We start from the raw sequence: 57671 nt of genomic DNA on the forward strand, positions 1-57671 counted from the left end.
TCACGGACAACAGCGTTGACGGCAGCTTCTACAGCAGAGAAGTCCTTGTAGTCATCCTTCTTCAAAGCGTTTGCCTTGGCAATGGCTGCGTCTACTGCACTGTAATCTGCCGGGCTATCCGCAAACCTCGGATAATTGCGTGCCTGCGCAAACGCGTCGCCCAGCAAACCTGCCACTGTGCCATTTGTAAAATCTTCTTCCGTCTTTTCACCGGCTGTACCTGCGTTTTCCGTTATTCCGCACGCTCCGTAGTAGCAGTTTGTAGCACCAATCGTACTGCCCCCCCACAGCTGACCTGCGAAAACACCAGTGGCCTTGATTCCGGGCACAGCAGTTCCCTCGGTAGAAAGCGTTGCCTGATATACATAGCAATTTTGAATGGTCAATAATGAATCCGTCATCTCGCCAGCAAAACCGCCTACTAAACTCACACCCTGAGCATCATCGGTTTTAGAGCTTACAGAACAGTTTGCAGTATAGCAGTTTGTGAATGTAGACTTACCTACTCCATAATCATCGTCTACTTCACCAACAAAACCACCACCATAAGCCATAGTTTTAACCTGATTGTTTTCGGCAGCACATTTTTCAAATGTTCCGCCGGTGGAATAACCCACAATACTTCCTGCACAGTTATTATTGTTGTTGCGCTTGCTCTCCAAGGAAGAAATCACCACCGAGCAGTTTTTGATGGATGAACCATAACACACACCTGCAATACCGCCCACATAACTGTAATTATTCTGACCGGTTGCCACAAAGTTTGCGTTTTTTACATGAAGATTTTCAACCGAACCGAAAGCGACCCACCCGAAAATGCCAGCTGTAGCAAAACCGTCCGGGTCAACTTTTCCGGTAGAAACCGCATTTGTGATGCTGTGCCCGCCACCATCATAGTTTCCTGCAAAATAGTAACTACCAGAATAACCGATCGGCTCCCATGTTACCCCGGTCAGGTCAATATCAGCCGTTTGCTTAAAGTAATAGCCATGGCAGTTTCCAACACCAGCGGCATCCGCATCAAACTGTTCTGCATTGCCAGAGTTCAGGAACTCTGCCAAAGCAGTCAAATCCTCTTGCGAAGCAATCAGCCACGGGTCTTCCTGTGTACCTGTCCCACCACCAAACAATGGTGCTTCTGCTGCAAACGCCACCATTGGCACCAGTGTGATCACAAGGCACACTGCCAGCAGAAAACTTAGAATTTTCTTCTTCATATAAATCCCTCCTAGAATATTGGCACGGCTCACAAAGTGATGACGTGCTTTCTTTTTTTGTGTCATTTGACACTTTTAACATTTTTCGGCAAGTTTTGAGACATGCCGTCTCAATTATTTTATATCACATCTTTTTGTATGTCAACCATGTACAAATATAGCAAAAGCAGCAGACACAAATTTATCATTCTGTAGCTGCTGCCTTTATACTTGATTTATTATATTTTACTTTACTTTTTTCTGCATTACTCCGTTCTTCACATAGTATACAGAGCCCTTATATGTTACATTACCTGTGTACTTGAAGTCAACCCTTCCATTCTTAACATAGTACCATCTTGTATTGTACTTAACCAATGTTTCGGAATTGAAATTCACAACACCCTTATATACATAGAACCAGGTATTGTTGTATTTTGTAAGACCTGTAAATGAGAAATCTATAACACCGTTCTTAACGTAATACCACTTTGTGTTCTGCTTGACAAGAGTCGTCGCGGTGAAGTCTACCACACCATTCTTAACGTAGTACCACTTTGTTCCATACTTAACAAGCTTAGTAACAGTAAGATCCTGCTTGCCATCCTTTATGTAATACCACTTACCGTTTATCTTCTTAAGGGTCTCTGCACTTGCCTGCTTCTTCTCAAGAGCAGCAATAGCAGATTCAATAGCCTTAGCCATTGCGTCTACCTCTGTCTGATGATTAATGCTCTTGCCATACACAACAGCCTTAACAGCAGCATCCACACCGGAGAAGTCCTTATAATCATTTCTGTTTAATGCATTTGCCTTTGCAATGGCTGCCTCAACAGCACTGTAATCTGCAGATATGTTTTCGCCATCCCATTTAAATGTAGGATGATTAATTCCTGCCACCCATTCAACGCTTTCTCCCTGATACTTCCTGAGTCCCTCAAGCACATCCTCCGAATTAAAATCCGCAACTGCCATACCCGGTTCTTCAACTATAGCATATGCTGTATACTTATCATCTGCCGGAATATAATTATTCTCAAATGTTCCTGCCAATGCATAAGCTACCCATCCGGTGTCTACATCTTTATCTGAACCTATATCGGTAGTTGCAACCATACAATTCTTTATGGTTGTACCGCCCTCTGTATATCCAAGAATTCCACCTACACCTGCATACAGTGAATTAACAATTATCTGTCCGTCAAACCAGCAATCTGATATTGTAAGCTCGTCGTCAAACTTCGCACCAACAATTCCTCCTATGGTATCAAATGCGTCATAATCATTTTTATAGTACCCGGTGGAATTAGTATAGTTTCCTGTAAGCACCGCACTTGAATAACATCCGGATATAGTACATCCTCTCAACGCCACTCCAACGATACCGCCAATATTCTTCTCAATACTAGAGCCGCCTGTGACAGATCCTGATGTCCAGCAATTTGTAATCTTTGATCCTCTAAGTATATCCACAAGAATTCCCTTTCCTGCAGCACTTCCATCATTAGGATCTATCCATATCTCGGCATCCTTAACTCCCAGATTTCTAACTTCCCCATTACATACATTTCCAAAAAGTGCATTTCTATAGAGATTGTTTTCATTATCTTTATCAATATAAGAGTCATGGGAATATAAATTCGATATTACATGTCCCTGTCCATCAAACACACCATTAAAACCATAATCACTGCTATTCAAACCACCATTACCGGTACCTATAGATACCCACTCATGTCCTGCCAGATCCAGATCATTATCCAGATAAATATATTTACCTGCAAATGTTGTTTTGCCAGGATCGGCATTTACTATCTTAGCCAGACCAGCTAACTGTTCAACTGTTGTAATATGGTACTCTGTTGCCTCTTCATTCCCATCATACCAGCTTGTATCAGCCAGATCTCCCCAAGTGGTCTCCTTGTTCTCTGTTGCCGATGTTGTTATTGGCACAAGAGTCACTACTAAAAACACTGCCATCAAGAAACTTAGAATTTTCTTCTTCATATAAATCCCTCCTAGATATTTTTTCAACAAGTTTTGAGACATGTCGTCTCAATTATTTTATATCACATCTTTTTGTGTGTCAACATTCTTCACAGCCTCTTACCGTCCTGATTCCCCGGTGACTCACCACACTCTCATTTCCCCTGCAAATGAAAAAGCATGAAACTCCTGACACCTTACCGTAACACGGCTCAGTATCATTACATTTCATGCCTTTTACATATATTATATAATTGAGGGAGCTAATTTACTGTTGTGCTACTGTCACAACACCATCGCCACTGTCATCCTTCTTAGCTGTTGCTGTATTGTCTCTTGTATCCTTTACTGATGCATACTGGTCAAGAGTAAGGGCTGTCTCATACTGGCAGGTAACGTCTATGTAGTCCGCGGAGATATAGCCTTCGATAGCTTCGTCAGTAACTACCTTAACCCACTGATCGTCATCCTCTATAACGCTTAACACTGTTCCACCTGCAACCAGTCCCAGTGCTGCTGAATCTGCTGACTTATCCGCCCTGACCTTAACTGTCTCATAATTTACGGTTCCCACCAGCTTGCCATAATCCTTGGCATATGCTGCCGCCTTATCACCTGTGAGAATATATGTGGTCATTACATATCCTGTAACGTCACCGGACTTTATCTGGGTCCATATACCGTCAGATGATAATATCTCTCCTGCGGCTCCGTCATACATCTTACCTACAATTTCAGAATCCTTTGAGGCTTCTTTTCTTACATTAAGTACCTGATCTGAATCAACAATGAACTTGCCGTCAAATTCTGAACCTGTTGACGAGCTCATATCAAGCCCCTCTGTCATGGCAAATTCCGCCTCGTTTATATCTACACTGTATCCTGAATATGTATTGTTCCGGGCAGCTTCCGTACTGCTTACATATGCGTCCTCAATAGTGTCATCTGCATATGAACTATCTGCCTGTGCACTGTATGCTGTCACCTGGTTCATGCTGCTGTTATCAACAGCCTCACCATACTTCACCACAATTCCTATAAGGGCACACACACATACTACTGATGTTGCCACAAGGATATTTCTTTTCTTATATTTATATGAAAGGATGTTGTGCTTGATATAAGCATAACGTCTGCTCTCTTTTCTAATTCTGCTAAATCTCATTTTATGCCTCTATATTCTTTAAGTACCGATTTAATTAAAAACCGGATACAATCTTTACAAATAAACTCTATAATTGTTACATTTCTGTTAAAATAGTAACTCAATTTGTTACACATGTCAATAGAATTGCTGTTCGATTTTATTGCTTTTTTCTGCCGGCTATTGTAAAGTATTAGTGTAAATTATTAAATTGTAAGACAATATGGTGATAAAAATGAGACTAGACAAATATTTGTCAGAATGTACAGGAAAAACCAGAAGCCAGGTGAAGGCTTTAGTGAAAAAGGGACTTGTTACAGTGGACGGTGTTCCGGCCAAAAGCCCTGATATGAAGATAGATGAAACCTCATCAGCAGTAACTATGGATGGAAAAACTCTTTCTTATGAGAAGTATGTATACTATATGCTGAACAAACCGGAGGGCTATGTAAGTGCCACCAATGACAATCTCCACAAGACCGTCATTGATCTGTTGTCCGGTGAGAATACCAGAGATCTGTTCCCGGTGGGACGTCTTGATATAGATACGGTGGGACTTCTTCTTATTACAAATGATGGTGCCCTGTCCCACGATCTTCTGTCTCCTGCAAAGCATGTGGCAAAAACCTACGAGGCAATCCTTGACGGCATAGTAACCGATGAAGACATAACTATGTTCAAGACAGGTGTGGATATCGGTGAAGAGAAATTATGCAAGCCTGCTACTCTTAAGGTTGTGGATATTGATGAAAATAAGGGGCACAGCCGGGTATATATAACCATAACCGAAGGGAAATTCCACCAGATCAAACGAATGGCAAATGCCATAGGAATGGATGTGCTGTTCCTTAAGCGGCTATCCATGGGAAGTCTTGTTCTTGATCCGGCACTTTCCCCGGGAGAATACCGCCGCCTGACAGAGGATGAACTTAATTCTCTAAGGTCAAAGTAATGTTAGATCCGGGATAACTTAATAAAGATAGAATTTAAACGGGCTAAACAACAGAACATAGAAAGAGTAATTTACTTTCAAACCGGAACCTGTTAATACGAAAAAGAAAAGGGTATTGCATATCAAAACCACGATCTGCAATACCCTTTTCTTTTATATTTGTATTTGTTTCTTAATTATCTGTATTTTTTAAATTTGAATTTCCTAGTTACCATTTACTGACTTTGTATGGAAATACACATCTATTCCATCTGCTATTCCGCCGGCGATCTTGTTCTGGTAATCATCAGTAACCAACAGTTTGTCCTCTTCTACATTTGTCATGTATCCGACCTCAACCATAGTTACCGGGACTGTGCACCAGTTTATTCCGCTCATGTTGTCAGTCTCAAGAACTCCCTCACTGTTAGCACCTGTTGCCTTGGTAAGTCCCCCAAGAACTGACTGGGAAAGCAGCTTGCAATCATCATAGAGATCACCGTTGTATTTATTTGACGCGGTCTGGCATACTGTCATACAGCCTGACGCAAGACTGTCGGTTGAAGCATTTACATGTATCCTTATAAATGCGTCCACATTTGCGTCGTTTGCAATGCTTGCTCTTGATGAGTTGCTTATATCAACATCATTTGAGTTTCTGACCATTATAACCTCATATCCTCGCTTTGTAAGCTCCGACTGAAGCTTCTTGGCGATCTGAAGGTTTATTTCGTATTCCTTGGCACCTGTGCTGACTCCTGTGTTACCTGCTGAGCTCTTTGGCTTGGTCTCTGTAGCTCCCGGTCCTATCGGCTCCATGTCATTGTTAGCTACTGCCTGATGGCCTGCGTCTATGCAGACCTTCTTGCCATTACTCTCTGCATTGTCATTGTATAACAACGGATCTTCCTCTGTGGAACTGCTGTCATCATATCCCACCTTCACAACATACTCCGAATACACATAATATGTATTTCCCTGAACCTTAACCCTGCTCCACTCATCGTTGTAGCCGGTTCTTGTGAGCTCTGTGTCAGTTGCGATCTGCATGGCAGGTGTACCCTCTGTGTCAGGTGAAGTTCTCACATTCACATAATCAGTGGTCTTTACCGTATCATTTACAACGGTAAAACCATCTGCGTCGATCTGTGCCTCCGTTGTAACCTCTTCTGTAGTTACTTCCTCTGTGGTAATCTCGGCTGTGCTGGTTTCAGTGCCTGTGTCCTTATTTGCCCGTTCAGCTTTCTTGCCACATCCCACAAGGGACAGGGCAAATACTGTAAGCAGCGTAAGGAGAAACAATTTTCTTGTCTTATTCTTCATAGCGTTCACAATCCTTCTTGAACAATACAAATATGTAATTTTTCAAATTCAACCAATTATACCAACAATTCACTACAATAGCAAGTATTTTATGTTTTCAACTCCTTTTCGGGCATTTTTTCCTCGATTTTTAACATCAAATCCCTAAATCAGAGGAAAATATGCCCCAATAACTCCACCAGTTCCTTATAATCCCTTTCATCTGCCAGCTCCCTTGCGGAGTGCATGGCAAGTACAGGTATTCCCATGTCAACAGCCCTTACCGGGATGTATGAGGACATGATAGGCCCCAGTGTCTGACCGCCCGGCATACCGGATTTGTTCACTGTCTTCTGAAGCTTGATACCATACTTTCTTGAAATTGCGGTGATCACTGCGGAAGCCTCACTGTCTGACACATATCTTTGGCTTGCACTGCTCTTTAATACAGGTCCTGCTCCAAGGACCACCTTATTTGTAGGGTCGCTCTTGTCTGAATAATTCGGATGGGTTCCGTGTGCCACATCAAGAGACACCATAAATGCAGACTGGGTGAGTGCCGCCTTGTTACTGCCCACTCCGGCAGCTTCTATTATCCTGTCTATGCATTCCCTGAACAGAACGGAATCAGCCCCCTGCTTTGAACGGCTTCCGATCTCCTCATTGTCAAATAATGCTATGACGTTTATATTACTGCTGTTCTTCGCATCAACAGCTACCATAGTATCTATCAATGCCGCTACAGATGATACATTATCAATACGGGGTGACGATATCATGGAGCCTGATACTCCTACCATCTCTGCGTCATCTGTATTGTAAAGGTAAAGATCATAGTCCAGGACGGAGTCTACGGCTATATCCATTTCGTCTGCTATCATATTAAGTATGGCTGCCTCTCCCATCTCTTCTCCTGCAACACCTGTCACAGGAACCATCTCCTTGGCAACATCAATACTACCCTCTTTATCTCCACGTTTTAAGTGAGGCGCAAGATTAGGTATCACGGCTACAGGTCTCTTTGAGTCATATAACAAACTGCGGGGCTTGAAGCAATCATCTCCTTCAACTACAACCTTTCCTGCTATGCCAAGAGGTCTGTCAAACCAGGTCTCCTTGATGAGTCCACCGTATGGCTCCACATTCAGGGTTGTGTAACCGGCCTTCACCATATCCGGATTGCTCTTAAGCTTAAGCATAGGGAAATCCGTATGGGCTGCTCCTATCCTGAGATTTTCAATCTTCTCACCTACAGTCCATGCGATCAGCATCGAATTAAAGGGAACTGTGAAGTATCTTCCCGGTGTCAGCCTGCCAAAGGCCTTGCCATATGCCAGATTGTGAAAGCCCTTTTCCAGTAATGTTTTCTCACACATATCAGTAACGTGGAACTGGGTCACTCCCTCCCCAAGATAATCCATCAATCTATTTTCTTCCATAACGTCATCTCCAAATTTTTTTACCATTATAATACCATTTGCAGATATTGGGAATATGGTTTATAATACTTTAGTACTTTAAACTATCAGAACAAAGTAGAAGGAGGGCGTAGTCCATTATGAAAAATTTTAAAATCGGATTCATAGGTCTGGGATTAATTGGCGGTTCAGTTGCCAAATCAATAAAAAGGATCTTCCCGGGTTATAAAATCGTCGGCTACGACACCGACAAGGAAACATTAACCGTTGCCCTTAAGGATCATACTCTTGATGTGATCGCAGATAACATTGTGCCTGACATAACAGACTGCGACTACATATTCCTATGTGCTCCGGTCCACTATAATATAGAATATCTTAAACAGTTGAAGCCTTATCTTAAGGCACATACCATTCTCACAGATGTGGGAAGCGTGAAAACCGACATTTACGACGCCGTTATAGAGCTTGGTCTTACGGACTATTTCATCGGTGGTCATCCTATGGTCGGTTCCGAGCGTTCAGGCTACGATGCGGCTTCCGACCGTCTCATTGAAAATGCATATTATTTCATCACCCCATCAGACACAGTTGAGGACTCAAGGGTGGAGGAATTCACCACATTTATAAGCGACCTGGGGGCTATTCCTATCCAGTACTCCCCTGCCATGCATGACCGGATCACTTCCTATATAAGTCATGTTCCCCATGTAATAGCGGCAGCTCTGGTGAACCTTGCCCGCAATGCCGACTCAGCAAATGGTATCTTCAAGTCCCTTGCGGCCGGCGGCTTCAAGGATATAACCCGTATTGCCTCATCAAATCCGGTGGTGTGGGAACACATACTGTTAAGCAATCCTAAGAATGTGGTAAATGGCTTGAAGGAGTACATAGATCTCATAAACCAGATCATCACAGACATCGAAAACAACGACGGTGCTGCCATCAACAGCTTCTTCGCCTCTTCAAGGGAATACAGAGATTCAATCCCGAATAACACCAGTGGTGTCATCAGGATGTTCCATGAATTATTCGTAGATATCCCCGACGAGCCGGGAGCTATTGCCAAGATCACCGCTATACTTGCAGAGCACAATATCAACCTGAAGAATCTGGGTATCTCCCACAACAGGGAGGACGAGGAGGGTGTTCTCCGAATATCCTTCTACGACAAGACCGCCCTCAGTGAGGCCAGAACTCTGCTTGATAAATGTGGTTACAAAATCTATAATAGATAGCAGACACTAACCATAATCTATATGGATCTTAAAATATACAGCCTGAGGTTAAACATATGATTTTTAAGAAAACAAAACATTTAAAAGGGGAAATAACTGTACCCGGAGATAAATCCATCTCTCACAGAAGCATAATGCTTGGTTCCATAGCTTCGGGAATAACCGAGGTTCACGGCTTCTTAAATGGTGCCGACTGTATCTCATCCATGAACTGTTTCAGGCAGATGGGTGTGGACATTGATTACGACGGCAGCATTGTCACAATCCACGGAAACGGTCTCCACGGTCTTAAAGCTCCTGCCGACACTCTGGATGTGGGAAACAGCGGAACCACCACAAGGCTTATGTCAGGTATCCTGGCTGCCCAGAATTTCTCTTCAAGAGTTATCGGTGATGACTCTATATGCAGACGTCCTATGAAGAGGATCATAACTCCCCTTGCCATGATGAGAGCTGACATAACCAGCGAGCGGGGAAATGACTGTGCCCCGCTTATCATAAACGGAAGGAAGCTTAAGGGCATACATTATGATTCTCCTGTAGCTTCAGCCCAGGTTAAATCCTGTGTGCTCCTTGCGGGTCTCTATGCTGACGGTGAAACCAGCGTAACCGAACCGTATGTGTCAAGAAACCACACAGAGCTTATGCTTAATGCCTTCGGCGGCTCATGTACCACCCTTGGCACCACTGCCACTGTAACTTCTGATCCTGTTCTCACAGGTCAGAAGATCGTTGTTCCGGGAGATATCTCTTCTGCTGCATACTTCCTGGTGGCTGGTCTTATTGCAGAGAACTCAGAGATCACCATTAAGAATGTGGGTATCAATCCTACCAGAGACGGAATTATAGATGTGATAAAGATGATGGGTGGCGATATAACATTTACAAATGTCAATGCAGACTCAGGGGAGCCTACCGCAGACATCACTGTAAAGACCAGCAGTCTTAAGGGCTGCGTGATCGAGGGCGACATCATTCCAAAGCTCATAGATGAAATTCCTGTTATTGCGATCCTTGCCTGCTTCGCAGAGGGTGAAACCGTAATAAAGGACGCCGCAGAATTAAAGGTTAAGGAATCCAACCGTATCGACGTTATGGTGAACAACCTTTCAGCCATGGGTGCTGACATAACAGGAACTGATGACGGCATGATCATCAGAGGTGGCAAGCCCCTTCACAGTGCAGTCATCCACAGCAAGAAGGATCACCGTATAGCCATGAGCTTTGCCGTTGCCGCCATGTGTGCAGAGGGCGAAACGGAAATCCTTGACGCCGACTGTGTGAATATCTCATATCCTGATTTCTACAGGGATCTTGAAAATTTGCAGAAGTAATACAAAGAAATCCAAACGATATAAGTCAGTATTAATGTACCTGACAAAACCGGATACAGCATATTGATATGATTGTATAAAAAAGGAGAGGAAAACAAATTCCTCTCCTTTTATTTTATTGCATTTTCTTCTGATCAATGCTTTTAACAATCTATTGCATACGGACTTTTCTTTAAGCTTACATCTTATAAAGCAGTAACATCTATCTCCCCATCAAATACAACTCTTGCAGGACCTGTCATGTATATAACATTTTTCTCCCTGTCCCATCTGATGATAAGATCACCGCCAAGCAGTGTGATAGTCACTTCGTCCTCTGTCTTGCCGTTTAAGATACATGCAACCGCTGTGGCACAGGTTCCTGTTCCGCAGGCAAGGGTCTCTCCGGTTCCTCGCTCCCACACTCTCATCTTGGCATGGGTTCTGTCTATAACCTGGCAGAATTCCGCATTTACCCTTCTTGGAAATGCCTTGTGGTGCTCAAACAATGGTCCCACCTCATGAAGTGGAAAGTTATCAACGTCATCTACAAATACTACACTGTGGGGATTTCCCATGGATACGCAGGTCATTTTGTATTCCTTGCCATCCACCTCTATAGGACTGTCTATAACTGAGTCACCCTCACCAACTACCGGTACAAGCTCCGGCTTAAGGATAGGTTCACCCATATTTACAGTTACCATATCAACCTTGCCGTCCTTTATGAGGAACTTAAGGTACTTTATTCCGGCAAGGGTCTCAACAGAAACCTCGGTCTTGTCAGTGAGACCATAATCATAAACGTATTTGCCTACGCAGCGGATTCCGTTTCCGCACATCTCCGACTCGGATCCGTCTGCATTGAACATAGTCATTCTGAAATCTGCCACCTCACTTGGACGTATCAGGATAAGTCCGTCTGAGCCTATTCCAAAATGTCTGTCACTTACCTTTACTGCAAGCTCTGATGGATTTTCAATCTTTTCCTCAAAGCAATTAACGTACACGTAATCATTTCCAAGACCCTGCATTTTAGTAAATTTCATAATTCCAGCCTCCTTATATTGATCATCAACCCATTAAAATGTGCCGACACTGCATGTCAGGTTTTCATATAAAACCTAATGAAATAATTATTATTTATCTGGTTGCCCGCTTCAACATCTTCTGTTTAACCTGCGGAGTTATGAGCAGCTCCTGCTCCATGAAGTTGTCCAGCGTTCCGTATCTCATTTCTATCTCTTCAAATGCTGCCTCGAGATATTTCCTGTCGGCAATATAGGCATCCCTCGCCGCCTCGGCACGGGATTTGTCTCCTGTGGAAAGGAACACCTTCCAATACGCCTTCTTGCCCTTTGCCGCCGACACTGTATTTGTATATACATAATCGTCAAATATAGTGTCCATATCCACATCCAGCATATATAAAAACAGTGCAGACACCAGCCCACATCTGTCCTTTCCCTCGGTGCAATGCCAGAGAAGAGCTCCCTCTCTCTTGTCATCGCATATTACCTCAAATACCTCCTTGAGCTTCTCAATGGAAAATGGATTAGAAACTATCTTCCTGTATATGGCAGGCAGCTCGGGTATCTCAACATTTTTGTTATCAAGATCCTTCTCGTGGGTTATACCAAGCATTGCACTGGTAAGCAGCGGAATATGTGTCCACTCCACTCCGTCTATCTCCCTGTCAGGCTTTTCCCTGATCTCAGTATGGGTTCTGAGATCTATTATATGCTTCACCTCATATGTGTGGGTCAACGTATCAGCATCGCCGTAGCTTATGTCATTTAAGACACTTCCCCTTAAGAACATATGCGGATTTATCATCTTTCCATGTTTATTTTTAAGGCCTCCGAAATCCCGGACATTGCCTGCCCCCTTTAATTTTATGTTCTGTATACTCTGCAAGTAAATCTCCTCCCGAAACCGACATATACGGATATATTACCATATTTTCTTCCCGGTTAAAAGCCAAAGCCCTCATTTTATTCACGTATTGTAACCATGTCGCAGACACCATTACAATAAATAATGCCGCATGGCAAACCTGTAAGTTCACCATACGGCATTACTGATTATTTTTAACAAATCAAGAATACATATATCAAAAAGCTTTTACTTGATCAACATAGCATCCCCAAATGAGAAAAATCTGTACTTTTCTTCCACAGCCACCTTATAAGCCTCAAGTATATGTTCCCTGTCATAGAGGGCTGATACCAGCATGAGAAGGGTTGACTCCGGCAGATGGAAGTTTGTGATAAGTGCGTCTATTACCTTGAATTTGTATCCCGGGTAGATAAATATATCTGTCCATCTGCTGCCTGCATTTACAGTTCCGTCATCATCTGCCATGGATTCAAGAGTTCTTGTACTGGTGGTTCCAACCGATACTATCCTGCCGCCTGCTGCCTTAGTGGCATTGATCATATCTGCTGCGTCCTGCTCTATAATGCAGAATTCTGAGTGCATGTGATGATCCAGGATATTCTCCTCCTTTACGGGGCGGAAGGTTCCAAGTCCCACATGAAGGGTAACATGGGCGATCTTTATGCCCTTTTCCTTTATCTGATCAAGAAGCTCTGTTGTAAAATGAAGTCCTGCTGTAGGTGCTGCGGCCGAACCGTCGTGCTCAGCATAAACAGTCTGGTATCTGTTCTTGTCCTTAAGCTTGTGAGTGATGTAAGGTGGAAGCGGCATCTGTCCCAGTTCATCAAGGATCTCTTCGAATATTCCCTCATACTCAAATCTTATAAGACGGTTGCCCTCCTCAACTATATCCACGACCTCACCTACAAGCTTGCCTTTTATAAGTCCTGTCTCCGGATCAGGCTCGCCTGATTCTGCCCCGAATACTATACGGGCACCGATACGGCACTTCTTTCCGGGCTTCACCAGTGTCTCCCAGGTGCAGTCATCCTTACGCTTAAGAAGCAGCACCTCTATGGAAGCTCCTGTGTCCTCCTTGACACCCATGAGTCTTGCCGGAAGCACCTTGGTATCATTTATTACCAGGCAGTCCCCCGGGTTTAAATAATCTATTATGTCATAGAAATGTTTATGTTCAATTGTATTTTCCTGTCTGTCAAGAACCATAAGCCTTGATTCACTTCTCTTTAAAAGCGGATCCTGGGCGATCAGCTCCTGTGGCAGGTCATAATAAAAATCAGTTAATTTCATCATATTATCATTCCTTATAGATTAAGCTCTGATCTCTATTCCAAGCTTTGAAAGCTCCTTAAGGATCTTGTCAATTATCTTATCAACCTCTGCTGTCTCAAGAGTTCTGTCCTTTGCACGGAAGGTCATTGTGTAAGCTACAGACTTCTTACCCTTAGCGATCTGCTCACCCTCGTATACATCGAAGAGCTTGTAGCTCTCAAGAAGCTTGCCGCCACACTTCTTGATAACTTCCTCTATCTGACCTACAAATATTGACTTGTCCATAACAAGACTTAAGTCTCTTGTACTTCCAGGGAACTTGGCAATTCCTTCGTACTTAATATCAAAGCTTGAAAGCTCTACAAGAGTTGGCATATCGATGATAGCCACATAAGCCTCAGCCTTGAAGCTGTAGTTGTCACATACCTCAGGATGAACCTGACCGATCACACCGATAAGCTCATCCCCCTTAACGATCTTAGCCTGACGTCCCGGATGAAGGAATGGATACTCTGTTGTAGGCACATATGTGCACTGACCTTTTAATCCAAGCTTGTCTGTAAGCTCCTCAAGAACACCCTTGAGATCGAAGAAATCTCCGTCACCGTACATACCGATGGTGAGCTTCATTCTCTCCTCAGGAAGCTCTGTAAGAGGAAGTGCCTTTGGAAGATATACATTGCCAAATTCATAAAGCTTGGCAACCTTGTTCTTTCTGTTGGCATTTGTAGCAAGAGATGTCAACATTCCGTTTAATGAGATGGTTCTCATGATACTGAAATCTTCACCAAGAGGATTTGAAATTGTTACTGTCTTTCTGTAATCTGAGTCAGCAGGAAGAAGCAGCTTGTCAAATACCTTCGGGCTTTCAAATGAGTAACACATACCGCCTGAGAAACCATTTCCCTCAAGTATGTCTCTGCAGATAGCTTCTATTCTCTGGTTATATGGAAGCTTACCTACTGTAGCCTCACCCTTTGGAAGTGATACAGGGATCTTGTCATAACCGTAAAATCTTGCAACTTCCTCTGCAAGGTCTGCCATACAGTTGAGATCCTGTCTGAATGTAGGAACTGTAAGGGTATTTGCCTCTTTATCATAAGTAAGACCTAATCTGTCGAAGTAGTAAAGCATTTCTTCAGGCTTAACATCTGTGCCAAGAAGTGCATTCATCTTATCAGGCTCAAATGGAAGAACCTTTGGCATGACAGGATCAGGATATACATCCACAACTCCTCCTACTACCTCACCTGCACCCATTTCCTCAATGAGCTGGCAGGCTCTGTTCATAGCCTCAAGAGCAAGATTTGGATCAAGTCCCTTGGTGAACTTGAAGGCTGCGTCTGTGGCAAGGTTCAGTCTTCTGGATGAAAGTCTGATATTTGTTCCGTCGAAGCATGCTGCTTCAAATAAAAGTGTGCTGATCTCATCTGTAACCATGGAGTTCTCGCCACCCATGATACCTGCAATACCGATCTCCTTCTCGCCGTCGCAGATCATAAGCACGTTGTTGTCAAGGTTTCTCTCCTGTCCGTCAAGGGTAGTGAACTTGTCTCCATCCTTTGCACGGCGTACCACGATCTTGTTGCCTGCTATGGTACTTAAGTCATAAGCATGCATTGGCTGACCGTACTCCTCCATTACATAGTTTGTAATATCAACAAGGTTGTTTATTGAACGGATACCCTGTGAAGCAAGTCTCTCCTGCATCCACTTAGGTGATGGTCCTATCTTAAGGTTCTTTACTACTCTTGCTGTGTATCTTGGACACAGGTCAGTATCCTGAACCTCAACCTTTATATAATCATTTACATCTTCGTCATTTCCGGTTTCCTTTACAACAGGTGGGTAGAATGGCTTGTCAAATGTTGCTGCTGCCTCTCTTGCCATACCGATGATGGAGAAGCAGTCAACTCTGTTTGAGGTGATCTCATACTCTACTACCACATCGTCAAGACCAAGTGCCTTAACTGCGTTATCCCCCGGCTTAACTCCTGATGTCTCAGGAAATACATAAACTCCGTCCTCAGGTGCTTCCGGATAGAAGTCTCTTGAAGAGCCAAGCTCCTCAATACCGCACATCATACCATTTGAAAGAACGCCACGAAGCTTGCCCTTCTTTATCTTTATTCCGTCAGGATATGTGTTATCATCGCCATGGGCAGCGGCTACTTTACCACCGTCAAGAACTACAGGGATAACATCTCCCACCTTTACGTTCTTGGCACCTGTTACTATCTGTACAGGCTCCTCGGCTCCTATATCCACCTGGCATACAACTAACTTGTCTGCATCAGGATGTTTCTCCATTGTAAGGATCTTTCCTACTACGATCTTCTCAAGATTTTTATCTTTTCTCTCATAACCTTCTACATGTGAGCCTGACAGTGTGATGGCGTCAACAAATTCTTCTGCTGTTACATCAAGGTCAGGAACATAAGCCTTTAACCATGAAATTGGTGTATTCATTATTTACTCTCCTTATATTCTATCTAAATCAATCATTACCTTTTCCTAGAACTGCTCAAGGAATCTTGTATCATTTTCATAAAGAAGTCTCATGTCATCGATCTCGTACTTGAGAAGTGTAACTCTCTCAAGACCGATACCAAATGCAAATCCTGAATAAACCTCAGGGTCAATACCACAATCCTTAAGTACCTTTGGATGAACCATTCCACATCCAAGGATCTCTATCCAGCCACTTCCCTTACATACACGACAACCCTTGCCGCCACACTTGAAGCAGCTTACATCAACCTCTGCCGATGGCTCTGTAAATGGGAAATGATGTGGTCTGAATTTAACCTTTGTTCCTTCGCCGAAGAACTCATTTGCCCACTGCTGCAATGTTCCCTTAAGGTCAGCCATTGTAATTCCCTTGTCGATTACAAGACCTTCAACCTGATGGAATGATGGTGAATGGGTTGCGTCAACCTCATCTGCTCTGAATACTCGTCCCGGTGAAAGTATTCTGATAGGAAGCTTGCCCTTCTCCATTATTCTTGCCTGTACAGGTGATGTCTGGGTTCTTAAAAGGATATCCTTTGTTACATAAAATGTGTCCTGCTCATCCTTTGCAGGGTGATTTGCAGGGATATTTAAAAGCTCGAAATTGTACTTATCGTACTCAACCTCAGGTCCTTCAACAATCTCATAACCCATACCTATGAATACTCTCTCAAGATCCTCAAGGGCGATCTGGTTTGGATGTCTGTGACCTATTACCTTCTTGACACCCGGAAGAGTAACGTCTATGGTCTCTCTCTTCATCTTCTCTGTACGAAGTTCGCGATTGATCTCCTTTGACTTAGCCTCCAGTGCTGACTCAATGGCTGCTCTTGCTTCATTTACGAACTGACCAACCTTTGGTCTGTCCTCAGGTGCTACATCCTTCATACCCTTTAATACCTGGGTAAGTTCACCCTTCTTTCCAAGAACTGCTACCTTTACATCATTGAGCAGTGTAAGTTCATGGGCATTTTCAATCTTTGAAAGTGCCTCGGCTTTGATAGCCTCCAATTTCTCTTTCATTGTAGTTCTCCTTTTTTATAATTTGCAAATATCAGTTGATTAAATAAAAAAAACCGTCCCTACATTAAAAACATAGGGACGGATATATTCCGCGATACCACCCTGATTCCGGACACCTGTTGACCCGCTTCATTAAAACCCGATCATCATCTGACATCCGACACTCATTAGCTGCTTAACGCGCACCTCACGTCAATCCCTACCAAGTGGCAATCTCTTCAGGACTGAATACTCAGATGTGAAATTAAAACATGTGCCGAACTTAGTTGGGCTCCCAGCCAATGGCCCATCCTCTCTGGAAGAAGCAGATGTTCTTTTGCATCGTCATAGTAGATTATTAAACTGTACTAATACAATATAGCACAATTCATTATTTAGTCAACCGGTTTTTTGAACTGCATTAACTATCATTTCATTTTCACGATCTCTACACCATTATAATAGTGTTTTATGATCTCATCGGCGGTGAAGCCTATGGCTGCAAGGCAGTTAGAACCGTTCTGGCTCATGCCAACGCCATGGCCGAAGCCGCCTCCCTTCACGGTAACATTTCCATTTTCATCCATGTCCACATAGAAAAAAGCGCTCGGAAGGTTGCTCCATCCTGTAAGGCCGGTTCCGTCCTGTTTGACTATACTAACATGCTTCGGAGACAAAACCGCCCTTATATTACTCTGCCCTGTAACCTTTATGGTATGCTCGGTGCCCTTTATGACAAGAGCCTGTACCATTCCGCTTTCGCTCCGCTCGGCAACCGTCACTCCCACAATATATCCCAGTGTGGCAAATGCCTGTGTGGCAGGCTGATATTCTCCCATACTGTCAAGAACGTAAAAGCTTCCAAGATTTCCCTGCATAACGTTGTACAGCACTTCATTTATGGTGTCTCCGATTTCACTGTTGGTATACTCCACCCTCCAACGGAAAAACGGTTCATTTTTTTCAACAGTATCGTATCTTCCGCCTGTATCTATAAAGCTTCTGAAATTCCCCTCATTTGTCAGGTCATAATCAGTGGCCAGAGTCTCCACGGCAGTCTCTATATTTGCATTTAGATATGCTCTTGCCTCCCCGCCCCACACCTCGCTGTTGGAGCAGGTGGTTCCGCAGGATGTAGAGAAATAAAATGTCTCTATGATCTCGCCATCGTAGGTTGCCACCTCGCTTCTGGTGGAATCAACTGCTGCTATGGAAGCCTCTGTTTCCGGGAAATTATTATATACCTGATAGACCGCAGTATCATCAAGATCTGCCCCATCGTCATCCGCTGCTCCTTTCTCAAGAAGACTGAGCACATAGCCTCTGGCACATATTGCCTGAGCCTTTAACGCCTCCATGCAGAAGGACTCCGGCACCTCGCTTGACACAACGGCATAGAGATACTGCTCCAGTGGCAGGATATTTATTATCTTGTATCCATAATCTGTTGAGTATATATGGAGAGTTCCACGATAAGACGGATTGCCGCCTGACTTATCTACGCTGTCAAGCTGCACCCTTCCCGACTCGTCATTTGGGGAAATATACATGTCCACACCATTTTCTATGCCGGCTGCCGCAAGCTCCATGGTCTCGCCGGACTCCATGTAACGGATACAGCTTCCATCATTTACGGAGCAGTCTCCCCCTGCTGTAAGCCTGACAAATGGGTGTGTCCTCCCACCGCCTGAGTATGTGATCGCCACAGCCACCTGCCGCTCATTTGCATAATCAAGGGGCGTATCCTCAGGCGCCCCTGTCGGAATTTTACCATCAGTTCCTGTAGTACCGTTGATAGGCGAGCTTCCTTGTTCACCGGCTGCATTGTCTGGTGATGAGCTTCCCGAAGCTCCGGTCTCCTTATCTCCCGTCTCATCATAGCTTACTATGTATACCATATTGTCGGCTTTGTTTTCCTTTGGTGTGTTTTTCTGTGCCAGATAGCTTCCAATGCTTGGAGCATATATGACACCGGTTATCATTAGTATGAGGATCAATAATGTGCCCATTATGTAGGGCTTTCTCCATTTCTTCATTCTCATACCCTTTCGATTTGAATATCCGTTTGTGTTTAAAATTGCAATCGAGTAGGCTTCTCCTACTCGATCCGTGCAATATATGTCATCTCGCCTATCGGCTCGATGAACATTGGCCTTCATATAGAAATTTATGCAAGCATAATTTCTGCATGAAGGCTTATTGCACAGCGATAAAACACGCTTTGCGAGTTTTATCCGCTGATTAGCAGTCGTCAAATGCAAACACGCAAGCGTGTTGCGCTTGACTCGTTGCTATAACAAAAAAGAAAAGCAGCAATAACTGCTGCTTTATCTTGTGTAAAAGTCTGAAATGCGTTCCTGCATTTTGAGTCCTAGCAACGCTAGGTGGGCAACCGCAATCCCAAATCTGCCTACCACCAACTAATACATGAGGCTTGACATCTCAGGTGATATATAAGAATCCCTTTTATTCAAATGTAGGTTCAAAATAACAAGAATCTTAATACATCTCAGAACATATATGTATTATACTATATGACTTTCGCAGCCGCAAGTAAAAAGTAAAATATCCGCAAAATATATCTCATAAAAATAGAGCAGCAACCATTTGAAATTGCCTGTTTGGTATGGTCAGCCCCATTCTAAATTTGCCTGCGCCGCTTGGCGCTTCCTACGGCAGGGGTTGCGTTATGTAACGATGTCACAGACATCATTACATAACGCAAAACGACCGGATATCTGGGGAGATATCCGGTCATAAAAATGAGGGGGGAAAGAGGATTCAATCCGACGATAAACATATGGTTTGTTTAACGTCAGTAAATATGAAAAACTCTACAATGCACATAATATCACTTAAAAATATAAAATCAAGGCTTTTAATCCTTTCTTAATTCATTTAAGAATTTGTTTATATTTACCCCTATTTTCCTGTGTTTTATCGATATAGATTTATCAATTATTTTAGAAATGGCCGCCGCCACCGCCATGACTTCCGCCGCCGCTGTGGCTTCCACCACCGCCGCCGCCACCGCTGCTCTCGCTGCTGATCTTGGTCTTTGTAACCTGCTTATGGGAGAATATATCCGACTGCTGGGTTATTCTCACTGCATCCTTGGCAACATATGTATTCTTGGAGGTAGTGTCCCTTGCTTCCTTCTTTGAGGCATTTGCAGCGTAAAATATAATAGTGATGATCAATGCAGCTCCTATGCCTATAAGGATCTTCACAAATCCCGGCAGACTTCCGCTCATTACACCTACCATGGCATCAGCTGACTCATTGATTATAACTTTTATTCCCTTAAGAGGATCATCCCTTAAATACTCGGCACCATCATTTACAATATCCTCTGCCTTGCTGTCTGATATCCTGTCCTGTGCACGACCTGAGGTACAGAGCCATATGTCACCCTGTCCCGGTATGTCTGACCACTTTATTGCAAGAACGATACTTGTTCCTGACTTTTCTCTATAACTTTCTCCTGTTACAGGCTCCCATTTTTCCCATCCGAACTTGTAGTAGTCACAGAACATCTCTGTGAGATATGTATTGTCCGAATTATCATAAACTCCTATATCGGAAAAGTCTGTATTCTCATTATAAGTAACAACGACGATATCCATACCATATTTTTCCTGGTATTTGTCTATCATATCCATCAACTCATCTGTTTCAGAGGATGAAAGCAATCCGTAGTAATCAAATACTCGTTCTGTGGTGCTGCACTCTGTATTCGTCCTTTCACCAAAGGAATTCACCTTACTTCTTGATATAAAGGCTACAATAAATGCTGCAATTCCGATTATAAATAAGACTATTACCGTAATTCTGTATTTCTTCATTTAAAACACCCCCAAGAACATCATTATTCCGCATATGGCGGTACTCAGGGCTGCAAATAAAATTCCTGACAAAGCAAATGCCCTTTTCTTACTTATAGGTGATGTTCCCACACATTTGCCGGTCTGACCGTTTACATAGAAGGTATAATTCTTACCATTGTAACGGTACTCGTAATTCCATATAGGAAGAAGTGCAGAACGTCCGCCCACAGGTCTGTTGTTATAATTGTAATGCTCCATTGTCAGGCTGTCGTACTGGGTAAGATCGCTTCTGATCCATCCCCGGGAATCCTCATTTGCCTTGGCTATGGCTCTGTCCTCTATCTCTGTCGCCGGCATATTACATGCCTCAGCCTCAAAGCCCGACAGATATTTGTTGTCATGTTCAACCAGATCATTGTAGTTGTACGGCTCTACCAGATCCATTGTCTCATCAGGCATGGCGATGGACGCGTCTGCCGGTATTCCTCTGTACATGATATCCATGCTTCTTCTTATATTGAAGAAGGAGGTCTCTGTATATCTGTAATCACCGCTGGTCCAGTGTCTGGTCCTGGTTCCCACACCTGTGTAATCCACTGTTGTGTCGTAATCATACATCCAGAACGGAATGTATAATCCCTTAAGCTGCTCCAGTGTCTTGGCTGACAAGAAGTCTGCCGGAAGAAACAGCTTCTGTCCAAATTCATTCTTAAGCTTATCCTCTGCCTGATATTTCGTGATCTTAAATGGTATGCTCACATTTATCTTATGTGGGGGACTTACCATCACATCATTAAGTACCCAGGTGCCACAGGCTCCACATCTTGCCGCAGAGCCGAAATTCCTGTATTCTATCGGAGAATTACAGTTAGGACACGCCATTGGCTCCTGTGACGGAACCATCTCCTGGCTTTCTATACTGTCACAGCTTGGGCATTTCATCTGCTTTGAAGCCGGATCGTACAGAACATTGCCGCCACAATTTTTACATCTGTAAATCATCTTTTTCCCTCCCAATCATTTCCTGAACGTCAGCCATTTCAAATTGCCTTCGGCAATGGGCTGACACTGCATGTCAATCACCATCCATTAGTATGTATCTTCATCCGTAAACATTCCGAACATATATCGACACACTTCTATGTAAGATTTTATATGTTTTTTGACCACCGGTCAAGCAAATGCCCTGTGTGCCGTTAAAAAAAATAAAATTCCCATCAAAAATCCAAAGTAAAATTAAAGTTTTCTAAAATCTGTAACACTTTTTTTCAAGGGGCATAGCATATACCATGAAGAAAAAAATGGAGGCTAGTATAAATGAGCGATTTATCAGCAACACAGTGCGGCAGAAACGGACTGTTCAACTTTGGCAATGGCGGTTCCGGATGTTCCTGCATTATTATCATTCTGCTTCTTCTCTGCTGCTGTGGCGGCAATTCATTTGGAAATGATTGTGGTTCAGGATGCGACTGCATCTGGATCATCCTTCTTCTCTGCTGCTGCTGCGGTAACGGCAACAACAACGGCTGTGGTTGTGACTGCGGATGCTGCTAAGGCATCCAACTGATCCGGCAACCACATCAGACGCTTCAAAGTCCGGGGAATAAGCTTCTCCGGACAGATACCAGTACATGCGTAGAAGTCCCGGAGCCAATCCCCTTCTACGCATTTTATGTTAGTGTTCTTATTTTCTCCCTTTTTTCATATATTTTATTAACACAAATTGCCGTTTCCCATTTAAGCGGAACAGCAGCCATATGGGAGGGATCACAATGCTTCGCAGACCATTTTCACATCCGCTGGATATATTTATTCAGGACGACAGCCTGTTTATGATGGAAGCTATGCTCCCTTTTCTGGATCCACAGATCATGAAACCTATGGCCATATACATAAAATTCGCGGAAATGATGATCATTCTTAACAACATAAACAATCAGGATTATATGAGGCGCTGCCGCTTCCACAAGGACATAAATAACTACGATGCAGTGATCTCCTCCCTTAAGGACATGGGCATGGCCGAGGATATTGAACAGGCAATGCGGATGAAGTCCGCCATGGACATGATGCAGCACATGAACAACACACACAATCAGACTAACGAGCCATATAAAGATGATCAATATGATACCGGACAACATGATAGCAAGCAGTATGAAAATGATCAATATGATACCGCCGCCGAAGATATCCCGGAAGAGAATAATTATGACAGTTCCCAAAATGAAGGCGGCTCAGTCTTTGAAAATATCATGGATATCCTGAATGATTATGACAGAGAACATCCATCACCAGACTAAATATTATGTAAGGAGCTTATATGCGTAACTTTGAAAATGATCCACGGCTTAAGAATATGTCTCCTATAAAGCGTGCAATAATAGGAGAGATCATGACAGGCAGGTCAAACGCTTCAATGGAGACCATGCTGCCTGAGATAATGAAGATCAATAATGAGTTGAATAAACGTAAGCTGTCATTTACCAGAGAAGAATCCCAGCTCATCATTGATATTATGATGGAGAACGCCTCCCCTGCCGAGAAGCAGAAGATACAGATGTTAAAGTCATTTTTATAAAACATGCTAATACAGACATACACATCTTTACCCGTTGTTATTGCACCAACTATAAAACAAAATAATAAACACATAACAAAATCCCCACGAGCTGAAGCTGCTGCCTCATTCCGTGGGGATTTACTGTATTTGAAATATTCACTTACACCACCGCTGCCCGGTCGCAGCCTTCCGGTTCCTGTGATATCTCTTTTTAACCTATAACCTTACCCTTTAATATATTGTAGGTCTTTCCGTTTAATGTTATCTTTCCGGTAAAGCCCGACTGCATTCTTCCGCCCTTAACGTAGAAGGATGAATTGCCATACTTAACTATTCCTGCAAATGATGAATTCATCTTACCATTTACAACATAGTACCATACACCTGTTGAGTGTCTTGCAAGACCTGTGTAGCCGGTCATTGCCTTACCCTTTTCGATATAGTACCATGCACCTGAGGTGTGCTTCGCCATTCCTTTGTAGGTGGACCGGAGCTTGCCTCCCTTTATGTACCAGAAGCTTCCGTTATGCTTTACAAGTCCTTCGAACTTATCCTGCATTCTTCCGGATACGATATAGTACCAGCTTCCTGAGGTATGTCTGTAGAGGCCGTTATATTTTTGCTGCATTATACCCTTTTCGATCACATACCATGCACCGTTTGTCTTGATGAGACCTGATACATTTGTAGCGATCTTGTCATTTACATAGTAGTACCACACGCCATTTTCCTTGTAGAGACCATTCTTCACGGTGTTCTTGTTTCTGGTGGTGTACTGGTTCATAAGCCATCTTCCTGCCTCTGAAAGCTTTGATGTGGACAGTGGCAGTGTTGTTCCTGAATAGAACATCGCTGAGCTTTCGTTCTTTCCTGAGAAGCTCCACATGAAATAGCTTATGCCCACTGAGTCAAAGTAGTCAAGCCACCTGGCACCCATAGAAGTATTCAGTCCGCCATTTCCATCTGCTGCCGACACGCCAAATTCAGTACACATCATCGGAATCTTTCCATTTGCAGCCTTTACTTTATTGATGTAATCGTCCCCATGGGTTGCCGCGTAGAAATGAATGGTGTACATTACATTTGTTGCAAGGGCCGAGCCTCTTCCGCCGATATCACTGTTCTTAAGAGGACTTCCCGCAACCACATCAACATCCTGGGACCAGTTTGGTGTTCCAACGATTATGATAGCGTCTGAGTCATACTTTCTTATGATGGGAATGATCTTCCTGGCATATGTCTTAATATCATTCCATGTAGTTCCGTTACATGGCTCATTACATATCTCGTATATTACATTTGTCTTGTCTTTGTACTTCTGTGCCATCTTGGTGAAGAAGCTCTCTGCGTAGGACTGATACTTAAGGGGATTGGCATCGTTTAATACATGCCAGTCGATTATACAGTACATCCCAAGGCTTGAAGCATAGTTCACGCCATTGTCTATCCTCTGCTCAAGGGTCTTTCTTATCTGATCTGCCGACTCCCACTGGGTTGCCTGTCCCGGATCTGCATATCCGTAGTACTCTGTTGTATAGCATGCAAGCCTTACTGCATTTGCTCCCAGGGTATCTCTTGCGAACCGGAAGGCATCCTTATCTATAAACGGATATCCCACATCCCAGTTTATTCCATGGGTGCTTACACCCCGGAGTGTGAAGGGGTTGCCATGTGAATCCGTAAGCTTTAATGTGGACGAATCAACATGCAGCTTTCCGTGGTCTGCAAGGGGTGTTGACTCTGTCTGACTGTAGGCTGCCACCTCTGTCTCCTGTCCGTAGGCACTGCCATCGTTATCCTTTTCCGCCGCTGCAGATGTACTTCCTGCCCCGGCAAATACTGTAGCTGAGAGCATTGCAAATGCTGCCACCGCAGCCACAAGCTTCTTAGCCCCTTTTACTAATCTGTTCCTCATTCTTTGTAACCTCCCTTTTTTTACATCAAAGTCATTTAAAACTGACTTGATCATCCTTCATGATGTACATCAGATAATGAACATGATCACTATTTTGTTCACCTCTGATATCTGTAAGAAACTATTAAAATCTTACCATAAAATAAGCCGCTATGGAATATTAAATATACTCCATAACGGCTCATCAGGCTTTTATTTTTACTTCATTACAATATTTACAATTCTTCCCGGAACATAGATTTCCTTTACGATATTTCCTGTAAGCTTGTCAGCTATAGCTTCCTTAGCCTTAGCAATTACCTGATCCTTTGGATCGTCCTTGCCGATAACAAGAGCAGACTTCATCTTGCCATTGATCTGAACAGCAATCTCGACTGTTGACTCAACAGTCTTACTCTCATCGTACACAGGCCATGTGTGCTGATAGATAAATCCGTCAAATCCAACAATGCTCCAGATCTCCTCGGTAATGTGCGGTGCTACCGGATTTAAGAGTACAAGAAGAGTCTTAAGCTCACCCTTTGTGATCTGGTTCTTCTTGTAGAAGTCATTTAAGAGAGCCATCATAGCTGCAATAGCTGTGTTGTACTTGAGGTTCTCGAAATCTGATGAAACCTTCTTGATGGTCTGGTGCATCTTTGTCTCCATATCCTTGGAGTACTCATCACCATCCACAAGAATATCCTGAAGCTTCCATACTCTGTCAAGGAATCTTCTACAGCCCTTAACGCCATCCTCTGACCATGAAGCAGAGAGATCGAAGGCACCGATGAACATCTCGTAGGTACGGAGTGTATCTGCACCGTAAACATTTACAATATCATCAGGATTTACTACATTTCCTCTTGACTTACTCATCTTCTCGCCGTTCTCACCAAGGATCATACCGTGAGAAGTTCTCTTCTGATATGGTTCCGGAGTAGGTACAACCCCCTGATCATACAGGAACTTGTGCCAGAATCTTGAGTAGAGAAGGTGGAGTGTTGTATGCTCCATACCACCATTGTACCAGTCTACAGGGAGCCAGTACTTAAGAGCTTCAGGGCTTGCAAGAGCCTTGTCATTCTTAGGATCTGTATATCTTAAGAAGTACCATGATGAACCTGCCCACTGAGGCATTGTATCTGTCTCTCTCTTAGCAGGACCGCCACAGCATGGACACTTGACATTTACCCAGTCAGTCATGGCTGCCAGTGGTGACTCGCCGTTGTCTGTAGGCTCATAGCTCTCAACCTCAGGTAAGAGAAGCGGAAGCTCCTCCTCCTTAAGCGGAACATAACCACACTTGTCACAATGTATTATAGGAATAGGCTCGCCCCAGTATCTCTGACGTGAGAATACCCAGTCACGAAGCTTATAATTAACCTTTGCAGCACCGATTCCCTTCTCCTCAAGGAAACTGATCATCTTTTCCTTGGCATCCTTTACCTCAAGTCCGTTAAGGAAGCCTGAGTTGACAAGAACACCTGTAGCAACATCTGTAAATGCTGCTTCATTTACATCAACCTCTTCACCGTTCTTGGCTACGACCTGAATAATAGGAAGGTTGAATTTCTTTGCAAATTCCCAGTCTCTCTCATCATGGGCAGGAACCGCCATGATGGCACCTGTACCGTATGACATAAGCACATAATCTGAAACCCAGATCGGTACTTCCTTGCCATTTACAGGATTGATGGCTGTAAGTCCGTCTATCTGTACACCTGTCTTATCCTTTGCCAGCTCTGATCTCTCAAAATCCGACTTTCTTGCTGCCTGCTCACGATACTTGGCAATAGCATCCCAGTTAGCAATCTCATCCTTATACTTGTCAAGTATCGGATGCTCCGGTGAAACAACCATGTATGTTACTCCGAAGAGTGTATCACATCTTGTGGTATATATACGGAGCTTGTCTTCCTTTCCCTTTACTGAAAAGTCAACCTCTGCTCCTGTTGAACGTCCTATCCAGTTCTTCTGTGAAACCTTTACTCTCTCAATGTAATCTACAGAATCAAGACCATCGATGAGCTTGTCTGCATACTCTGTGATCTTAAGCATCCACTCTGACTTAACCTTACGGACTACAGGTGAACCGCAACGCTCACAGACACCATTTACAACTTCCTCGTTTGCAAGTCCTACCTTACATGAAGTACACCAGTTGATTGGCATCTCCTTCTTGTACGCAAGTCCGGCATTGAATAACTTAAGGAATATCCACTGTGTCCAGTGATAATATCCCGGATCTGTTGTATTTATCTCTCTATCCCAGTCAAATGAATATCCAAGAGAATGAAGCTGCTGCTTAAATCTTGCAACATTATTCTTGGTTACTTCCTTTGGATGGATATGATTCTTGATAGCATAATTCTCTGTAGGAAGACCGAAAGCATCCCAGCCCATAGGATAAAGTACATTATATCCCTGCATTCTTCTTTTTCTTGCAACTATATCAAGTGCTGTATATGGTCTTGGATGACCTACATGAAGTCCCTGTCCTGATGGGTATGGGAACTCAACCAATGCATAGTACTTTGGCTTGGTATAATCATTTGTTGCAGCAAATGCCTTGTTATCATCCCAGATCTGCTGCCATTTTTTCTCAACAACTTTATGATTGTATGTTGCTGCCATTTTTCTAGTGCCTCCTTATTTGTATATTACCGGCTTCATTGATCAAGACGGCATTATCGTCAGTATTTTATCATATTTGCTATCATTGTCAAATATCTTTTATCATACTCTTATAATCACTTTCATTTAGCTTTTGCAAGCATTTCCTTAAGCTCATCAACAGAAAAACTATATTTTGACTTGCAGAAGCTGCAGCATACCTCGATAGGCTTATCCTCTGCCACCATGGCTGCGATCTCTTTTCTTCCGAGACTCATGACTCCACGGTAGTATCTCTCCTTGCTGCAGTTGCAGTGCCACTTTGCAGGGATCTCGTCTGTTACCTCCACGTCATAGCCATCAAATATCTCCTTAACTATGTCAAGTGGAGTCTGTCCCTTGTCAAGGCATGAGGTGATTGATGTGAACTCCCCAAGTCTCTTCTCCAGCATGTCTATAACCTCATCACTGGCAAATGGCATAAGCTGGATTATAAATCCTCCTGCCTGCTTAACTGTGTTGTCCCTGTTCATAAGAACTCCCAGGGCAACTGATGTAGGTATCTGCTCTGAGGTTGCAAAATAATATGTCAGATCCTCTGCTATCTCTCCTGACACAAGCTGCGTCTGTCCGCAATAGGGCTCCTTTAAGCCGATATCCTTTATAACGGAAAGGACACCCAGATCCAGTGCTTTAGCCACATCCAGCTTTCCCTTGTCATTTGCAGGGATTATCACGTCAGGATTATTCACATATCCCTTTACGTTACAATGGGCGTCCGCCGTCACTGTAAGTCCTCCTATAGGACCGCTGCACTGTATCTGCAATGTGAGCATATCCGAATCATTCTTACACTGGGCACCCATAAGTGCTCCGGCAGTAAGCAGACGTCCAAGGGCTGCTGTAGCCACAGGACTTGTGTTGCTTATACTCCTTGCTGTCTCAACAATGTCTCTTGTGGTGGCTGCGAAAAATCTCACCTGATTATTTGCCGCCATTCCTCTTATTATATAGTCACTCATTATATGTTCCTCCGATTTTTTATTAACCCTGACACAATACCTGAGCCTATTTCTCTGTTTTTATCAATATTTCCAACTCCTTGCCTTTAACAGTAGAATTTGTTGCTCTGCTTTGTCTCTCTTGCAATAACATATACTCTCTCGCTGTCATGGGTTGCCGGTTCATGGGTAAATGCATCATACATGGCAACAAGCTCCATACCGGACTCCTCCACACATTTTTTCATTTCCTCAATATCAAGGCCTATCTGATAATGGTATTCCTGATACTTTCTGTATATTGCTCCACCGTCTGCACCGGTATAATCATCACTGCCGCAGCCTTTTTCTGCTTTTTCCTCACCCGCCGCGGTTCTTTTAAGAACATCTTCTCTTACAAAAAGGCTCAGTGCCAGCTCATTTATATTCTGCTCTTCATCATAGTAATTGTCCCAGATGAAGCTGATGTCGTCTCTGTCCTCTGCGATCACGGACTCACCTACCACATCCCGGAAGTAATGCCTGGTCTTAAAATCACAGATGAAGATGCTGCCTGCCTCAAGATAATTATTTGCCAGGCGGAATACCTCGGTGATTCCTGCCTTGTCCGTAACATAATTGATACTGTCGCAGACACATATTATGGCATTCACTGTTCCGAAGAGTTCAAATTCCTCCATATCCTGCAGAAGGTACAGTATGCTGTCATTTCCGTGAAGCTGCTTCTTTTCATTTGCCACCTCAAGCATATCCTCTGAGTTGTCGATACCTATCATGTCATAGCCTGCATCACTCAACAGCTCAGTTATATTGCCTGTGCCACAGCCAAGCTCTGCCACCAGACCATTCTCTATACCATATTCCTTTAAAAGTCCCAGAATGTAGTCTGCCCACTCCCTGTAGGGAATGTTGTCCATAAGCTCGTCATACACCCTGGCAAAACTATTGTAGCAATCCATATATCTCTCCATGTCTGATCATCATTTATGTCCCGGCTGCTTACTTGCCGTATCCCAGAACACCTATCTTGTCTCCATCTTCAAATCCATCATACCAGCACTGGCTTGTACCATTTTCCATAACAACATATATCTTGCTGTAGATTCCACCAAAAGTATAGTTTGGATAATTATCCGACACATCTGATACAGCACCGTTGCTGGCAGTAAATGAACCTGTGTATGTGCTTCCACCAGCCTCAAGGCTGGCACTTACAGTACCATCAAAAAGTCCATTCACAAGATTTCCTGTATAATAGCATGTATATGCCTCTCCACCGCCATCACTGATAGCACATTCTATTGTCTTTCCTGCACCATTTGGATCTCCGCCTGACCATGAGCCCTCATATGCCCTGTAGGTGCTGTCGCCTGTTGACACAAAGCAGTTTCCCTCTCCGGATCTTTCACCATTTTCAAAGGATCCATAATAGAAATAGTATCCGTCATCTAACCTGCACAGAGCCACGGCTGTTCCTGTATAGTCTGTAGTATCCTCGTCATCTGCGTATATATACTGGTCACCCTGCATTGTACTATATATGAGCTCTGCGCCTTCACTGTTATCTATAGAAAGCATTGACTCATAATCCCTGTCTGCCATATAGCTCTCAGCATTCTCCATGGTCTCCTTGATCATTGCCTGATTTTTCCTGAAGGTCTCTATCTGGCTTTCATATATATCATAATCTACACCTGTGACCACATCCCTGTACCTGTCTATAAATGCCTCAGCTCCGTCATAGTCGCCATTGTTGATCATGCCCTCTAATGCATCTCTAACACAGCCTGCTCTGTTGTCAAGGGCATCCTTGTTGTCCGGTGCCAGTGCCAGTGCCTTATTATACACTTCAATTCTTGCATCATAATCAGTGTATGTAACATAGTCGTCAGCGTTCTTTATATAGGCAACAACAAGTTCATCCCTTATGGCATCAGAGCCAATTATATCGTAGCCTTCCTCAACTATGGTTACATATTCATCACTACCCTCTTCGTACATATCCCCTGCCTTAGCATAGAACTCGTCAAGCTGTTCGCCTCTGCTCTTGACATCCTTCTCGCTGTACTTCTTTATCTCTTCCCTGAACTTAGCGTACTGTGCCTTAGCGTCCTCATTCTTTTTCGCCTTTATAAGAGCATCCATGCAGCCATTTACAGCTTCCATGTTCTTGTCGTCTATATCGAGAGCATCTCTGTAGTACTTCTCTGCATCATCATATCGCTGCTCCTTCATGGCCTTCTTGGCATTTTCCATAGCTCTGTCAAGTCTCTTCTCCGGCGTGAAGAACATGAAATAAGCACCTGCTGCCGCAGCAAGAAGCAGAACCACCACCACAAGAGTGACGATAAGGCCTGTCTTCTTATGGGACTTTCCTCCATTACCATTGTTTACTGAAGCCTTCAAAGCCTTCCCTGCAGCTTTCTTTTCTGCCTTGGAAGCCTTTTTCCCTTCCCCGGATTTTCCTGCTTCCGGGTAATTTTGTGCATTAAAATTATCCGGTGTGCCGAAATCGTTCCGGCTGCCGAAATTATCCGGAGCACCGTATCCCGGCTGCCCTGCGAATCCCTTCTGCGGATCATTGTAGTTGTTATAGCCTTGATTACCATAATAATTATTGTAGCCATTTGCTGCACCATTATATCCGCCGCCCGGATAACCACCATTTTGTGCACCGTAACCTGTCTGCGCACCATAATTATTCTGGTTCATGAAACCCTCAGTCTGATTGCCATAATTGCTCTGGTTCATAAAGCCCTCAGTCTGATTGCCATAATTGCTCTGGTTCATAAAACCCTCAGTCTGATTGCCATAATTGCTCTGGTTCATAAAGCCCTCAGTCTGATTGCCATAATTGCTCTGGTTCACAAAACCACTGTTCTGTGTCCCATAACCGCTCTGACCTGCAAATCCTTCATTCATGTCTGCCAGGTTTACGCTGTACTGGTTCACAGTTGTTCCGGTGTTGCCATTATTGCTATTATTACTATTATTGTTATTATTCATTCCTGCTGTAAGTACGGTAGTGGAATCCTCGCCGTCATATTCAGCAGTTCCATTATTCTCGTCATCGTATCCCATCCGGTGGTCCTCCTTGTGATTTCTCGACCTTAAACATCAACCTTCATTATATCGTATTTCTCTTCTGTTGAAAATGAAAAAACAAATATATTAGGGAAATGTTTGCAGGAATTACAATTAATATTCAATTTTTTGTTCATTATAATAATTGAAATGATAATTTCACTGTGCTAGAATTGAAGCGTTGTGAAAAAATAAATTTTTTTTGAAAGAGAAAAAGGTGCATAATTATGAAAATCACCAGAGATGATGTTAGAAATGTTGCCATTATCGCCCATGTAGATCATGGCAAGACAACATTAGTTGATGAGCTTTTAAAACAGAGTGGAGTATTCCGTGACAACCAGGAGGTTGCAGAACGAGTAATGGACTCCAATGATATCGAGCGTGAAAGAGGTATCACTATCCTTTCCAAGAACACAGCCGTAACCTACGGCAACACAAAGATCAATATTATCGATACTCCGGGACATGCCGACTTCGGTGGCGAGGTTGAGCGAGTTCTCAAGATGGTAAATGGTGTTATCCTTGTGGTAGACGCTTTTGAGGGTGCAATGCCTCAGACAAAGTTCGTTCTTAAGAAGGCACTGGAGCTTAATCTCTCAGTTATTGTCTGCGTCAACAAGTGTGACCGTCCAGAGGCAAGACCAGCAGAGGTTGTTGACGAGGTACTTGAGCTTCTTCTTGAGCTTGATGCAAATGACGAACAGCTTGACTGCCCATTTGTATTTGCCTCAGCAAAGACAGGTGTTGCAAGCCTTGACATGAATGAGCCGGGAACAGACATGAAACCGCTCTTCGATACTATAATTGATTATATCCCTGCTCCTACCGGTGATCCGGACGCCGGCGTACAGATGCTTGTAAGCACAATAGATTACAACGAGTATGTGGGAAGAATAGGTGTAGGTAAGGTAGATAACGGAGTTCTCCGTATAAATGAGGACCTTGTAATTGTAAATGAGCACGATCCTGACAAGCTGGTAAAGGTTAAGATCGGTAAGCTCTTCGAGTATGAAGGTCTTGACAAGGTAGAGGTCAAGGAAGCACAGATCGGTTCTATCGTAGCTGTATCCGGTATTGCAGATGTGCAGATCGGTGATACACTCTGTTCTCCAGAAAACCCTGATCCAATCCCATTCCAGAAGATATCTGAGCCAACCATCGCCATGACCTTCATGGTAAATGACTCCCCTCTTGCAGGAAAGGATGGTAAGTTCGTTACATCAAGACATCTTCGTGAAAGACTGTTCCGTGAGTTAAACACTGATGTCAGCCTTCGTGTTGAAGAAACAGAAACTACAGAAGCATTTAAGGTAAGCGGCCGTGGCGAGCTTCACCTGTCAGTCCTCATTGAGAACATGCGTCGTGAGGGATATGAATTTGCCGTTAGTAAGGCTGAGGTTATCTACAAGGAAGACGAAAGAGGCAAGAAGCTTGAGCCGTTTGAGATCGCATATATTGATGTGCCGGATGAGTTTTGCGGTACGGTCATCAGCATGTTGAACCTTAGAAAGGGCGAACTCCAGGGAATGGCTCCTACAGGAAACGGCACAACAAAGCTTGAATTCCTTGTTCCGTCAAGAGGTCTTATCGGTTTCCGTGGTGATTTCATGACTGCCACAAAGGGAAATGGTATCATCAACACAATATTTGATGATTATATGCCATACAAGGGTGATATGAGCTACCGTCAGAAGGGATCACTTATCGCATTCGAGTCAGGAACCTCTATCACATACGGTCTCTTCAATGCCCAGGAGCGTGGTACTCTCTTCATCGGACCGGGTGAGGAAGTATACGCAGGAATGGTTGTAGGTGAGAACCCTCGTGCCGAGGACATCGAGGTAAATGTATGTAAGAAGAAGCAGCTTACAAATACACGAGCTTCAGGATCAGACGACGCATTGAAGTTATCTCCTCCTAAGATCATGTCTCTTGAGCAGGCTCTTGACTTCATTGATACAGATGAGCTTCTTGAGATCACACCAAAGACCTTCAGAATCAGAAAGAAGATCCTTGATCATACTGCCCGTTACAGAGCAAACAGAAAGTAAGATCAACTTGATTTAGATATATTAAAAATACAGATATAGAAAAAGCATAAGGCATACAGGTACTACTCGATCCTGTATGCCTTATGTTCTTTCGAAAACATCTACACAAATCCCTTAATGCATAAATATTTTCTCCTGTTTGAAATTGAATACAAATGCCTACTCTTCTTCAAGAGTCTTTCTTACACAGTCAGGCATCTCAACCTCGCCCCACTTAATGTTTGAGCCTGTAAGGTTCATAACATCACCAATGATGTCTTCAAGAACATCACTAACAACCTTTACTGCCTTGATCTTTGTCTCGTTCTTCATGGTTATCCCTCCTTTCCCTTAAACGTCTTATGCGCATTCAAGTTATTTATCCTTTCATGTGCTATAAATAATATGCTCTCCGTAAGCTGGTAGATCATTACCCACATAATGCATCCGGAAAACACATATTTACCAAATATAATACTGCATATTACCACTATGCAGCCTCCTGTAGTGGCCATTATCCTGAACCTCTGCTTCTTTGCATCACTATACCTTGGTCTCTGAGGCGATTTAAAAGGTCCATAAAGCCACACTACAAGTATCCAGCATATAAGAACTAAAAGCTTCGCCGGTATTGCCACATCACATATATGTCCAAGCACAATACATACATAAAACACCCCAAAGGTCATCATGAGGCACTGATCACCTGTCTTTAAGTGAAAACCTCCAAGGAATGTTCTTGTAACACTTAATGCTATATAACAGGCAATATATTCTATACCAAAGCCTGATAGCAGGAACACCAGAAGCATTATCGCAAAATTCCCCACACCGTCCATAATAACCCTGATATAATAATTAAGCTTCTCCTTTTGTGTTTCCTTGTCGTTTTCGACATATTTCATCATATTATCAACTATTTTGTTACACAATGTCGCATTAATATCCATATCTTTATGTCTTTTTCCCCTTTATCCAATGTATAACAGTTCTATTTATGTCACTTTATGTTCTGACGTTATTTTCTCATATTGATTATTGTTTGTAAATATTCCGTTTGTTTTTTTTTATAACTTTTTTCGATCCTTTTCGAAATTTTTTTAGTTTCTCTCCGGATTGTCCTTTTAAAACAATGTTATAAATGATATAATCATCGTATATTTGGGCATATCCTTATCGGTATACCTGTTCCCTTAGTGAGGGGAAGGCATCCGTAATAAGAGGTGCTATAACAAAAGCCAAATTTTTAATGGACCGCTTTTCAATAGAGAGAGAAAGAATATGAGACTTTTACTAGTTGAGGATGATCCTATCCAACTGAAATATCTAAAGGTGCTGATCGAAGACAATTTTCCTGATATATCTGTAACTACATCAGGTACATACAAAGAAGCCATGAATATAATAGACACTGCGGCATATATAGATATATTTGTCCTGGATATAATGCTGACAGACACCGAAGACGATCCAGATGGTGTGTCCCTTGGTGTACACATAAAAGAACTGACAAAATATACTAATACCCCTGTTATATTCATAACATCCTATGAGTCAAGAATATACGAGGCTGTGAATGATGTCCATTGCTACTCTTTCATACCAAAGCCTGTGGACGAAAGCCTTCTCATGGATACTATTGATTCCCTGGCAAGACAAAACACAAAGAAAAATGATAACATAATCCTCAGGACGGAAAATGGTATAGCAGTTCCAATAGACCCTAACAAAATAGTATATATTTCTTCCATAAAAGGTGTAATAAAGATAAAAACCGAGGATGATTGCATATCCTCAAGTACATGGCGACTCAGCCGCCTGATGCCTACACTTCCGGGATACATGCTCAGGTGTCACAAGTGTTATATTGTCAACCTCAATCATGTGACAAATGTTGACTATACCACAAGAATGTGCCATACTGATGCAATAGAAAACGGTAATGTTATATCTCTTCCCATGGGAAGGGTGTATATTTCGGAAATAAGGGAGGCATTCAATGATAAAAGACATATTAGGTAGTCTTCCCGGCTGTGTCGGCGAAGCAACCATTATGCTCATAATTTTTTCAGGACTGTCTGGTATCAAGGGAAAGAAAAAGCTCCCAATATTTCTCGTATGGCTGGCTTCCATTTTTATCCCACCTTTATGTGGTCTTATACCTAACGAACTAACCGGTTGGTTACTGGGTTACTGCATATCCGTATTACTTCAGATAATCTGCTTCAGACTGACACCGTTAAATGGTCTTATGTTGACCGCCATCTATAATGTCTACCTTGATATTGCAGAAAACGCAACCATGGCTGTAATGCCTGTGGCTATAGCAACAGCTTCCCTTGATAATTATAAAACACAGGCGTTAGGTCTGGGAATTATAGCATTATTAACCTTGATAATTGTACTGGTACTTCCTGTCAAAAAATTATTTGACAAACTGTGCAACAGCAACATGATGGTAAAGTCTTCCGTATTGCTTGTTTATCTGATAGTTACCGGGGATATAGTCATGTCCAAATCATTTCCGTTGATGAATATAAAAATACTTCCATATATGGTTGTAATTCTCCTTGTTTTTGCCACAATGTCTATATTCTTGGCCAAGCAAAACCAAACGATCATCGAGGAAAACAGCAAGCTCGCTAGCTACATACAGTATCAGCCTATTATTGAAGACCTGATCAAAGATGTAATAAGACGTCAGCACGATTATGATAACAAGCTGCAGAATATAAAGGCTCTGCCATGTCTGTACAAAACATATGACGAGCTGGCATATGCCATCAATGAAGGATATTCGAGCATGTCCGTGGATATTGAAAGTTCCAAGCTGCTTAAGATCAACATGAAGATATTTGCAGCAATGCTGTTCAGCAAGCAGAAAGCGGCAGAAAAAGAGGGAATTACAATAAATATAAATCCGATGTCACAGAATCTCACCAGTACTCTTCCCGAGTATGAATTATCACGATGCGCCGGAATTCTGATTGATAATGCAATGGAGGCTGTGGGTGCTATGCCTGCACTACCGGACGGTCAGAATTATAACATTGATATCGTAATAAAACATCGGGACGGCAAGGTGGAATTCTCAGTGTCAAATCCATGCAATCCTCTTCCTGATAACTTTATGGATAAGCTCTTCAGGCCGGGATTTACTACAAAGGTATTCAACAAACCGCAGCATGGAATAGGGCTTTCAAACCTTAACTATATAATAACCAGAAACAACGGAGAGATCATGTTAGAAAAGCTTAAGCTTCCTACCGGCAATGGTTTGAGGATAGGCTTCAGAATATAATTTTAATCCGGTTCATTTTTCTGTAATACTAAAAAACCTTCAGTTGATATCCATATTTAATTCAACTGAAGGTTTTTCTTTACGTTCTATTTTTCTATATTAAGTTTGTATATCTGTCCGATACTGCTACAGTCTACTCCTCTGAAACAGCCTGGGTATCTTCTGCGATGGTCTTTACCGTATTAAGCAGTTCAAATACGTCACCGGAAGCTTTTTCTCTTGACATATCATATACATTTTCTATATATATAACCCTCTTCTCATCTATGTGTATATATATATCGTAGCCATACCTGGTATCTTTCTTATTCTTACCTGTATACGAATATACATCATAAGAAAACTCCCCAAACTTTTTATTTGCAGATACATAATCGGTTCCGTAAGTATCCTCCATAGAAGCAATATATTCCTTCTCAAGCTTCTTGAGATAGGTGGTTTCTGTGGCAGCAACAGTTATATTGCATTGTTCATGGTTCTCTGAATCATCAAATATCATGGTATCGGCATAGGTACTGCTTAGCTGCCATTTATCTCCGGAAGTATATTCTATATCTCCCTGCTGATACTCTCCTGCTTCAGTGTCTGTTGCTTCTGTATTATCCTCACTGGCAACCTTTACATTATTTCCGCCCGGCTTGTCCTCATCCTCAGAACTGCAGCCGGCAAATGAAAATGCTGCCACACACATCAACAGGCAAAGTGACACTGATTTTATGCTTATAATTCTCTTCATTTCCTCTTGCCACCTTTTATATATCAAAATTTGTAATACATTTTAGTTACTGTCTTACCTTAATATGAACCTCTCGAAGCTGCTGCTCTGTAACCTCCCCGGGTGCACCGCACATAAGATCCTGGGCATTTCCGTTCATAGGGAATGGGATGATCTCACGAATATTCTCTTCATTTCTTAAGAGCATTATCATACGGTCTACGCCCGGTGCCATACCTGCATGTGGTGGGGCTCCGAACTGAAATGCATTGTACAGTGCGCCGAACTTTGTCTTAAGATCTTCCTCTGTATAGCCTGCTATTTCAAATGCCTTAACCATAATCTGCATGTCATGGTTTCTTACGGCACCTGATGAAAGCTCAATACCATTACATACGATATCATACTGGTAAGCAAGTATATCAAGAGGATCCTTTGTATTAAGTGCCTCAAGGCCCCCCTGTGGCATTGAGAATGGATTATGGGTGAATATAATCTTCTTCTCTTCCTTGTCGTACTCATACATTGGGAAATCGTTAATATAACAAAATCTGAAAGCATTTTTCTCAAGAAGATCAAGTCTGTTACCAATCTCTGTACGAAGCTGACCTGCAAATGATGCTGCAAGCTCCTCTACATCTGCGATAAAGAATATTGTATCTCCTGCTGAAAGCTTAGCTGTATCAGCGATCTCTGACTTCATGTCATCCGGAATGAACTTGTCGATAGGTCCCTTATAGCTTCCGTCTTCAAGAACCTCAAGGTATCCGAGTCCGCCCATGCCTATGCTCTGTGCATACTTAAGAAGCTTCTCGTGCTGTCCCTTTGAAAGCTTTGCATGAACATTTATAGCCCTTACGGTCTTGCCGTGGAACGGCTTAAATGTACATCTCTGAAAGAAATCCGTAAGATCGATTATTCTAAGTGGGTTTCTGAGGTCAGGCTTATCTGTACCGAACTCAAGCATAGCCTGCTTGTAGCTGATGATAGGGTATGGAGCCTGTGTTACAACTGCACCTTCAGGTGCAAATTTCTCAAATGTCGCTGAGAGAACTTCTTCTCCTACCTTAAATACATCCTCCTGGGTAGCAAAGCTCATCTCAAAGTCAAGCTGATAAAACTCTCCAGGTGAACGATCTGCTCTTGCATCCTCGTCTCTGAAGCAAGGAGCGATCTGGAAATATTTGTCAAATCCGGCCACCATAAGTAACTGCTTATACTGCTGTGGTGCCTGCGGAAGTGCGTAGAACTTGCCCTTAAACTTTCTTGATGGAACGATATAATCTCTTGCTCCCTCAGGTGATGATGCGCAAAGGATAGGGGTCTGGATCTCCATGAAGCCCATCTCTGTCATCTTTGAACGAAGGTAGCTTATAACCTGACTTCTGAATATCATGTTATCCTTTACCTTTTTATTTCTCAGGTCAAGATATCTGTACTTTAATCTTACATCCTCTCTTGTCTCCTTGGATGTCATGATCTCAAACGGAATCTGCTTATACACCTTTCCGAGGATATCAACCTTATGAGCCTCAAGTTCTATTGTTCCTGTAGGAATCTTAGGATTGTATGTCTCCTCGTCTCTGTGCTCTATAACACCTTCTATTGATATACAGTCTTCCTTTGTGATGCCGTCAAGAAGTGATGTATCACGCATAACTACCTGAAGCACACCATACATGTCACGAAGATCGATAAACGAAACTCCACCGTGGTCACGGATATTCTCTACCCATCCGGCAACTCTGACTGTTGACGTTACATCTGCTTCTGTGATCTCATTTAATACTCTGTCACGATAAATGTTTTTGATTGTCATTGCTTTCCTCCTGATTTTTTCTGTTATTAAAAAATTAAAGAGCTTATGTTTATCCTGAATACTCATATTGCGAATATTCAGGACGAACATAAGCTCTCTACTGTCCGCGGTGCCACCTGCATTACCGGGAATTCAAATGCATATTAAAATGCCACCGATCACTATAGCTTCTCGGTCTGATCTCTCTCCGGTCCCTTAATATGCTGCTTAACGCACAGCAACGGCTCCCCTACTCTCTGATCACAGATTTCAGTTCACGGCTGTTAGAGTGTTATTCGTATCAATTCACTCTGTCGGACTTACACCATCTCCGGCTCGCTGTAAGCGATAACTGATATTACTTGTCTCCGTCATTGCCTTATATATTCTGTCAAAATTACCCATAAATTATAGTCCAGGTGGTTGATATTGTCAAGTGTCCATTACCGTGAATATAATATAACTGAATACACGCTCATTTTTCTGTTTATGCCATCTATACAGCATATGTCTATTACGCACTCAGCTTACATTTACTGTACATCTATATTTTTCATCAACTCTTTGAGCTTCTCGTAAACCTCCGGGTGGTGTTTCTTTAACTGTTCATCAAAGTTTTTATGGCGTTGCTCCATTCGTTCAAGGAGTTCCGGATGATCTGCCTTAAGCTTATCGTGGATCTTCTTACGACGGATCTCAATCCTTCTGGCAATGTTCTCCTCATCCTCTCCTGATATTCTTCCGATTTCTGCGATATGGGCCTCCAGATGTTCCAGCCACTCTTCCTCATCAATTGTAGCCAGCTCGTTCCAGTTACCGCTTATAAGGCTGTCAAAATCCTTTGTAAGCTTAAGCTTCTCTATTTCCTTTTCTATCTGGCTTTCTATGGCACTAAAAGCCTCGTCACCATATGCCCATACATATTCCTCTACGCTGTTCTCCACTCTCCTTCGAACCAGTGAATGATTGGTGCTGTGGTTTCCTTCTACTGGATATGGAGGCTCTATTCCCAGATCCTTCAGAGCGATCACCAGTGTCTTTCTCACCGCCCCATCCTCGAACATATCTGTCAGTCCATATTTTCTGAGCTGTCTGTTCACATCTGTGATATGCTCAGTCATGTAGAACTTTATCCCCTTACTCTTCAGTTTTCTGTATATGATATCAAGGCGTTCTGCCGCCGTCACATCTATGCTGCCTATTCCTGACGCATCAAGTATCACAGCCTTTGTGTCTTCCTTTATTCCGTCCTCTATGTCCTTCTGAAATATAGCAATATTCGCGAAGAACAGGTTACTGCTGAACCTGTATACTACTACGTTTCTGATAGGATATATATGCTTAAACCTGGATATATCCACAAATGTATCATTTCCCGGCAATACACCTAAGAAGCATCTTGGAGGATCTGCCGCCAGCTTAATAACATTTACAAACGAAAGAATAATGCCAATGACAACTCCGTAGATGGTACCCAGAAGCAGTACCCCTGCAAATGCTCCCACAAATATATAAAATTCTGCCTTGTTCACCTTAAAGAGTCTCACCGCAAGATGAAACTCCACTGCACTCATAAGGGCTGAGATCACTATTGCAGTAAGTACAGGCACAGGAAGGTACCCTATGAAGCCTGTGCCGAACAGCAATAACATCAACATGGCAAATCCGGCAATTATACTTGTAAGCTGTGTCTTCCCACCATACTGCTCGCTCATGGTGGTTCTTGATACAGAGCCGTTTATAGGACAGCAGCCTGTAAACGCTCCTGCCAGATTTCCAAGGGCAAACGCCAGTATCTCCTGATTATCGTTAAGTCTGTATCCGTTCTTCTGGGCAAATGAATTCTCTGCCAGCAATGTTTCCGCCATGATAACCACGGCAACCGTAAGGCTCACACCGATAATATTTGTCACGTTATAGGAATATATCTGTGGTATAACCAGGTGTGGTGCCCCGGACTCCACGGCAGCTAACATTGTAACACCATACTCCCCTAAGGATAGCAGCTTTGACATTACCGCCCCCGCAATCATTATAACTATAGCCATAGGGAATTTCGGCATAAGCTTTTTGGAAACTATAAGTATCACAAGAGCCACGCAGCCGAGAATAAGGGAAACTACGTTTATATTTCTTAATGACTTAACTATATGTATCACAAGCTCTACGCCCTCACCTGTTCCCGCCGTACCGCCAAACAGCTTCGGCACCTGCATAAGGATTATGGTGCAGCATATTCCTGATATGAATCCGCCCATAACCGGTGTGGATATGTAATTCACCAGTTTACCTGCTTTAAATACAAAGAACAGGATAAGCCAAAATGCTGTAAAGAATGTGATTATTGGCACTATCTCCATAGCCTGCTCACTTCCTGCCTCAACACCCATGGTGAGGAGTGCTGCCCCTACCAAAGCTGCCGGTGCCGCATCCACACCGAATATGAACTGTGGTGATGTTGAAAACAGTGCAAATATCAATATTGGGAACACGGAACCATACAGTCCGTATACCGCCGGCAAACCCGCTATCTGGGCATATCCCATGGATATAGGTATGGAAACTGCCGCAATTATTATTCCGGCAATTATGTCCGGAAGGAGATTTTTCTTATTATAATTTCTGATGGTATGTGCTATTGAAATCTTCATAATTTACCCCCCGCATTTTGAACATCAGCCCATAATAAATCGCCTACGGCGAGGGCTGACGCTGCATGTCAAGTTTTCATAGAAAACTTGACACAAGCTTTGAACATCAGCCCATTTAAAATTTGCCTTCGGCAAAGGGCTGACGCTGCATGTCAAGTTTTCATAGAAAACTTGACACAATCTCTATCAATCTTCACATCTCACTAAATGCCAGCGTGCTTTTCTTTTATATCAAATAAAGCGTTCACTGCAACTCTGTACTCATTTTCATTCCTGGCTTTCATTATCTTCTTTAATGCTTTACGGCTGCTATCACCTTCATCAAAAAGCTTTCCCATATATGCCCAGAGTTCCTTCATCTTGAACGAGGTATTTCCTGCCCCAAGCTCCGAGCAATATCTGTCATAAAGTTCATCATGAAAACCCTTTAATATTTTTACGTCTTTAACTACTTTTCCTGAAGTCGATATATTCTCCGCCTTTAGCACCCCTTCCGGGCTAAATCCTTTGTCTTCCCTTAACTCCTCCGCCTTTTTAAGTCTTCGCGGAAGATACGGGTCCGCGATCAAGCCCCGCCCCAGCATTACTGCTAATTCTTTATCATTCGAAGCTTTATTCACAACATTATTTATATCCTCTGTATTGCTTCTATCATTAGTATGGTCATCCACAATTTGAGTCCCTAACGTATCAGCCAGCCGTTGATAGTCTTCTACAGAATTTATATCCCCATTATAGCACAGCTTTCCCGGATAATTCTTCTGTGCATACAGATAGTCCTCCACTGCTGCCCTGCCCTTGTAATATTCCTTTTGTATCCTTGGATGGACTATCAGCTCTGTGATGGGATATTTATTATATATGTCAAGGATGTCCTGCCACTCGCTGTGGCTGTCCTTTCCCACTCTGGTCTTTATGGAGATCTTTACAACATCTGCGGCAAATATCTCGTAGAGAAATCTGTCCAGCTTATCTGTATCATAAAGCTGTCCCGAGCCCCGGTTCTTGCTCACCACTGTACCGGAGGGGCATCCAAGATTAAGATTTACCTCATCATAGCCATAGTCCTTAAGAAATCTCGCTGTCTTGAGAAATGCCTCACTGTCATTTGTCAGGAGCTGCGGTATCACATTCATGCCATTGTTATTCTCCGGGAGAATGTCCTTAAGCTCCCTGCCTCGCAAAGGTCTGCCTATAGCCGGAACTATAAAGGGTGTAAAATATTTGTCCACTCCGGAAAAATATCTGTCGTATGTAGTTCTGTATATATAGCCTGTTATGCCCTCCATAGGTGCCATGTATATACGCATTTTGTTTCTCCTTATATGTCCTTAAACCGAGCAAAAGGCTCATTACGCAAAATCGAGTAGGCTTCTCCTACTCGATTTATGCAATATATGTTATTTTACTGATATATTTAAATGTCCTCAACCCTTACTGCCTTCTTAACTGACAGTCTTTTTATGATATAGAATACCAGGCACATCATAGCGAGTCCTGCTGCAAACGGTACAAACGGATTCTTCGCGAAGCCTGCCACAATATATGTCAGACAGGATATAGCCGCCACTGTAAGAGCATACGGAAGCTGTGTGGATACATGATTCAGATGGTTACACTGTGCTCCCGCCGAAGCCATGATTGTTGTATCCGAAATAGGTGAGCAGTGATCTCCGCATACTGCACCTGCCATACATGCCGAGATAGCAATTACCATCATTGTGTGATCTGTTCCCTGGAATACATTTACAACGATAGGGATAAGGATACCGAAGGTTCCCCATGATGTTCCTGTGGCAAATGCAAGGAAACATGCAATAAGGAATATTATTGCAGGAATAAATGTTGCAAATGAATCCGGCATACCACCTACGACTGCCTTAACATATTCCTTGGCACCAAGGCTGTCTGTCATAGCCTTAAGAGTCCATGCCATAGTAAGTATCAGAATGGCAGGAACCATTGCCTTGAAGCCCTCAGGAAGACATCCCATTGCCTCAGAAAACTTCATTGAGCGTCTGATCATATAGAATATAACAGTGATTGCAAATGCAAAAAAGCTTCCGTACATAAGTCCCACTGAAGCAACACTGTTTGAAAATGCCTCTATGAAGCTTGCTCCGCTGAAGAATCCGCCTGTATATATCATTCCGATTATACAAGCAATTATAAGAACAACTATAGGGAACACCAGATCAATAACCTTACCATCGCTCTTGTCTTTTCCACTCTCAGCATTCTCATAAGGTCTGTCAGGTGTTGTGAACAGATCTCCCTTCATGGCATTGGCCTCATGTATCCTCATAGATCCGAAGTCGATCTTGAATACAATAAGGATTATCATCGCAATTATTGTAAAGAGTGCGTAATAGTTATACGGAATGGCCTTAAGGAACAGTCCGAAGCCATCCTCATCCTTTACAAATCCTGTAACTGCTGCTGCCCAGGATGATACCGGTGCAATGATACATACAGGTGCCGCAGTGGCATCAATAAGGTATGCCAGCTTAGCTCTTGATACCTGATGTTTGTCGGTTACCGGTCTCATAACACTACCTACTGTAAGGCAGTTGAAGTAGTCATCAATAAAGATAAGTACGCCAAGTACCAGTGTTGCAAGCTGTGCACCTATCCTGGTCTTGATGTGGACTGATGCCCATCGTCCGAACGCGGCAGAACCTCCCGCCTTGTTCATCATTGCAACCATAGTTCCAAGAATTACAAGGAAAATGATTATACCCATATTTCCACCATCTGTAAGCACCCCTACAAATCCATCCTGGAATACATGATTTACTGTTTCCTCAAACCGGAAATTTGAATAAAAAACTCCTCCTATCACAATACCAATAAACAATGAGCTGTACACTTCCTTAGTAATAAGTGCCAGCACAATGGCAACCACCGGTGGTATCAATGCCCAGAACGTGGCATACATGTCCGGTGTGTAAGCTGCTGCGTTAATCATACTTTTATCCCCTCTCGTTATAGTAAGGCGTAACGATGTCACCTACATCATTACTATAAATTACAATAATCAAAGGACGGCAAGACATTACATTAAATGTCCTGCCGTCCTGATATCACTTTTATATTTCGATATACTGACAGATCCTTATGGATCAGCCTGCCATTGATTACTCTACGCTGTAGTTTGGAGCTTCCTTAGTGATATGGATGTCATGCGGATGACTCTCCTTAAGTGAAGCTGCTGAGATCTTAACGAACTCTGCCTTATCATGAAGAGCCTCAATGTTCTCAGCACCGCAATAACCCATACCTGAACGTAAACCGCCGATAAGCTGGAATACTGTATCCTCAAGCGAGCCCTTGTATGCAACTCTTCCCTCAACACCTTCAGGAACAAGCTTCTTGGCATTCTCCTGGAAGTATCTGTCCTTGCTTCCGTTCTCCATAGCTGCAAGGCTTCCCATGCCTCTGTATACCTTGTACTTACGTCCCTGATAAAGTTCGAAATCACCAGGTGCCTCATCTGTACCTGCAAATAAGCTGCCCATCATGCAGACATTCGCACCGGCTGCAAGAGCCTTTGTGATATCGCCTGAATACTTGATACCGCCATCAGCAATAACAGGGATACCTGCGTTCTTAGCTGCGTCATAGGCCTGCATAATAGCTGTGATCTGCGGAACACCGATACCTGCAACAACTCTTGTTGTACAGATTGAACCAGGTCCGATACCGATCTTAACTGCATCTACGCCCATGTCTATCATTGCCTGTGCACCTGACTTGGTTGCAACATTTCCTGCGATAACCTGAAGATCAGGATACTTCTCCTTAACCATCTTGAAGGTACGGAGTACGTTTGCTGAATGACCATGTGCTGTATCTATAACGATAGCATCAACCTTGCTTGAAACAAGCTCTGCTACTCTGTCAAGAATATTAGCCGTACATCCTACAGCTGCTGCACAGAGAAGTCTGCCCTGTGAATCCTTTGCTGAATGCGGATACTTAATCTGTTTCTCAATATCCTTAATGGTAATAAGACCCTTTAATCTGAACTCATCGTCAACGATAGGAAGCTTCTCCTTACGCGCCTTGCCGAGAATCTTTCTTGCCTCATCAAGAGTAATGCCCTCATTTGCTGTAACAAGACCTTCTGCTGTCATTGACTCCTTAATCTTCTTCGAATAATCCTCTTCAAACTTAAGATCTCTGTTTGTGATAATGCCCACAAGCTTGCCGTTCTCAGTGATAGGTACACCTGAGATCCTGAACTTGGCCATAAGAGCATTAGCATCTGCTAATGTATGTTCCGGAGAAAGGTAAAATGGATCTGAAATTACACCATTCTCTGAACGCTTAACCTTGTCTACTTCTTCAGCCTGCTGCTCTATGGACATATTCTTATGAATTACTCCTATACCACCCTGACGAGCCATGGCAATAGCCATTCTGTGCTCAGTAACTGTATCCATACCGGCACTCATAAGCGGAATCTGTAATTTAATCTTCTGTGTCAAGTTTGTTGTCAAGTCAACGTCATTTGGGAGCACCTCTGAATATGCAGGTACTAAGAGGACGTCATCAAATGTAATTCCTTCGCCTATAATCTTACCCATTTCTTTTCTCTCTTTCCTTATAATTTTATAAGCCGCCCGAATGACTTCAGGCGACTATATTCGTAAAAAACACTTGAAATTAGACTAGCAAATATGAATTTCATTGTCAAGGTAATTATTATACAAATTCACCTGTCTTTTTTCGTTTTCTGTTAATGAATATTTTCATTGACATCTTCAGTCCGATCCAAATAATCCTTCACATAAAAATGTTTAGTCTGCATTCACCGTATCTTCCTCTGTACCGTCTGTGGTATCCTCACCATCCCCTTCATACAGGTATCCGTTGGTTCTTCCGATATCCACACTGTCCGAGCCGACCTGTGCCACATACACCTTCATGCCCGGATTGATATCATCCCCCGGATAGAACAGCGTATTCCTGTCAATATAAATGGTATTGCTCTTATATCCGTTATTTATCCATACATAACTGAACTCGTTAAAGTTCCTGCCATGGATATAGAAACCTGTCAACGTCTCCGGATCCGCCGCGTCGGCTTCTCCATCATCACCATCGTCACTTCCCGGCACATAAGTGTATGTTCCCGGTTCGATTCCGGTTATCTCTATCTTCTGTATTCCATAGGTCATTACATTTGTCCCGTAAGGCCATCCGTCAGGGAAGAGATATCTGTCTCCGTAGAGCATGTCATACTCAATATTCTTAAGGATATCATCATAGCCCTCATCGCCTATCTTATACAAGCTGTGGAACTTCTGGAGGGTTGCCTTAGGAAAACCGATCATATCAAAAAGCTTTGTGCCAAGCTGATATGCCTGAAGATCCTCGTCCTCCACAGGGAAATTGTCCATGTTGCTCCAGATAAAGTACTCTGTCTGGTAAAGGTCTCCGTTGTCAACAGAGTCATTTGTAAATTCAAATCCAGGAAGATGGTCACCATACATAACTACAACCACCGGTTCATCGAACTCTTTAAGTCTGTCTATAAGTCTTCCGATCTGCTCGTCCATTTCGTGAAGCATATTGCAATAATATGTCCACTGGGTATCAAGGATCTCATCACCGGTTCCTGTCTTAACATCTATAGGATAATCATAATTCTCCCGATCGATAGTAGTAGGATACTTTCCGTGTCCCTGCACGCTGACAGTAAACACAAAGTCTCTCTCATCAGTACTGTTCATTGCCTTGAATATCTCTCCCGGGAGCACGTCATCCTTCTCCCAGTACTTCGGTGTATGTGTTATGCCGTATATATATTCCTTCGGGGTAAATGTATCAAAGCCCAGGTATGAGTACACATTATATCTGTCATAGAATGTACCATCATGATTATGGATGGCGTGTGTACTGTAACCCATGTTCTTAAATTCAGTGGCAAGACTCTCACAGCTTGTATATCCGAGAACAGTCTTGTAAGGATACTCTCCCGCACCGAAATAATCCACGTTAAAGCCTGTAAGAAGTTCAAACTCAGAATTTGCAGTTCCTGCTCCAATGGCAGGCATTGAAAGAAATCCCGAAGTACATTCCGCCTTAAGCTTAGTAAAATTAGGCACCGGATCCTGGTTCATCTTAAGCCCCACAACATGGGATGGATCCATGAAGGACTCAAGCTGGATTATTATTACATTTGGAGACTGACTGGCAAACGGTGCATTTGAGGTTTCCGCATTGTCAAGGATCTCACCTATCTCAGCCATCTTCTCTTCACTGTAATCATCCGGCTTCTTAATGCCCACGTCCACCACGCTGTTGGAGAAGCAATATGCAAATCCATACCGGTCATAAGCAGTAGCCAGATTGGCGAAGTTATCAGAGATAGCTTTTGTATTTATGGCAAGTCTTGTAAACAGCATTACGCATATGAAAGTTGCCACAATGAATATTGTAGTCCTTATCCTGTATATATTTCCTGTTACTGTAGGCGACTTAATGAAAAGCAATATCATAACCGCCAGAGCCGCAAATAGCCCCACACCCAAAGTAGCAATCTGTCCCACCGTCAGATATTTATCTATAATGGTGAGGGTACTTCTGGTCATAAGGATATCTATAGCTGAAAATGGTGTGATTCTGAAACCGAGTACCACGCTGTTCGTTATTCCAAAAGCAAGCCATATTATTGTTATGAAGCAATAACCAAATAACCGCTTACGGATAAGCAAAGCCAGGGTAAGAGTAAAAAATATGATTGAGCAGTTATACAGATATATAAACGGATGCGCCCCTATATATCGAAAGGTATCCAATACCGAATGTCTACCCAGAATTTCAAGTATCACATCAAGTATTAATGCAATAATAACACACTGAAAGCCTGCCGTTTTAGGCAGCTTTTTTAGCTTCTCTTTCATCTCAGTCAGCCCTTTCTATATTTCTGTTTTTTTCTTTATCTTTACTCTGTTTTTACATGGGAAAGTAAAAAAAAGAAGCAACACACCTCTGTGCTGCTTCATACCTTTTTCAAGAGCGCGAGACGGGGATCGAACCCGCGACCCCCTCCTTGGCAAGGAGGTGCTCCACCGCTGAGCCACTCGCGCATTTCGGTGTTGTTTGCTCTGTGTCACTCACAACAATATGGATAATACCATACTCACCTATGGGTGTCAACAACTTTTTTTAAATTTTTTTATTTTCTCTGAGCTGTCGGCATAACAAAACGGATCAATAGAGCAACAACCATGTTGCATTCGACTCGTTGCCATAGCAAAAGAGCAACGTGCCCCCAAAAGTGGGCACGCTACATTTTATGATTAATAAATACTTTAACAGTTTCAACATGCCTTATGACATGTGCAAGGCTGGACGACCACGCTTGTGATATTCTGTCCGCCTATGTAATCTAAGGACTTAAGTCCTGCCTTAAGTACTCTGCTCCACTCACTGGCTGAAAGCTCTATAAACGACTGATCGTCAAATGCTATTACACAGGCATTCTCAACCTCACACCCAGCGCCACAGGCAACCTTATACATATTCTTCCTGTTGATGGCACCTATGTCCTCCAGTGTATTGACCATTCTGTATACTGTTGCGGAGCCTATCTTCTTATCTATCCTGGAAGCCTTATAATATATCTCCTTACAGGACGAGCACTCCTCCCCCAGGATGATATCAAGAAGCAGTAATCTCTGCTTTGTTATACGACATCCCATCTTTCTAAGCTTATCTATCACTATCTCTCTCTGAACTTTGTTGTCCGTATGAAAAAACTCACCGGAAGCTTCTCCGTTATATGCTTTGTTCACATCGGCGATCTGCATTGTTGCTTCCAAAACATCATCTCCTTGATTATAAGAAAATTATTTTCAAGTGCAAAAAAGTTAGGCTATACTAACCTTTTGCATTTGTTAGTATAGCCTAACTCAAATAAGTTGTCAATAACAAATCAGACTATATTGACACTTTTTTCAACTTAATCCGTTCATTATTTAAATTAATGATATTCCCTACATCTATCGGATCATATCTGATTCGTCAGCCGTTTCCACATTAAAGATAACGCTGGCCTTATACAGATCTCCGTCTATATCGATCTTAAACCTTCCGTCCATGATCTCGCACAGACTCTTGGCTATAGACAATCCCAGACCGCTGCCCTCTGTATTTCTGGACTGATCTCCTCTGACAAATCTCTCCATAAGCTCATCAGCACTTATATTAAGCTTATCCCTTGAGATATTCTTAAAGGTTATCTTCACGTTCTTTTCTGTCTTTATCACATCCACATAAACCCTGGTGTGTGGCATGGCATATTTGCAGATATTCCCAAGCATATTGTCAAACACTCTCCACAGGTGTCTTCCGTCGGCAACTATATATGCCGGAGTATCGGAATTAGTCACCACAAGCTCAAGCCCCGACTTCGCAAGTCTGTCATCATACTCAGCAACAGCCTGGTTCAGCAGGAGATTTGCATCCATAAGCTCCTTGTTCACCTCCAGATTCCCTGTAGATGCCTTAGACGCTTCCACCAGATCCTCAATGAGCTTTTTAAGCCTTAAGGACTGTCTCTTAAGGACATTGATATAGTCCCTGGCAGTTTCATCCTGTATATTCTGCTTATCCAGCAGATCTGTGTAATTAATAATGGAAGTAAGCGGAGTTTTGATGTCATGGGATACATTTGTTATAAGCTCTGTCTTCATCCTCTCGCTCTTCATCTTATCCTCAACAGCATTTTCGATACCGTCCTGGATCTTGTTGAGATTTTCACCATGCTTCTTAAACAGCCAGAACATGTATTTAGTATTTATCCTGTGATCAGTTTCACCTTCTGCTAAAAGTATTCCGCCCTTATAAAGCTCATACAGCTCCACAGCCGAAGTGATGAATATCACTATTCCCACCAGCTTTATTATTACATACAATGCTATGATCACCCATGCACCATACACTATATTACATATTACAGCCAGAGTGATTATCTCCGCCACAGTAAGGATTCCATAAAACAGAATTGCCTTTGTTATAAAGGTTATACGTTCTCCTATATATCTAAGGAACTGTCCTATTGCCTTAAACAGCTTCTTTATCCAGCCGAACAGTCTGACGATTATAGAGTGCTCAGCCACCACTCCGTTACAATAATTCTTCACCAGAAGCTGCAGGGACATCATGGATATAAATGCTATGAATGCCACAGCTATACCAAAGCCTGCAATAAGAGTAACGATGTACCTTGCCGGCCATTTTGCCAATATGTGAAACCATCCATAGTTATATCCAATATAACAATAAGCCGCTGCGATTATAAGTATACCGCATGCCATCTCAGCGTAATATATCTCTGCCGGTATCCTTTCACCGGTTCTGCTGTATCTGCTGTACCTTACTGTTCTTAACACTATAACCACCGCAGATATGAGCATACATATTATACTTAAAAGTGTTGTCACAAGACTCAGCTTATTGATCTTATTAAACCTTCCGGTGTTTGATATATAATAGGGATATGAGCTGCTTATCATGGTTTCCGGAGCCACATTGAGTCCTGTTTCTGTCTGAATATTTATAGGAACAAAATAATATATTTCAAGCTCATACTGATTAAGCACATTGTAGCTCTCTGTACTGTCTATGGAATTGGTCATATCATTTTCCTCTTCCAGTACCACCTCGGTATTAATATCCTCTGCGAAATCTCCATCCTCTGACGTAAATGTCTCACTTGTACTTTCATCTGTAGTCGGAACAGTGTCAGCAGTATCAGTATCACCATCACTATATCCGGTCACATTAAAGCCCTCTTCGTCAAAACCGGTGTCACTGTACAGATTCTCGTCCATATCTACCGGATAGATATTATAACCATATGCCTCATCGTTATAATATTCAGACTGGGCATATGCCGTTTCAGCTGCTTCAAAGCTTTCATATCTTCCCTTGTATGCAAGACGCTTAACCGTAACCTCTCCTGTATTGGTATAACTATAGTCGTACTCTTCACGATCTCCCATAGTGTTATATAGCACAATCTTATCAAGCCCCAGGTTCTGATCCGTCAAAGCACCTGTCTGATCCTCTGCCCATACAGTCACACGACAGTCAAGCATACCCGCATCGAGAGTATCCTTCAGATCACTATCACTGCCAAGAAAGTTTCTAAGCTCCATGATGTAGTACTTGTTGCCCAGCTCCTGATATTTAAAGTCATAGAAGTCATACACTATCTGCTGCACCTGATCCTCAGCACTTGAGGACCATTCACGCACCTCCGACCTTATATCGAAATTGTCACCGTTATAGGATGACACATACACAAATAGCACGGACATCACCGCACAAGCCGCTGCCAGTACAAAAACAAAATATGCCAGTATATTCTTTTTATCGTTCAAATGTTTCCTTGTTTCTGATACCTTTTTCTCCTCAGCTCTGGTACTACTTTCATCCATATTGGTCTGCTCCTCTTTTTGTCACATTACATAATTTTCCTAAAAAAGCCACAAGCCTACTGCTTCTCCAGCTTATAGCCCTGTCCCCAGATAACCTTTATATATCTTGGATTACCCGGATCTATCTCTATCTTTTCACGCAAATGTCTTATATGTACAGCTACCGCACTCTCTGAGCCATAAGGTGTTTCATGCCATACAGCCTCATATATATCCCGCGGAGAATAAACATTTCCCACATGCTCCATAAGGAACTTAAGGATATCAAATTCTGTCGGTGTAAGATTAACCTTCTCTCCGTCAAGCCTAACTTCCTTTGTTGCGTTTGTCAGCTCTATGCCACCATTCTTAAGACAATCCTTCTCTATATTGCCTCCACCAAGTGTCATGTATCTTCTGATCTGAGACTTGACTCTGGCTATAAGCTCCACAGGATTAAACGGCTTTGTCACATAATCATCAGCTCCCACAGTGAGACCCAGGATTTTGTCTGTATCCTCTCCCTTTGCTGTAAGCATGATCACAGGAACATTCTTTTCCTCTCTGATCTTAGTCATGGCTGTCATGCCATCCATAACCGGCATCATTATATCCATTATCACAAGCTGGATATCTTCCTTAAGAGCCACATCAACCGCTTCCTGTCCGTTAAACGCTGTATATACCTTATAGCCCTCTGTAGTGAGGTAGATCTTTAACGCGTCCGTTATATCTCTTTCATCATCACATACCAATATATTGTACATATAAAACCCCTTTCGTGCTGCACTGTCTTACCATGGTAGCTTTATTATAGGCTACCTCTGCTTTAAGAAACAATCCACCAAATTATTAAATAATCTTTAACGCTTTGTCTATTATACATATTTTTCCTTGAAATTTAAACAAGAAGCAGAAGTTAATATATGAATAATTTTCCAGTATCTTTCGAACCACTTTCAAATAATTTACATTGGATTTCCGGGTCTCCCCCTTGTATATAACGCAGTACACGCTTCATTTTCTATTCGGTTCGCACGCTTATAAGCCTGCAGTCGCTCAAACTCGCCCTACGGGCTCAAACATGAGCTTGGTGCAGGCAGCTAGTGCAAACCTCATTACGAAAGCCTCGCTATTGTACTGCTTTTATATACAAAGGGGGAGTCAAATAAGGAATAGGCAAATGGCTGGAGCTACATATCAAGTTTTCATAGAAAACTTGACACAATCCTTGAAAGTTGCCCCGAATTCGTTTACTATTAAATTCACCATACAGTTCCTTGAAGATGCAAGGACACTAAAAAGAATTGAGGTATATCAGATGACAAAAAAAGACGTACTGGAAATAAGACACCGCTTCTCCCCTGCCACCTGCTCCATAGGTAAGATCTGTGGATGTTATGTGGACGGAGACCGTAAGAAAGTAGCATACATAGACTCAGCCTTTCTTTCTCTTCCTGAGGAGGAAAGCTTCAAATATTTTGACATTTTCAAAAAAAATCTGTCCGGCTCCATAGGTAAGAACCTGGTTACAATGCCATTTCCTACCGAAAGTGAGTTTGATGACGGAACCCAGAGCTTTCTTATGAAGCTCAGAAAATCCGAGTTAAGAGATCCTGCCCTTGTGGAGGAATTTTATGACAAGGTTATCGAAAGCTATGACTATACCGGCAACTACCTGATCCTGCTCATACACGACAGATACGATATTCCCGGCAAGACAAGTGACGGCATAACCATGGATGACGCTTCCGACGAGGTATATGAATACATTATGTGCTCCATCTGCCATGTAAACTTAAGCAAGGCGGGTCTAAGCTATTTCGACAATGACAACACCTTCCACAACAGAGTAAGGGACTGGATTGTTGACATGCCTGACATAGGCTTCCTGTTCCCCGCATTCATAGACAGAAGTACAGACATCCACAACGTCCTTTACTATACCAAGAACGCAGAGGACCTTCACTTCAGCTTCATTGACGGCATCCTTGGCACCGGTGCCCCGGTATCCGCCGAGAACCAGAAGGAGACTTTCCAGACCATCATCACCGAAACCCTGGGGAATAACTGCGACTATGAGGTTGTAAAGTCCATTCATGAAAATCTTAATGAAATGATAACCGAGCAGAAGGATAACCCTGAACCTCTCACCCTTTCTAAGACCTCCATCAAGAGGCTGCTGTCTGAAAGCGGTGTGCCTGATGAGAAGCTTGAGGACTTTGACACGAAGTTCGAAGATGCAGCAAAGACCGTGGTTCCTGTAAAGCCTGTATCAAATGACGCCTCTGTCCCTGAGCCACCGGCACCTAAGGTCACCTTATATGCAAATAACCTTGCAAATACCCGTGCCTTTGAGGTCAAGACCCCCGATGTGGTTATAAAGGTAAATCCTGACAGAACCGATCTTATTGAGACCAGGGAAATTGACGGAAAAAAATGTATAGTCATTGAGATAAATGATGAAGTAACCGTAAACGGTATTGTGGTGAAATAAGACACAGACAGTCCAAAAACAGTATTCAAAAAACAAGCGTCAACGAATAACCTGTAAAAAATGCAAGAAAATAAAAGCACTTCCGGGAACCAGTTTGTACCATCTTCTAATCATTAGATTTTCAGATCTAACTTTAGGGCGGCACGTTTTCTGATATCCAAAGTGCTTTTTATTTTTGTAATTTATTCTTGAAGTTATATTTCTTTTTTCTTATTTTTTTACTGATTTTTCGGCTATTATCATAATAGTCCTTGTTTTATCTGCCGAGTATCTCATATACAAATGCCACCATATCCATGGTTGAATATTTCTTCATGAGTTCTTCTATCAGCTCAAGATTTTCATCCGAGTGTTCTATCTCCCTTGAATATTTGTAAGCATATTCCACGCAACGATTGAGCACCAGTCTCCTACTTTCAAGCCACTTTGTCTTTATGAATATGGCAATGATCAGAGTAGAATATATTGCCGCCTTAAGCTTATTTAAAGTCCTGCCATCATACACTCCACCGACATAATATATGTATATAAAATATATTGCGATCTGCTCCATCATTATATCAAAGCGTTCATTCTCCCGTTCGTTCCGGATACCCTCCATGGTATTTATGTCGGTACGTGCAGAGGCCCCGTTGTCCTCCAGCTCTTCTATACAATCCTCTATCATATCCGGCCAGTAATCATTTAACACTTCGAAATAATCAAGGCTCTCCAGAAGTCTTATGGCAGTCTCAGTGTTCATGCCATTGTAATATTTCTCCCTTTGTCTACGGCTTCTGCTTCCACCACCCATGTACGGAGGCTTTCTTCCTCCGATACGCCTTTTCATCTCTGCTTCAAATTTTCCGATGGAAATATTTCTGTACTTCTCAGCAACATTTTCAATGTCAAAGAGATTGTTATCCACAAGTCTTCTTGACACGTCATGAGCCAGAGACAACACCATTGCAAATCTTGTACTGATATCCAGCTCTCTCTTCTGGATAATATCCACCATAAGTGATCTTATATCGCACAAAATACCATATAGAAGATTGTCAAATTCTTCATAGGTTTCTGATCTATCATTTTCTTTATGGAGATAGGTAACCTTCCCGTTATGGGACAGAAGCAGCCTTGCCACCTCAGGGCAGGACAGAGCAAGGGATTTCTCACGGACATTTTCAAATTCCTCAATATGCCTTGGATACACCCTGCAGGTTCTGCACAGGTACTCAGGACCTATATCACTGTGGATGTCGCACAATCCCTCTTCATTTAAGAAGGCGCACCGGTCATTTATCTGATGGTACACCTTTTCTTTGTGATCTATTGAATTTTTAAGTCTCGTCCTGAAGGGTTCCTCCACTTTGTCATATCTGGCGAGGGTCCTGTCATCTATGACTATCTGCCACTTTGCACAGCAGGTGTCGGGACAGCTCCCGGCGAGACATCTGAATTTGTTATAATAATCAGGGAAATATATATCCATACCACTCACATCTTAAGCATCTTTTTCTTCTTTAATATCAACGCAATAAGTATACTCACCAAAAGAATGATACCGCACACGATCTCAAATCCATAAGGTGTATTTGCCAGGGGCATCCACTTGGCACTCACATTCATTCCGTATATACCCGAAATAATAGTCGGTATTGCCATAACGATGGTAATAGCTGCAAGGAACTTCATTACATTATTAAGCCGGTTATTGATTACGGTAGTCATAAGCTCTCTTGTACCGTTTATGATATCTCTGTAGATAGTTGTCATCTCGATAGCCTGCTTGTTCTCCACAACAACATCATCGAGAAGCTCTCTGTCCTCAGGATACTGCTTTATACTGCTGTATCTTGTAAGCTTATCAAGAACTACGCCATTTGCCCGGAGTGATGTGGCGAAGTAAACAAGGTTAGATTCCAGTTCGTGAAGATCTATGAGATCTGCATCCTCGGTCTCTTCCTGGATTCTCTGCTCTATGATTATCCTCCGTCTGTCCATTACTCGAAGGTAATACTGGTAGGTCATGCAGTTCCTGTAGAGTATCTGGTACATGAGCCTCAT

The 57671-nt window shown here is 42.7% G+C and carries 42 protein-coding genes and 1 tRNA gene (1 of these 43 running past the window's edge); 10 read left to right on the forward strand and 33 right to left on the reverse strand.

Going from position 1 to position 57671, the window contains the following annotated elements; all coding sequences use genetic code 11:
• The 3 genes from DXB54_RS09380 to DXB54_RS09390 all read right to left on the reverse strand — a co-directional run.
• The coding region (locus DXB54_RS09380; RefSeq protein WP_330426384.1) for a hypothetical protein at positions 1 to 1217 on the reverse strand (1217 nt) is incomplete at its 3' end.
• Between the two features lie 225 nt (positions 1218 to 1442).
• A complete protein-coding gene (locus DXB54_RS09385; RefSeq protein ID WP_118695027.1) occupies positions 1443 to 3203 on the reverse strand; it encodes a hypothetical protein in 1761 nt (586 codons plus the stop codon).
• Positions 3204 to 3450: 247 nt separating this feature from the next.
• Positions 3451 to 4347 (reverse strand): SH3 domain-containing protein, encoded by an 897-nt coding sequence (locus tag DXB54_RS09390; protein WP_118695028.1) that lies wholly within the window; start codon positions 4345 to 4347, stop codon positions 3451 to 3453.
• Between the two features lie 214 nt (positions 4348 to 4561).
• On the opposite strand from DXB54_RS09390, the gene DXB54_RS09395 reads away from it, so the two are divergent.
• On the forward strand, positions 4562 to 5278 hold the full coding sequence (locus DXB54_RS09395) for a pseudouridine synthase (RefSeq protein ID WP_118695029.1): 717 nt from the start codon (positions 4562 to 4564) through the stop codon (positions 5276 to 5278).
• Positions 5279 to 5482: 204 nt separating this feature from the next.
• On the opposite strand, the gene DXB54_RS09400 is transcribed toward DXB54_RS09395, so the two are convergent.
• Both DXB54_RS09400 and DXB54_RS09405 read right to left on the reverse strand, forming a co-directional pair.
• Positions 5483 to 6580 (reverse strand): N-acetylmuramoyl-L-alanine amidase, encoded by a 1098-nt coding sequence (locus DXB54_RS09400; protein ID WP_118695030.1) that lies wholly within the window; start codon positions 6578 to 6580, stop codon positions 5483 to 5485.
• Between the two features lie 149 nt (positions 6581 to 6729).
• Positions 6730 to 7998 (reverse strand): M18 family aminopeptidase, encoded by a 1269-nt coding sequence (locus tag DXB54_RS09405; RefSeq protein WP_199708752.1) that lies wholly within the window; start codon positions 7996 to 7998, stop codon positions 6730 to 6732.
• A 119-nt stretch (positions 7999 to 8117) separates the two neighbouring features.
• Between DXB54_RS09405 and DXB54_RS09410 the strand changes: the two genes are divergently transcribed.
• Together DXB54_RS09410 and aroA are read left to right on the forward strand one after the other, a co-directional pair.
• Positions 8118 to 9215 (forward strand): prephenate dehydrogenase, encoded by a 1098-nt coding sequence (locus DXB54_RS09410; RefSeq protein ID WP_118695031.1) that lies wholly within the window; start codon positions 8118 to 8120, stop codon positions 9213 to 9215.
• Positions 9216 to 9271: 56 nt separating this feature from the next.
• On the forward strand, positions 9272 to 10549 hold the full coding sequence (gene aroA, locus DXB54_RS09415; protein WP_118695032.1) for a 3-phosphoshikimate 1-carboxyvinyltransferase: 1278 nt from the start codon (positions 9272 to 9274) through the stop codon (positions 10547 to 10549).
• 185 nt (positions 10550 to 10734) lie between these two features.
• Here the strand turns inward: aroA and dapF are convergent, their stop codons facing one another.
• From dapF to DXB54_RS09455, 8 genes are all read right to left on the reverse strand, one after another.
• Complete coding sequence (gene dapF, locus DXB54_RS09420; protein ID WP_118695033.1) at positions 10735 to 11577, reverse strand: diaminopimelate epimerase; 843 nt, start codon at positions 11575 to 11577, stop codon at positions 10735 to 10737.
• Between the two features lie 94 nt (positions 11578 to 11671).
• Positions 11672 to 12445 carry a tyrosine-protein phosphatase gene (locus DXB54_RS09425; protein WP_158578225.1) on the reverse strand — a complete coding sequence of 258 codons (774 nt, stop codon included), beginning with the start codon at positions 12443 to 12445 and terminating at the stop codon, positions 11672 to 11674.
• A gap of 207 nt (positions 12446 to 12652) precedes the next feature.
• Positions 12653 to 13717, reverse strand: a complete 1065-nt coding sequence (gene queA, locus DXB54_RS09430; RefSeq protein ID WP_118695119.1) for a tRNA preQ1(34) S-adenosylmethionine ribosyltransferase-isomerase QueA — start codon at positions 13715 to 13717, stop codon at positions 12653 to 12655.
• Between the two features lie 21 nt (positions 13718 to 13738).
• Complete coding sequence (gene pheT, locus DXB54_RS09435) at positions 13739 to 16168, reverse strand: phenylalanine--tRNA ligase subunit beta (RefSeq protein WP_118695035.1); 2430 nt, start codon at positions 16166 to 16168, stop codon at positions 13739 to 13741.
• A 45-nt stretch (positions 16169 to 16213) separates the two neighbouring features.
• Complete coding sequence (gene pheS / locus DXB54_RS09440) at positions 16214 to 17233, reverse strand: phenylalanine--tRNA ligase subunit alpha (protein WP_021938279.1); 1020 nt, start codon at positions 17231 to 17233, stop codon at positions 16214 to 16216.
• A 407-nt stretch (positions 17234 to 17640) separates the two neighbouring features.
• Complete coding sequence (locus DXB54_RS09445) at positions 17641 to 19248, reverse strand: SpoIID/LytB domain-containing protein (protein ID WP_158578226.1); 1608 nt, start codon at positions 19246 to 19248, stop codon at positions 17641 to 17643.
• Positions 19249 to 20175: 927 nt separating this feature from the next.
• On the reverse strand, positions 20176 to 21057 hold the full coding sequence (locus DXB54_RS09450) for a TPM domain-containing protein (protein ID WP_118695037.1): 882 nt from the start codon (positions 21055 to 21057) through the stop codon (positions 20176 to 20178).
• A complete protein-coding gene (locus DXB54_RS09455; RefSeq protein WP_118695038.1) occupies positions 21058 to 22041 on the reverse strand; it encodes a hypothetical protein in 984 nt (327 codons plus the stop codon). It lies immediately after the preceding gene.
• A gap of 315 nt (positions 22042 to 22356) precedes the next feature.
• Between DXB54_RS09455 and DXB54_RS09460 the strand changes: the two genes are divergently transcribed.
• The 3 genes from DXB54_RS09460 to DXB54_RS09470 all read left to right on the forward strand — a co-directional run bounded on the left by DXB54_RS09460 (position 22357) and on the right by DXB54_RS09470 (position 23620).
• Positions 22357 to 22593, forward strand: coding sequence for a hypothetical protein (locus DXB54_RS09460; protein WP_021937491.1), 237 nt, complete (start codon positions 22357 to 22359; stop codon positions 22591 to 22593).
• Between the two features lie 218 nt (positions 22594 to 22811).
• Positions 22812 to 23342, forward strand: a complete 531-nt coding sequence (locus tag DXB54_RS09465) for a hypothetical protein (protein ID WP_118695039.1) — start codon at positions 22812 to 22814, stop codon at positions 23340 to 23342.
• A gap of 20 nt (positions 23343 to 23362) precedes the next feature.
• Positions 23363 to 23620 carry a hypothetical protein gene (locus DXB54_RS09470; protein WP_118695040.1) on the forward strand — a complete coding sequence of 86 codons (258 nt, stop codon included), beginning with the start codon at positions 23363 to 23365 and terminating at the stop codon, positions 23618 to 23620.
• Positions 23621 to 23813: 193 nt separating this feature from the next.
• On the opposite strand, the gene DXB54_RS09475 is transcribed toward DXB54_RS09470, so the two are convergent.
• From DXB54_RS09475 to DXB54_RS09495, 5 genes are all read right to left on the reverse strand, one after another.
• Positions 23814 to 25517, reverse strand: a complete 1704-nt coding sequence (locus tag DXB54_RS09475) for a glycoside hydrolase family 5 protein (RefSeq protein WP_158578227.1) — start codon at positions 25515 to 25517, stop codon at positions 23814 to 23816.
• A 198-nt stretch (positions 25518 to 25715) separates the two neighbouring features.
• Positions 25716 to 28133 (reverse strand): leucine--tRNA ligase, encoded by a 2418-nt coding sequence (leuS, locus tag DXB54_RS09480; RefSeq protein ID WP_118695042.1) that lies wholly within the window; start codon positions 28131 to 28133, stop codon positions 25716 to 25718.
• A 122-nt stretch (positions 28134 to 28255) separates the two neighbouring features.
• Positions 28256 to 29134 carry an Hsp33 family molecular chaperone HslO gene (hslO, locus tag DXB54_RS09485; protein WP_118695043.1) on the reverse strand — a complete coding sequence of 293 codons (879 nt, stop codon included), beginning with the start codon at positions 29132 to 29134 and terminating at the stop codon, positions 28256 to 28258.
• A gap of 86 nt (positions 29135 to 29220) precedes the next feature.
• Entirely contained in the window at positions 29221 to 30072 is an 852-nt protein-coding gene (locus tag DXB54_RS09490) for a class I SAM-dependent DNA methyltransferase (protein ID WP_118695044.1), read from the reverse strand.
• A gap of 40 nt (positions 30073 to 30112) precedes the next feature.
• A complete protein-coding gene (locus DXB54_RS09495; RefSeq protein WP_118695045.1) occupies positions 30113 to 32194 on the reverse strand; it encodes a tetratricopeptide repeat protein in 2082 nt (693 codons plus the stop codon).
• A gap of 230 nt (positions 32195 to 32424) precedes the next feature.
• On the opposite strand from DXB54_RS09495, the gene typA reads away from it, so the two are divergent.
• Positions 32425 to 34251 carry a translational GTPase TypA gene (gene typA, locus DXB54_RS09500; protein ID WP_118695046.1) on the forward strand — a complete coding sequence of 609 codons (1827 nt, stop codon included), beginning with the start codon at positions 32425 to 32427 and terminating at the stop codon, positions 34249 to 34251.
• Positions 34252 to 34410: 159 nt separating this feature from the next.
• On the opposite strand, the gene DXB54_RS11890 is transcribed toward typA, so the two are convergent.
• Together DXB54_RS11890 and DXB54_RS09505 are read right to left on the reverse strand one after the other, a co-directional pair.
• Positions 34411 to 34563 (reverse strand): hypothetical protein, encoded by a 153-nt coding sequence (locus DXB54_RS11890; RefSeq protein ID WP_021937482.1) that lies wholly within the window; start codon positions 34561 to 34563, stop codon positions 34411 to 34413.
• A gap of 2 nt (positions 34564 to 34565) precedes the next feature.
• Positions 34566 to 35180, reverse strand: coding sequence for an accessory gene regulator B family protein (locus tag DXB54_RS09505; protein ID WP_118695047.1), 615 nt, complete (start codon positions 35178 to 35180; stop codon positions 34566 to 34568).
• 331 nt (positions 35181 to 35511) lie between these two features.
• Here DXB54_RS09505 and DXB54_RS09510 point away from each other — a divergent pair, with 331 nt between their 5' ends.
• A complete protein-coding gene (locus tag DXB54_RS09510) occupies positions 35512 to 36252 on the forward strand; it encodes a LytR/AlgR family response regulator transcription factor (protein ID WP_118695048.1) in 741 nt (246 codons plus the stop codon).
• On the forward strand, positions 36230 to 37531 hold the full coding sequence (locus DXB54_RS09515) for a sensor histidine kinase (protein WP_118695049.1): 1302 nt from the start codon (positions 36230 to 36232) through the stop codon (positions 37529 to 37531). Before DXB54_RS09510 ends, DXB54_RS09515 begins: the two co-directional genes overlap by 23 nt.
• Positions 37532 to 37664: 133 nt before the next feature.
• Here DXB54_RS09515 and DXB54_RS09520 read toward each other — a convergent pair whose 3' ends face one another.
• The 11 genes from DXB54_RS09520 to DXB54_RS09570 form a co-directional block, all read right to left on the reverse strand.
• Positions 37665 to 38267: a hypothetical protein gene (locus tag DXB54_RS09520; protein ID WP_118695050.1), complete on the reverse strand. Its 603-nt coding sequence runs from the start codon at positions 38265 to 38267 to the stop codon at positions 37665 to 37667.
• A 46-nt stretch (positions 38268 to 38313) separates the two neighbouring features.
• Positions 38314 to 40065 (reverse strand): aspartate--tRNA ligase, encoded by a 1752-nt coding sequence (aspS, locus tag DXB54_RS09525; protein ID WP_021937477.1) that lies wholly within the window; start codon positions 40063 to 40065, stop codon positions 38314 to 38316.
• A gap of 512 nt (positions 40066 to 40577) precedes the next feature.
• Positions 40578 to 42695 (reverse strand): SulP family inorganic anion transporter, encoded by a 2118-nt coding sequence (locus DXB54_RS09530; RefSeq protein WP_118695051.1) that lies wholly within the window; start codon positions 42693 to 42695, stop codon positions 40578 to 40580.
• Between the two features lie 203 nt (positions 42696 to 42898).
• Entirely contained in the window at positions 42899 to 44005 is a 1107-nt protein-coding gene (locus DXB54_RS09535; protein WP_118695052.1) for a tRNA dihydrouridine synthase, read from the reverse strand.
• Positions 44006 to 44112: 107 nt separating this feature from the next.
• Positions 44113 to 45663 carry a Na+/H+ antiporter NhaC family protein gene (locus DXB54_RS09540; RefSeq protein WP_021937474.1) on the reverse strand — a complete coding sequence of 517 codons (1551 nt, stop codon included), beginning with the start codon at positions 45661 to 45663 and terminating at the stop codon, positions 44113 to 44115.
• Positions 45664 to 45832: 169 nt separating this feature from the next.
• Positions 45833 to 47284, reverse strand: coding sequence for an IMP dehydrogenase (guaB, locus tag DXB54_RS09545; protein ID WP_118695053.1), 1452 nt, complete (start codon positions 47282 to 47284; stop codon positions 45833 to 45835).
• Between the two features lie 213 nt (positions 47285 to 47497).
• The gene (locus DXB54_RS09550; protein ID WP_118695054.1) at positions 47498 to 49606 is read right to left on the reverse strand and encodes an LTA synthase family protein; all 2109 of its coding nucleotides are present in this window, start codon (positions 49604 to 49606) and stop codon (positions 47498 to 47500) included.
• A gap of 114 nt (positions 49607 to 49720) precedes the next feature.
• A tRNA-Gly gene (locus tag DXB54_RS09555) sits at positions 49721 to 49792 on the reverse strand.
• A 234-nt stretch (positions 49793 to 50026) separates the two neighbouring features.
• Complete coding sequence (locus tag DXB54_RS09560) at positions 50027 to 50527, reverse strand: transcriptional repressor (RefSeq protein ID WP_021937471.1); 501 nt, start codon at positions 50525 to 50527, stop codon at positions 50027 to 50029.
• 180 nt (positions 50528 to 50707) lie between these two features.
• Complete coding sequence (locus DXB54_RS09565) at positions 50708 to 53149, reverse strand: sensor histidine kinase (protein WP_118695055.1); 2442 nt, start codon at positions 53147 to 53149, stop codon at positions 50708 to 50710.
• A 56-nt stretch (positions 53150 to 53205) separates the two neighbouring features.
• Positions 53206 to 53895, reverse strand: a complete 690-nt coding sequence (locus tag DXB54_RS09570; RefSeq protein WP_021937469.1) for a response regulator transcription factor — start codon at positions 53893 to 53895, stop codon at positions 53206 to 53208.
• A gap of 554 nt (positions 53896 to 54449) precedes the next feature.
• Between DXB54_RS09570 and DXB54_RS09575 the strand changes: the two genes are divergently transcribed.
• A complete protein-coding gene (locus DXB54_RS09575; RefSeq protein ID WP_118695056.1) occupies positions 54450 to 55625 on the forward strand; it encodes a DUF4317 domain-containing protein in 1176 nt (391 codons plus the stop codon).
• Between the two features lie 256 nt (positions 55626 to 55881).
• On the opposite strand, the gene fliB is transcribed toward DXB54_RS09575, so the two are convergent.
• Both fliB and DXB54_RS09585 read right to left on the reverse strand, forming a co-directional pair.
• Positions 55882 to 57096, reverse strand: coding sequence for a flagellin lysine-N-methylase (gene fliB / locus DXB54_RS09580; RefSeq protein ID WP_118695057.1), 1215 nt, complete (start codon positions 57094 to 57096; stop codon positions 55882 to 55884).
• Between the two features lie 5 nt (positions 57097 to 57101).
• A protein-coding gene (locus DXB54_RS09585) for a magnesium transporter CorA family protein (RefSeq protein ID WP_021937466.1) crosses the window boundary here: on the reverse strand, positions 57102 to 57671 show its 3' portion. The gene runs 378 nt beyond the window's last position; 570 of the gene's 948 nt are visible here — the last part of the coding sequence; its start codon lies off the right edge, out of view — the gene reads right to left on this strand; the stop codon is at positions 57102 to 57104.

The organism is Coprococcus sp. OM04-5BH, assembly GCF_003482105.1.
Lineage (GTDB): Bacteria > Bacillota > Clostridia > Lachnospirales > Lachnospiraceae > Coprococcus.

Bases quoted from the DNA above. Each gene is read 5' to 3' on its own strand.
- fliB (WP_118695057.1), bottom strand. From the start codon at position 57,096: ATGGATATATATTTCCCTGATTATTATAACAAATTCAGATGTCTCGCC.
- DXB54_RS09565 (WP_118695055.1), bottom strand. From the start codon at position 53,149: ATGGATGAAAGTAGTACCAGAGCTGAGGAGAAAAAGGTATCAGAAACA.
- DXB54_RS09455 (WP_118695038.1), bottom strand. From the start codon at position 22,041: ATGATTTACAGATGTAAAAATTGTGGCGGCAATGTTCTGTACGATCCG.
- DXB54_RS09405 (WP_199708752.1), bottom strand. From the start codon at position 7,998: ATGGAAGAAAATAGATTGATGGATTATCTTGGGGAGGGAGTGACCCAG.
- DXB54_RS09385 (WP_118695027.1), bottom strand. From the start codon at position 3,203: ATGAAGAAGAAAATTCTAAGTTTCTTGATGGCAGTGTTTTTAGTAGTG.
- guaB (WP_118695053.1), bottom strand. From the start codon at position 47,284: ATGGGTAAGATTATAGGCGAAGGAATTACATTTGATGACGTCCTCTTA.
- DXB54_RS09510 (WP_118695048.1), top strand. From the start codon at position 35,512: ATGAGACTTTTACTAGTTGAGGATGATCCTATCCAACTGAAATATCTA.
- DXB54_RS09470 (WP_118695040.1), top strand. From the start codon at position 23,363: ATGCGTAACTTTGAAAATGATCCACGGCTTAAGAATATGTCTCCTATA.
- DXB54_RS09505 (WP_118695047.1), bottom strand. From the start codon at position 35,180: ATGGATATTAATGCGACATTGTGTAACAAAATAGTTGATAATATGATG.
- DXB54_RS09410 (WP_118695031.1), top strand. From the start codon at position 8,118: ATGAAAAATTTTAAAATCGGATTCATAGGTCTGGGATTAATTGGCGGT.
- aroA (WP_118695032.1), top strand. From the start codon at position 9,272: ATGATTTTTAAGAAAACAAAACATTTAAAAGGGGAAATAACTGTACCC.
- DXB54_RS09530 (WP_118695051.1), bottom strand. From the start codon at position 42,695: ATGAAGATTTCAATAGCACATACCATCAGAAATTATAATAAGAAAAAT.
- DXB54_RS09450 (WP_118695037.1), bottom strand. From the start codon at position 21,057: ATGAAGAAATACAGAATTACGGTAATAGTCTTATTTATAATCGGAATT.
- queA (WP_118695119.1), bottom strand. From the start codon at position 13,717: ATGAAATTAACTGATTTTTATTATGACCTGCCACAGGAGCTGATCGCC.
- dapF (WP_118695033.1), bottom strand. From the start codon at position 11,577: ATGAAATTTACTAAAATGCAGGGTCTTGGAAATGATTACGTGTACGTT.
- aspS (WP_021937477.1), bottom strand. From the start codon at position 40,065: ATGACAATCAAAAACATTTATCGTGACAGAGTATTAAATGAGATCACA.
- DXB54_RS09445 (WP_158578226.1), bottom strand. From the start codon at position 19,248: ATGAAGAAATGGAGAAAGCCCTACATAATGGGCACATTATTGATCCTC.
- DXB54_RS09465 (WP_118695039.1), top strand. From the start codon at position 22,812: ATGCTTCGCAGACCATTTTCACATCCGCTGGATATATTTATTCAGGAC.
- DXB54_RS09400 (WP_118695030.1), bottom strand. From the start codon at position 6,580: ATGAAGAATAAGACAAGAAAATTGTTTCTCCTTACGCTGCTTACAGTA.
- DXB54_RS09520 (WP_118695050.1), bottom strand. From the start codon at position 38,267: ATGAAGAGAATTATAAGCATAAAATCAGTGTCACTTTGCCTGTTGATG.
- DXB54_RS09395 (WP_118695029.1), top strand. From the start codon at position 4,562: ATGAGACTAGACAAATATTTGTCAGAATGTACAGGAAAAACCAGAAGC.
- leuS (WP_118695042.1), bottom strand. From the start codon at position 28,133: ATGGCAGCAACATACAATCATAAAGTTGTTGAGAAAAAATGGCAGCAG.
- DXB54_RS09570 (WP_021937469.1), bottom strand. From the start codon at position 53,895: ATGTACAATATATTGGTATGTGATGATGAAAGAGATATAACGGACGCG.
- DXB54_RS11890 (WP_021937482.1), bottom strand. From the start codon at position 34,563: ATGAAGAACGAGACAAAGATCAAGGCAGTAAAGGTTGTTAGTGATGTT.
- DXB54_RS09515 (WP_118695049.1), top strand. From the start codon at position 36,230: ATGATAAAAGACATATTAGGTAGTCTTCCCGGCTGTGTCGGCGAAGCA.
- DXB54_RS09550 (WP_118695054.1), bottom strand. From the start codon at position 49,606: ATGAAAGAGAAGCTAAAAAAGCTGCCTAAAACGGCAGGCTTTCAGTGT.
- pheS (WP_021938279.1), bottom strand. From the start codon at position 17,233: ATGAAAGAGAAATTGGAGGCTATCAAAGCCGAGGCACTTTCAAAGATT.
- DXB54_RS09460 (WP_021937491.1), top strand. From the start codon at position 22,357: ATGAGCGATTTATCAGCAACACAGTGCGGCAGAAACGGACTGTTCAAC.
- DXB54_RS09575 (WP_118695056.1), top strand. From the start codon at position 54,450: ATGACAAAAAAAGACGTACTGGAAATAAGACACCGCTTCTCCCCTGCC.
- pheT (WP_118695035.1), bottom strand. From the start codon at position 16,168: ATGAATACACCAATTTCATGGTTAAAGGCTTATGTTCCTGACCTTGAT.
- DXB54_RS09535 (WP_118695052.1), bottom strand. From the start codon at position 44,005: ATGCGTATATACATGGCACCTATGGAGGGCATAACAGGCTATATATAC.
- DXB54_RS09475 (WP_158578227.1), bottom strand. From the start codon at position 25,517: ATGAGGAACAGATTAGTAAAAGGGGCTAAGAAGCTTGTGGCTGCGGTG.
- DXB54_RS09490 (WP_118695044.1), bottom strand. From the start codon at position 30,072: ATGGATTGCTACAATAGTTTTGCCAGGGTGTATGACGAGCTTATGGAC.
- DXB54_RS09390 (WP_118695028.1), bottom strand. From the start codon at position 4,347: ATGAGATTTAGCAGAATTAGAAAAGAGAGCAGACGTTATGCTTATATC.
- DXB54_RS09540 (WP_021937474.1), bottom strand. From the start codon at position 45,663: ATGATTAACGCAGCAGCTTACACACCGGACATGTATGCCACGTTCTGG.
- typA (WP_118695046.1), top strand. From the start codon at position 32,425: ATGAAAATCACCAGAGATGATGTTAGAAATGTTGCCATTATCGCCCAT.
- DXB54_RS09495 (WP_118695045.1), bottom strand. From the start codon at position 32,194: ATGGGATACGATGACGAGAATAATGGAACTGCTGAATATGACGGCGAG.
- hslO (WP_118695043.1), bottom strand. From the start codon at position 29,134: ATGAGTGACTATATAATAAGAGGAATGGCGGCAAATAATCAGGTGAGA.